This window comes from Erwinia wuhanensis (genome assembly GCF_030484085.1).
GTDB classification, from domain to species: Bacteria; Pseudomonadota; Gammaproteobacteria; order Enterobacterales; family Enterobacteriaceae; genus Erwinia; species Erwinia aeris.
Genome location: NZ_JAUJUH010000001.1, coordinates 865,074 through 922,744, shown reverse-complemented (window position 1 = coordinate 922,744; position 57,671 = coordinate 865,074). Strand labels below are relative to the sequence as shown.

At 52.6% G+C, this 57,671-nt stretch carries 47 protein-coding genes and 2 pseudogenes (1 of these 49 only partly in view); 26 read left to right on the top strand and 23 right to left on the bottom strand.

What is annotated here, in order from left to right; all coding sequences use genetic code 11:
* The first annotated feature begins 152 nt into the window (after positions 1-152).
* A complete protein-coding gene (locus QZH36_RS04175; RefSeq protein WP_301729697.1) occupies positions 153-830 on the top strand; it encodes an SOS response-associated peptidase family protein in 678 nt (225 codons plus the stop codon).
* A 62-nt stretch (positions 831-892) separates the two neighbouring features.
* The gene (locus tag QZH36_RS04170; protein WP_253454541.1) at positions 893-1,177 is read left to right on the top strand and encodes a hypothetical protein; all 285 of its coding nucleotides are present in this window, start codon (positions 893-895) and stop codon (positions 1,175-1,177) included.
* A gap of 25 nt (positions 1,178-1,202) precedes the next feature.
* Here QZH36_RS04170 and budC read toward each other — a convergent pair whose 3' ends face one another.
* The 4 genes from budC to QZH36_RS04150 form a co-directional block, all read right to left on the bottom strand.
* Positions 1,203-1,967: a meso-2,3-butanediol dehydrogenase gene (budC, locus tag QZH36_RS04165; protein ID WP_253454540.1), complete on the bottom strand. Its 765-nt coding sequence runs from the start codon at positions 1,965-1,967 to the stop codon at positions 1,203-1,205.
* 131 nt (positions 1,968-2,098) lie between these two features.
* Positions 2,099-2,584 carry a GNAT family N-acetyltransferase gene (locus QZH36_RS04160; RefSeq protein ID WP_253454539.1) on the bottom strand — a complete coding sequence of 162 codons (486 nt, stop codon included), beginning with the start codon at positions 2,582-2,584 and terminating at the stop codon, positions 2,099-2,101.
* Between the two features lie 10 nt (positions 2,585-2,594).
* Positions 2,595-3,104, bottom strand: a complete 510-nt coding sequence (locus QZH36_RS04155) for a P-loop nucleotide/nucleoside kinase family protein (protein WP_253454538.1) — start codon at positions 3,102-3,104, stop codon at positions 2,595-2,597.
* A 186-nt stretch (positions 3,105-3,290) separates the two neighbouring features.
* Positions 3,291-3,737, bottom strand: a complete 447-nt coding sequence (locus QZH36_RS04150; protein ID WP_301729696.1) for a PACE efflux transporter — start codon at positions 3,735-3,737, stop codon at positions 3,291-3,293.
* Positions 3,738-4,260: 523 nt separating this feature from the next.
* Here QZH36_RS04150 and QZH36_RS04145 point away from each other — a divergent pair.
* From QZH36_RS04145 to QZH36_RS04135, 3 genes are all read left to right on the top strand, one after another.
* Complete coding sequence (locus QZH36_RS04145) at positions 4,261-4,641, top strand: putative holin (protein ID WP_125289672.1); 381 nt, start codon at positions 4,261-4,263, stop codon at positions 4,639-4,641.
* Positions 4,628-4,915 (top strand): phage holin family protein, encoded by a 288-nt coding sequence (locus QZH36_RS04140; RefSeq protein WP_253454536.1) that lies wholly within the window; start codon positions 4,628-4,630, stop codon positions 4,913-4,915. The genes QZH36_RS04145 and QZH36_RS04140 overlap by 14 nt, the downstream gene beginning before the upstream one ends.
* Positions 4,916-5,459: 544 nt before the next feature.
* A complete protein-coding gene (locus QZH36_RS04135; RefSeq protein ID WP_301729695.1) occupies positions 5,460-5,669 on the top strand; it encodes a hypothetical protein in 210 nt (69 codons plus the stop codon).
* Here QZH36_RS04135 and QZH36_RS04130 read toward each other — a convergent pair whose 3' ends face one another.
* Both QZH36_RS04130 and QZH36_RS04125 read right to left on the bottom strand, forming a co-directional pair.
* Entirely contained in the window at positions 5,670-5,906 is a 237-nt protein-coding gene (locus QZH36_RS04130) for a hypothetical protein (protein ID WP_253454535.1), read from the bottom strand. It lies immediately after the preceding gene.
* Between the two features lie 288 nt (positions 5,907-6,194).
* Positions 6,195-6,440, bottom strand: a complete 246-nt coding sequence (locus QZH36_RS04125; protein ID WP_125289676.1) for a DinI-like family protein — start codon at positions 6,438-6,440, stop codon at positions 6,195-6,197.
* Between the two features lie 193 nt (positions 6,441-6,633).
* Between QZH36_RS04125 and QZH36_RS04120 the strand changes: the two genes are divergently transcribed.
* From QZH36_RS04120 to QZH36_RS04110, 3 genes are all read left to right on the top strand, one after another.
* Positions 6,634-6,849, top strand: coding sequence for a YgdI/YgdR family lipoprotein (locus QZH36_RS04120; RefSeq protein WP_253454533.1), 216 nt, complete (start codon positions 6,634-6,636; stop codon positions 6,847-6,849).
* Between the two features lie 90 nt (positions 6,850-6,939).
* On the top strand, positions 6,940-7,344 hold the full coding sequence (locus QZH36_RS04115; protein ID WP_253454532.1) for a hypothetical protein: 405 nt from the start codon (positions 6,940-6,942) through the stop codon (positions 7,342-7,344).
* Between the two features lie 70 nt (positions 7,345-7,414).
* Positions 7,415-7,828, top strand: a complete 414-nt coding sequence (locus QZH36_RS04110; protein ID WP_253454531.1) for a GNAT family N-acetyltransferase — start codon at positions 7,415-7,417, stop codon at positions 7,826-7,828.
* 14 nt (positions 7,829-7,842) lie between these two features.
* Here QZH36_RS04110 and QZH36_RS04105 read toward each other — a convergent pair whose 3' ends face one another.
* On the bottom strand, positions 7,843-8,505 hold the full coding sequence (locus QZH36_RS04105) for an MBL fold metallo-hydrolase (RefSeq protein WP_253454530.1): 663 nt from the start codon (positions 8,503-8,505) through the stop codon (positions 7,843-7,845).
* Complete coding sequence (ldcA, locus tag QZH36_RS04100; protein WP_301729694.1) at positions 8,502-9,422, bottom strand: muramoyltetrapeptide carboxypeptidase; 921 nt, start codon at positions 9,420-9,422, stop codon at positions 8,502-8,504. The genes QZH36_RS04105 and ldcA overlap by 4 nt, the downstream gene beginning before the upstream one ends.
* A gap of 314 nt (positions 9,423-9,736) precedes the next feature.
* Here ldcA and emtA point away from each other — a divergent pair, with 314 nt between their 5' ends.
* Positions 9,737-10,336, top strand: a complete 600-nt coding sequence (gene emtA, locus QZH36_RS04095; RefSeq protein WP_125289821.1) for a membrane-bound lytic murein transglycosylase EmtA — start codon at positions 9,737-9,739, stop codon at positions 10,334-10,336.
* A gap of 49 nt (positions 10,337-10,385) precedes the next feature.
* On the opposite strand, the gene QZH36_RS04090 is transcribed toward emtA, so the two are convergent.
* Complete coding sequence (locus QZH36_RS04090; RefSeq protein ID WP_253454528.1) at positions 10,386-11,123, bottom strand: flagellar brake protein; 738 nt, start codon at positions 11,121-11,123, stop codon at positions 10,386-10,388.
* Between the two features lie 184 nt (positions 11,124-11,307).
* On the opposite strand from QZH36_RS04090, the gene QZH36_RS04085 reads away from it, so the two are divergent.
* A complete protein-coding gene (locus QZH36_RS04085) occupies positions 11,308-11,556 on the top strand; it encodes a GlsB/YeaQ/YmgE family stress response membrane protein (RefSeq protein WP_253454527.1) in 249 nt (82 codons plus the stop codon).
* A gap of 63 nt (positions 11,557-11,619) precedes the next feature.
* Here the strand turns inward: QZH36_RS04085 and QZH36_RS04080 are convergent, their stop codons facing one another.
* Both QZH36_RS04080 and treA read right to left on the bottom strand, forming a co-directional pair.
* Complete coding sequence (locus tag QZH36_RS04080; protein WP_253454526.1) at positions 11,620-13,728, bottom strand: TonB-dependent siderophore receptor; 2,109 nt, start codon at positions 13,726-13,728, stop codon at positions 11,620-11,622.
* Between the two features lie 265 nt (positions 13,729-13,993).
* Positions 13,994-15,640: an alpha,alpha-trehalase TreA gene (gene treA / locus QZH36_RS04075; RefSeq protein ID WP_301251747.1), complete on the bottom strand. Its 1,647-nt coding sequence runs from the start codon at positions 15,638-15,640 to the stop codon at positions 13,994-13,996.
* Positions 15,641-16,270: 630 nt separating this feature from the next.
* Between treA and QZH36_RS04070 the strand changes: the two genes are divergently transcribed.
* Positions 16,271-17,437 (top strand): type VI secretion system ImpA family N-terminal domain-containing protein, encoded by a 1,167-nt coding sequence (locus QZH36_RS04070; RefSeq protein WP_253454524.1) that lies wholly within the window; start codon positions 16,271-16,273, stop codon positions 17,435-17,437.
* Between the two features lie 389 nt (positions 17,438-17,826).
* Here the strand turns inward: QZH36_RS04070 and fumA are convergent, their stop codons facing one another.
* The gene (gene fumA / locus QZH36_RS04065) at positions 17,827-19,473 is read right to left on the bottom strand and encodes a class I fumarate hydratase FumA (protein WP_253454523.1); all 1,647 of its coding nucleotides are present in this window, start codon (positions 19,471-19,473) and stop codon (positions 17,827-17,829) included.
* A gap of 88 nt (positions 19,474-19,561) precedes the next feature.
* Positions 19,562-21,061: a DASS family sodium-coupled anion symporter gene (locus QZH36_RS04060; RefSeq protein ID WP_125289686.1), complete on the bottom strand. Its 1,500-nt coding sequence runs from the start codon at positions 21,059-21,061 to the stop codon at positions 19,562-19,564.
* A 579-nt stretch (positions 21,062-21,640) separates the two neighbouring features.
* Between QZH36_RS04060 and QZH36_RS04055 the strand changes: the two genes are divergently transcribed.
* Together QZH36_RS04055 and QZH36_RS04050 are read left to right on the top strand one after the other, a co-directional pair.
* Positions 21,641-24,421 (top strand): NADH-dependent fumarate reductase, encoded by a 2,781-nt coding sequence (locus QZH36_RS04055; protein WP_253454522.1) that lies wholly within the window; start codon positions 21,641-21,643, stop codon positions 24,419-24,421.
* A gap of 17 nt (positions 24,422-24,438) precedes the next feature.
* The gene (locus tag QZH36_RS04050; protein ID WP_253454521.1) at positions 24,439-25,404 is read left to right on the top strand and encodes an FAD:protein FMN transferase; all 966 of its coding nucleotides are present in this window, start codon (positions 24,439-24,441) and stop codon (positions 25,402-25,404) included.
* Here QZH36_RS04050 and dcuR read toward each other — a convergent pair.
* The 4 genes from dcuR to QZH36_RS04030 all read right to left on the bottom strand — a co-directional run bounded on the left by dcuR (position 25,385) and on the right by QZH36_RS04030 (position 30,072).
* Positions 25,385-26,098 carry a two-component system response regulator DcuR gene (dcuR, locus tag QZH36_RS04045; RefSeq protein WP_253454520.1) on the bottom strand — a complete coding sequence of 238 codons (714 nt, stop codon included), beginning with the start codon at positions 26,096-26,098 and terminating at the stop codon, positions 25,385-25,387. The genes QZH36_RS04050 and dcuR overlap by 20 nt on opposite strands.
* Entirely contained in the window at positions 26,095-27,687 is a 1,593-nt protein-coding gene (locus QZH36_RS04040; protein ID WP_301729693.1) for a sensor histidine kinase, read from the bottom strand. Before QZH36_RS04040 ends, dcuR begins: the two co-directional genes overlap by 4 nt.
* 99 nt (positions 27,688-27,786) lie before the next feature.
* On the bottom strand, positions 27,787-28,752 hold the full coding sequence (locus tag QZH36_RS04035) for a LysR family transcriptional regulator (RefSeq protein WP_253454518.1): 966 nt from the start codon (positions 28,750-28,752) through the stop codon (positions 27,787-27,789).
* Positions 28,753-28,977: 225 nt separating this feature from the next.
* Positions 28,978-30,072, bottom strand: a complete 1,095-nt coding sequence (locus QZH36_RS04030; RefSeq protein WP_253454516.1) for a mechanosensitive ion channel family protein — start codon at positions 30,070-30,072, stop codon at positions 28,978-28,980.
* A gap of 478 nt (positions 30,073-30,550) precedes the next feature.
* Here QZH36_RS04030 and QZH36_RS04025 point away from each other — a divergent pair, with 478 nt between their 5' ends.
* A complete protein-coding gene (locus QZH36_RS04025; protein ID WP_301729692.1) occupies positions 30,551-31,573 on the top strand; it encodes an isopenicillin N synthase family dioxygenase in 1,023 nt (340 codons plus the stop codon).
* Positions 31,574-31,811: 238 nt separating this feature from the next.
* Here the strand turns inward: QZH36_RS04025 and QZH36_RS04020 are convergent, their stop codons facing one another.
* A complete protein-coding gene (locus tag QZH36_RS04020) occupies positions 31,812-32,177 on the bottom strand; it encodes a DUF6404 family protein (protein ID WP_253454514.1) in 366 nt (121 codons plus the stop codon).
* Between the two features lie 132 nt (positions 32,178-32,309).
* Positions 32,310-32,906: a hypothetical protein gene (locus tag QZH36_RS04015; protein ID WP_301729691.1), complete on the bottom strand. Its 597-nt coding sequence runs from the start codon at positions 32,904-32,906 to the stop codon at positions 32,310-32,312.
* A gap of 542 nt (positions 32,907-33,448) precedes the next feature.
* On the opposite strand from QZH36_RS04015, the gene QZH36_RS04010 reads away from it, so the two are divergent.
* Positions 33,449-33,850 (top strand): H-NS family histone-like protein, encoded by a 402-nt coding sequence (locus QZH36_RS04010; protein WP_253454512.1) that lies wholly within the window; start codon positions 33,449-33,451, stop codon positions 33,848-33,850.
* 213 nt (positions 33,851-34,063) lie between these two features.
* Here QZH36_RS04010 and QZH36_RS04005 read toward each other — a convergent pair whose 3' ends face one another.
* Positions 34,064-34,738, bottom strand: a complete 675-nt coding sequence (locus tag QZH36_RS04005) for a GntR family transcriptional regulator (RefSeq protein WP_253454511.1) — start codon at positions 34,736-34,738, stop codon at positions 34,064-34,066.
* A 112-nt stretch (positions 34,739-34,850) separates the two neighbouring features.
* On the opposite strand from QZH36_RS04005, the gene QZH36_RS04000 reads away from it, so the two are divergent.
* From QZH36_RS04000 to avs5, 9 genes and pseudogenes are all read left to right on the top strand, one after another.
* On the top strand, positions 34,851-35,531 hold the full coding sequence (locus QZH36_RS04000) for a DUF2848 domain-containing protein (protein WP_253454510.1): 681 nt from the start codon (positions 34,851-34,853) through the stop codon (positions 35,529-35,531).
* Between the two features lie 11 nt (positions 35,532-35,542).
* Positions 35,543-36,886 (top strand): amidase, encoded by a 1,344-nt coding sequence (locus QZH36_RS03995; protein ID WP_301729690.1) that lies wholly within the window; start codon positions 35,543-35,545, stop codon positions 36,884-36,886.
* A gap of 2 nt (positions 36,887-36,888) precedes the next feature.
* On the top strand, positions 36,889-37,524 hold the full coding sequence (locus QZH36_RS03990) for a DUF4286 family protein (protein WP_301729689.1): 636 nt from the start codon (positions 36,889-36,891) through the stop codon (positions 37,522-37,524).
* Positions 37,517-38,827 carry an MFS transporter gene (locus QZH36_RS03985; RefSeq protein WP_253454507.1) on the top strand — a complete coding sequence of 437 codons (1,311 nt, stop codon included), beginning with the start codon at positions 37,517-37,519 and terminating at the stop codon, positions 38,825-38,827. Before QZH36_RS03990 ends, QZH36_RS03985 begins: the two co-directional genes overlap by 8 nt.
* Before the next feature lie 744 nt (positions 38,828-39,571).
* Positions 39,572-39,827: pseudogene (locus QZH36_RS03980) on the top strand (Arm DNA-binding domain-containing protein); the annotation flags it as partial.
* A gap of 544 nt (positions 39,828-40,371) precedes the next feature.
* A complete protein-coding gene (locus QZH36_RS03975) occupies positions 40,372-42,681 on the top strand; it encodes a tellurite resistance TerB family protein (protein WP_301729688.1) in 2,310 nt (769 codons plus the stop codon).
* 3 nt (positions 42,682-42,684) lie between these two features.
* Positions 42,685-44,001 carry an ATP-binding protein gene (locus QZH36_RS03970; RefSeq protein ID WP_001515184.1) on the top strand — a complete coding sequence of 439 codons (1,317 nt, stop codon included), beginning with the start codon at positions 42,685-42,687 and terminating at the stop codon, positions 43,999-44,001.
* Positions 43,998-46,196, top strand: coding sequence for a DEAD/DEAH box helicase (locus QZH36_RS03965; RefSeq protein ID WP_139565350.1), 2,199 nt, complete (start codon positions 43,998-44,000; stop codon positions 46,194-46,196). The genes QZH36_RS03970 and QZH36_RS03965 overlap by 4 nt, the downstream gene beginning before the upstream one ends.
* Positions 46,197-46,615: 419 nt before the next feature.
* On the top strand, positions 46,616-48,925 hold the full coding sequence (avs5, locus tag QZH36_RS03960; RefSeq protein ID WP_301729687.1) for an AVAST type 5 anti-phage protein Avs5: 2,310 nt from the start codon (positions 46,616-46,618) through the stop codon (positions 48,923-48,925).
* 682 nt (positions 48,926-49,607) lie between these two features.
* On the opposite strand, the gene QZH36_RS03955 is transcribed toward avs5, so the two are convergent.
* Positions 49,608-53,237, bottom strand: coding sequence for a DEAD/DEAH box helicase (locus QZH36_RS03955; protein WP_301729686.1), 3,630 nt, complete (start codon positions 53,235-53,237; stop codon positions 49,608-49,610).
* 432 nt (positions 53,238-53,669) lie between these two features.
* On the opposite strand from QZH36_RS03955, the gene QZH36_RS03950 reads away from it, so the two are divergent.
* Complete coding sequence (locus QZH36_RS03950) at positions 53,670-54,299, top strand: hypothetical protein (RefSeq protein ID WP_301729685.1); 630 nt, start codon at positions 53,670-53,672, stop codon at positions 54,297-54,299.
* A 218-nt stretch (positions 54,300-54,517) separates the two neighbouring features.
* Here QZH36_RS03950 and QZH36_RS03945 read toward each other — a convergent pair.
* Positions 54,518-55,309: pseudogene (locus QZH36_RS03945) on the bottom strand (tyrosine-type recombinase/integrase); the annotation flags it as partial.
* Between the two features lie 215 nt (positions 55,310-55,524).
* A complete protein-coding gene (gene ychF, locus QZH36_RS03940) occupies positions 55,525-56,616 on the bottom strand; it encodes a redox-regulated ATPase YchF (protein WP_253454506.1) in 1,092 nt (363 codons plus the stop codon).
* A 335-nt stretch (positions 56,617-56,951) separates the two neighbouring features.
* Between ychF and QZH36_RS03935 the strand changes: the two genes are divergently transcribed.
* A protein-coding gene (locus QZH36_RS03935; RefSeq protein WP_301729684.1) for a SulP family inorganic anion transporter crosses the window boundary here: on the top strand, positions 56,952-57,671 show its 5' end (the start). Its footprint extends 762 nt past the window's final position; only the first 720 of its 1,482 coding nucleotides appear in the window; its start codon is at positions 56,952-56,954; the stop codon falls past the right edge of the window.

Here is a 57,671-nt window from a genome sequence, read left to right as displayed (position 1 = left end):
GCTCAGCCTGCGGCGGTAAGGTAAGCGACAGTAACTAATAAACTTTCGTTACAAAAGGGCGAGTTATGCCTGCTACGAGCGCGTGAAAAAAAGGGAACGGCATGGGCGGCCTGCCGTTTTTCGCTGCTACGCTTATCGAAAAGGAGGAGATTATGTGCGGACGTTTTACTCAATACCGATCCCGTGAGGCTTATCTGGAAGCCTTGAGCAACAGTATCGAGCGGGATATCGCTTACGATCCAGAGCCGCTTGGCCGCTATAACGTGGCGCCAGGTACGCGCGTACTGTTGCTCAATGAACGTGACGCGACGCTTTATCTCGATCCTGTCCATTGGGGATACAGCCCGGAATGGTGGCACAAGCAGCCGCTGATTAACGCTAAATCGGAAACGGCGGCGACGGGCAAAATGTTTAAGCCGCTCTGGCGCAGCGGGCGGGCGATAGTCATGGCCGACGGCTGGTACGAATGGAAACGCGACGGCAGTAACAAGCAGCCTTACTTTATTTATCATCAGAGCGGCGGGCCGCTTTTTTTTGCGGCCATCGGTAAAGCGCCTTTTAACAAAGAGGACGAACATGAGGGCTTCTTGATCGTAACGGCCGCCAGCGATAAAGGACTCCTTGATATTCACGATCGTCGGCCGCTGGTGCTGACGCCCGAGGCCGCGCTTGCCTGGATAAGTGAAAAAACCACCCCGGAGCAGGCGAGCGAAATAGTAAAAGAGGGGGCCGTCCCGATTGATGAATTTGCCTGGCATCCGGTTAGTAAGGCCGTGGGCAATGTCAAAAATCAGCGTCCCGAGCTGATTGATGAGGTTGAAACGGCCTGAGGTCGCACATAAAAACATCCCTTTCCGCTGCAAACAGCAAGAAGATCGTAAGGACAGGCGCTATGAGATTAAAATGGGTATTAAGCCTGGCGATAATATTTTTTTATGCAGACCCGGCGCTGGCTGCCCGGCTGTCGGACGAGGAAGTGCAGCAGCGGATTGTAGCCGAGTCCATCGCAGACTATTCGGGTAGCTGCGCCTGCCCGTTTAATTCAGCCAGAAACGGCAGTCGCTGCGGTGGACGAAGCGCATGGAGCAGGCAGGGCGGTGAAGCGCCGATTTGCTATGTAAAAGAAGTGACGGCGGAAATGATTGATCAATGGCGAGCGGCCAATAACGAGGATTAGGCGGCACGCCGTGCCGCCGGAAACATCAGGCCTGTTTAGGCTGACCGTTGGATGCCATGATACCGCCATCGACCGGCAGATTAACGCCGGTGATATAGCGGGCGTCATCGCTGGCAATAAAGGCAATCGCGCTGGCGATATCTTCCGGTTCACCTGCACGCGCCAGCGGAATACGCTCATAGAACTTATTCAGCAGCTGCTGGTTATCTTTCATCTCTTCCGTCAGATCGGTAAAGGTAAAGCCGGGACAGATGGCGTTTACGCGTACGCCGTCTTCGCCATAATCCAGCGCCAGCGAGCGGGTAAAATTGGTGACCGCGCCCTTGGCGGCGTTGTAAACGCTCATTCCCCAGTCGCCACCCAGCCCGGAAACGGAAGAAACGTTAACCACGTTGCCTTTGCTTTTCAGCAGCGCGGGCATAAAGTAGTGCACGCAGTAGAACACGCCGTCCAGGTCAACCTTCATCAGCTGTTTCCAGTCGTCCAGCGCGATCTCATGAATGCGGCCCTGCACGATCTGGCCGGCATTATTTACCAGCACGTCCACCCGACCATATTTATCCAGTACGTTTTTGGCAAGCCGTTCTACCTGTTCCGCCTCACCCACGTCGCAAGTTGCAACCAGATGCTCACCCTGAGCCAGTTTCGCCAGCGTCTTATCCAGCTTTTCTTTCGTGCGGCCTACCAGCACCACGGAAGCGCCTTCGCTGGCGAAGCGTTCTGCCGCAGCCTGACCAATACCGGAACCTGCACCGGTTACCACCACGACTTTTTGCTGAAAACGGGCCATATTAACCTCCTGTTGGAATAAATCTCTTGTTAAAACGCTCCGTTAACCCTGGCAGGCCTGTGACGGATCGCAAGCCCGGCAAAAAGGGGAGGCAATTAACTTATTGTTATTTAGCTGGTTTTTCAGGGGTTTCAGAATGTAACTTTTTCTGAATGTAACAGCCCGGCCTGCATCTCCATGCAGAGCAGATCGCCCGCCAGCGCAGAGTGGTAAACCGATTGTCTGAGCAGCGTAAAGCCGTGACGCTGGTAAAATGTCATGGCGTCCGGCGTGGAGGAAAGGGTAAGCGTAGTGATGCCCCTGGAGAGGGCCTCATTTTTTATGGCCGTCAAAATTTGCGTGGCGTACCCTTTGCCCATATGGTCCGGCAGGGTAAAAATGGCCTCCACGCTATGCTTTTCGCTGTCAAGAAAGCCTGTCGCTACGGGAAAACCCGGCGCGTCTGCCACAAAAAAAGGGTGCTGAACAATGGCCTGAAGATAGCCACCAGGCATTTTGTCCGGCGTCCAGGCCATGACCTTCTCTTCACCGTAGGACGCTCTACAACCGGCGCGGATAGCCAGATTGCGTAGTTGCCATAGCGCCCGCGCTTCTTCCGGGCGTGCCCGTCTGATCATCGGCTTGACCTTAGCCAGCGTGGCTGGAATAACGTTTGATGTTAAAACCTTCTTCTTTTACCGGCGCAACAAAATAGCGGCTGATAAGCTCATATTCGGCCTCTGTAGCAGCAAAATCATGGTTTTTGGCCTGGTTTCTTAACGCCAGCCGGGTTTTACACAAACTGTCTGGCTCATCCAGGAAATGCAGGATGTGCATACAGCGGGCCTGGTCCACAATTTGTTTCATCCACTGGCGTTGCGCAAGCGTATTTGCCGGAAAATCAAGCACTACGGAAGTGCCCGTTGTCAAGAGGGCAACAAGATGAGGCGTCAGCGTATCGCGCAGCCTTGCAGCGTATTTGACGTAATCCGTGACGTTTTTCATTTCCGGGCCATAAAGCCCGAACAGCCAGCTGTCTTCAGACAGGATAAGCGTGCGGGGAGCACTGGCAAGCTGCTGCGCCAGGGTGGATTTACCGGAAGCAATTTTACCGCACAGCAGATGCAGCAAGGGTGGAGAAGCAGCAGAATCGACCATAACATTCCTCGTTAACGACAATACCCTTTTTACAGCAAACCGTTCAGGGCGAGCGAAGGCGCATTAGAAACAGCGCCAGATGGTAAAGCAGATCCTCTACAGCGAACCTGATGGGCACCGAATAATTGATAATCAGCACGGCTAAAACCAGTAAAATCAGGCAGCTTGTTATAATACGCGGCATTATCACCTCTCTGCGCCCCTGGAGCGGCAAACCCAATGAAACCGGAAAAAGTCGTAAACATAGTTAAACACAACGGTATAAGGCAGAAAAAAGGCGACCAGCGCAATTTGCAACATAAAGGCTTTCAACAATGAGACGGTAAACCACCAGGCGGTTACCGGGATCAGGGCGGCAAGCAGTCCGGCTTCAAAAAGGACGGCGTGGAGGATCCTGACAGGCAGGCTCCGCCTGAAACCCATTCTTATCTGAACAGCATCAAACAGGCGATTAAAAATAACATTCCACAGCATCGCCGTGACGGCGGACAGCGCTGCCAGCACGGCAGATTGCGTTACGGGCACGGCTAATATCGCCGCCAGCATGAGCGCAATCAGGACATTAGCCACCACCTCAAAAAGTATTGAGTGAAAAACCCTTTCTTTCAACGTTTTGTTTAACACTGTTTCCATTAAAGTTTCCGATAATCTCAACGGTTGCGCCCGGCAGGCAGGCGGTTACGGGCCGGTAGGGTAGCAATCCTGCTTACCGGAAACTTTGTCTACCATCATTTCTTGTCTTTATCGCGGGATCCTGAACGCATAAAACAGGTTGACGCACCCTGTGGCGTCATTTCTGAGACTGAAAGCGAAAAAAACTTGATAAACTGCTGGTCACTGCAGAAGCGATGCCTTTCGCCGAATAAATGCCGCGCCGTCTACCTTTCCTTTACGACCTCATGACCCTTCAGGCAGCGTCATAGCGTCGAACCGCACGGTTCCCTTATCAGGACTGACAGCTCGTCTGGTTAGCTGCGTGGCTTTTCAGAATCAGCACCAAATAAATTTACAGCGCCCTCACGCGTACGCATTTCCCGCACTAATGTAAAAATATCAACTACTCCAGCTGTGCTAAATCGAATTTTCTTATTCCTGGCGCAGGCCGGGATTTTTTTCTCGTCCATTTGAGAAGACGCTGAAGCAGAAAGGGGGCTCTATGTTCATTCATGAAATGGTAGTGAGGATTGGTGTGGTATCTTCAGCCGGAGCGAGTGTGGCGAGTCAGTTAGGTGGCATGAACTACAGCGTGTTGTTTGGCTCTTTTGCCGGAGCGGTGTTTTATGTTGCCGGCGCAGCTGACATCGCTTTGCGCGTGCGGGCTGCTTATTTTGTTGTCTCATGGATCGTGGGCGTGTTCGGCGCCGATGTTGTAGGCGCCAAACTGGCTGGCCTGTTGGGATATAGCGACAGGCCGCTGGATGGGCTTGGAGCGGTACTGCTCTCGGCGCTGGCCATTAAAACCTTAACATTCTTTAATCAGCAGGATCCGGCCGCCTGGCTGGCCCGCATCAAAGGAGGCTTTCATGGTCACAAATGATCCTATGGTGATTACCAATGTGATCACCTGCTCGGCAATTGCCCTGCGGCTGATGTTTTTCCGTAAGCCCGGCGCGCACCATCAATGGTGGGCATCATGGCTGGCCTATCTGCTGGTGCTGGCCTATGGTTCGGTTCCGTTTCGTTATTTCTTTGATGATTACAGTCATAGCAGCTGGGCTTCTATCCTCATCAATCTGGTGTTCTGCGCGGCGGTATTTCGCTCAAAAGGCAACGTAGCGGAGATCCTTGCCGTGCTGCGCCCCGGTAGATGAAATTTTCGCCTGCCGGTCGGCTTGTCTCACTGGCAGGAGTTCTTTTTTTGAACGGTACTGTTAAGGTCATACGCCGTATTAATATATTATTCTTACCTAAGCTAAATTAGCGTAATAAATACATGTTCACTCTGCCGCTTATCCATCAATCTGTTGCGCGTTCTTTTCAGACATAACCTGCTGTATTAAAAGGCAGTCAATCCCCGCTCCCGCTATTAATAAATCGCTTTCTTTCACGATGCGAATAAAGCCAAATCCGCCAGAAATGTTCTGTTACGGGAAAGTTTCATTAATAATGGTAAAACGAACGATTTCCTTACATTATTTACCAGCGGTAGTTAATCTTCATTGGGTTTACAACTTTCTTCTGCCAGGATTAGTCTGTTTTTCTCTTTAATCCCCTGTAGATTTGCCGGATAAAGAAACATTTTCCGGTAAAAGATGGGTAAAAATGGCAAAAAAGTTAAATCTGTTTAAATCAAGGGTTGAGATGCTCAGCCATTGCTCAGTAAAATAGGGCCAAAACTCAAATCAGGAGAATTTCGTGTCAGAAGCTGCGTATGCCTATCATCCGGAACGACTGGAAGAAGCGAAGAACATCGCTTTGGGGTGGCGAATTGTAGGCCAGATGGAGCCGCAAACGCTTGAGGATGCTATTCAAATGTTGCGAGACAGCTCGGCCTACGCTGCACAGGTTTACGATCTGCTTTACGCCGAAATCGCTGAGCATCAAAAAGCGCAGGAAAACCGCTGATTACCTTCGGGCCAGCGCGTCGGCCCGATAGCGTTGCCAGGTTTCCCAGCATTTTTGCGGATCGACATTAGCGTATCCGCAAAAAGGATCCAGCGTGCGGGCTATATTATCCGGTACTAAAACCTGCGTGGTGATATCCCGAATCTTTTCCACTTCTTCCTTCGTTAACGGCGAGCCTTTACGCCATTCAGCCTTCGCCAGTAGTCCTCCCAGCGCAGGAACAGATATAACCGCCATAGTTGCGTCTCAATTAATTGCCTGCTCAGATCGTCGGCTCGTCCGGAGAAAACTTTAGGTTGTTACGAAATTTAAATTTATTTAAATAAATTTTAACAACTCATTAAAGTAATAAAGAGGGGGATGTATCAGTGCGGTTTCAGTTTTCAGATAAAAAAATGCCCGCAAAGAGGATAATCACGGGCCAACACCAGGGAAACTTGATAGAAGAATAGTGGCATGAAGACGGTAAAACGCAACCGTCCACGGGCAAAAATCGTTATAATAACGCCTGAAGTGCGAGGGTTATCAAAATTCTTCTGCAATCAGCCACTGGTCCGCTTCATCGAACATTTCTTCAATAATTCTCAACATTACCGATTTGTCGCTTTTGCTGGCGTCCGTTTTCACGCCGTTTGCCTGCATAGGTTTTACTTTGACGTCGGCATCGGGGAAAACTCGCTTAATGCGCTTTTCCAGTTCATCTAAAATCAGCTGCTGCGCGTTTGGTAAGCCCGCAACGTTGCGCTTATCGTAAATCAGTTCAACAAACATGAGAGGGATCCTGGTTATCAATGCTGGATAAAAATACAGTTAAATCTGCCTGGCTTCAACTGAAATTTGTTGATGGCGGCGATAACTTTCCTTATCTGGTCGACACTTGCGGCCCCTCCCGCTGCGCAGCAATCATCAAAAATTGCTGTGCACATAGACTACACTTCCTTCGGTTAACTTAAGGAGAGAAAAGATGAAAAAATTGTTACTTTTTCCACTGATTGCCGTGGCCACTTTGCTGAGCGGCTGCGCAAATGACCATATCATTCATATGCGCGACGGCAGCACAAAGGTTGTTGAAGGGAAGCCGGAAATCGATAAGGCGACCGGTATGGTTATCTACACCGATGAATCCGGCAGGCAGCAGGCGGTAAACCAGGCGGATATTAAAGAGATGAGCAGCCTGTAACGCAGACCAGGCCACTTCCGATTGCGGCCCAACCACGACGCGGGCAGGATACTGTGCCAGACCTGTCAGACACTTGCCCGGAGAATGCTCATGCTTCGTTTACTTGCCCTCGGCGGCCTTTGCGCCTGTTCTTTTTTCGCTCAATCCTCTGAAGGCACTGCGCCGTTACAAAACAGCGAGTATCAGATTACCTGTCCGGGCAGGCCAACCATGACCGTGACCAACGCACAGTATGGCCTGACCACGGTATTGTGGGCGGGCGATAACTTCCAGATTGCGTCCGGCAGCCAGCAGTCCCGTACCGATAACGGCGATAAAGTGGCTATCGTGCTGTTTCGCAACGGAGACCAGATGGTGATGAACAAAAGCACCAATGAGACCTTTTTCTCGTATGACGGTAAGAAAAACCTGGTTTCCTGTAGCCGCACCGGCGAACGCGAAAACAGCACGGTAACATTGCAACGAACCGATGCGTCGGGAAAGGTCGAATCCTGAGTAGTCAGTCGGGCAATCTTGCCGGGAGGCCGGCGCGGGCCGCAAACTTTTACGTATAAAAGAGGAGTCTATGACTATCAGAATAACGCACCAGCCTGGGGCGGACGAACTGGCGGAAATTGAAGCCGGCCTGCTGGCTTATAACTCGCAGTTTATGGCTATCGGCGAGTTAAAAAGTATCGGGGCATTTATTGAAGACGCCAGCGGCAAAAAACTTGCCGGCCTGACGGGTTCAACGGTGGGCAACTGGTTGCGCATTAATATGCTTTGGGTAAGCGAAGCATTGCGTGGGCAGGGGACAGGCACGGCGCTGATGCAGGCGGTGGAAGAAGAGGCCCGTCGACGCGGCTGCCTCTACGCTCAGGTCGATACCGCCAGCTTCCAGGCCCGGCCTTTCTATGAAAAACAGGGCTACGTTGTCCGGCTGGTACTGGATAACTATCCGCGCGTGCACCAGCGGTTTTACCTGACGAAAACGCTGTAGCAGGAAGACGACGATTATTCTCCTGGCCGCTGACGCAGATCCAGCGGCGAGTTCTCCGCCTCATCCAGCAGCGCCAGCCACTCCCGCATCGTCACTTCCTGCCAGGACAGATGGCCTTTTGTGGTTCCCATCAGCACCACGTCCGGGCGCAGCGCCCGATAAAACTCCAGCGTTTTTTTCAGATCGGCCTCGTTGCTTTCCGGCACCAGCACGGTTACCCAGCGCTGGTGGCTGAGGCTGATAGTATCGCCGACAAACAGATAGGTTTTGCCATAGGGCGAAGCATAAAGGTAGGTGGTGCTGCCCGGCGTATGGCCCGGCGTGGGCACCACGTGCAGGCTGCCGCAGTGCACTTCCGCCTGATTAAAGGTGTCGTCCGCTTCGGCGAACGAGCTGACGGGGCCGAGCGCGCGGTTGTGGCAATAGAGCGCCGAATTAAAGCGCTGCTGCAGCAGTCGCGCGCCCGGGCCAGCCTCGTGCCAGTGGGTCAGATAGTGGCGAAAAATCCCGCCGAGATCGCTGATAATATTATGGTCTTCATGATCCTCAACGCGTGAAATCAGCACGTTGCCGCGTGAAAGCTTCAGCAGAAAACCGTGCATCATCACTTCCGGATCGCGTTCGCCCGGCGGAAACTCCGGCGTTGAGATCCACAGATCTTCATACAGCTGCTTCATGAATGCTCCCGCAGTACCGCATGCCCTGACAGAGTCAGCCTGGCGACATCGCCTGCGACCCGCAGCTGGCCATGCGCACCAAGCGGCAGCGTGACGGTGTTCCAGTGATGGCCAAATTCCAGCCCGGTCACCACCGGCAGGCCGGTCAGCTCGCGTATTAGCGTCCACACGCTCTCAAAGTCATAGCCGTTGTCGTACTCGCTGAGTTTTACGCCGGTAAAACTGCCGGTGACAATGGCTTTCTGCCGTGCCAGCACGCCGTGCTGCGCCAGCTGCAGCAGCATTCTCTCCACGCGGAAAGGGTGCTCGTTAATATCCTCAATCACCAGGATGCCGCCGTCGATCTCCGGCAGCCACGGCGTACCGATCAGCGAAGTCAGCATCGCCAGATTTCCGCCCCAAACCGTGCCCGAAACGTCTACATCCTGCGGCGCGGTGGGCCATTCCAGCGTGAATTCGGGCGAGGTCAGCGCCCGCCAGAAATGATCGAGGGTGAAATCAGAAACGACCTCCGCGCCAAAATTGCCTGCCAGCATCGGGCCGCTGAAGGTTTGTCCGCCCGCCTTCAGCAGCGCCATCTGGATCACGGTAAAGTCGCTGTGGCCGCAAATTGCCAGCGGGCGCTCGCGCAGACGCGCCGCCAGCGCGGCGGCATCGAAACCGGGAAGCAGCCTGGTGGCGCCGTAGCCGCCGCGAACCGTCAGCACAATATCCGCTTCGACCTGTCGTAAATCCAAATCCTGTAGCCGCTGCTCGTCGCTACCGGCAAAACGTTGGCTGCGACGGGCGATCGTTTGCAGGTTAGTCACCTGATGACCCTGCTCCTGCAAACGCCGCACGGCGAGCTGCGCGGCCGCCTGATTCTGACAATAGCCGGAAGGCGCGATCAAATGAAAAGTGCGTGGAGTAACGGACATAATCTTCACTTTTATCCTTAATTGGCTAAATTTTGGCCCTTATTCAACGGTTTTTCGTCGCGGTAAAGCTGTTAGCCTTGTACTTTCAGGCGGGACATCTGTTTTCTGCGCAGGGTTAATGAATCATTTTACGCAATCCAGGGTCCAATACGGCTGATAATGACGAAAAGCGCAGCTGAAGTCATCCACCGCTGCGCTAAATTAAGAGTTTCGGTAATATTATCCCGGCAAATCGCCGCTATGATAAAACGCGAAGCTAAAGCTGAGAGGAATAAAATAGCGTGAAGAGCATAAAAACAGTGGCGATCGTGAGTATGCTCCTGCTGGCAGGGTGCGCCAGCCAGCCGCATAAACCGAATGAACATCAGCGGCAAACCCCGCTCACCAAGGCGCCGCCGGGGAAGGTTGCTCAGGCCTGGTCGCTGTTTACGGAAAACGCCGCGCATAACTACGGCGTCGATCAGAAGCTGGTTGAAGCGATCATTTCCGTGGAATCGGGCGGCAATCCAACGGTAGTCAGCAAGTCGAATGCCATTGGATTGATGCAGATAAAAGCCTCTACGGCGGGCCGGGAAGTCTATCGGGTACAGGGCCGTCGCGGGCAGCCAAGCACCTCGGAACTGCGCGATCCGGTGAAAAATATCGATATTGGTACGGCTTATCTGAAAATTTTGCAGGATAGTTCGCTGTCGGGGATCCGCGATCCGAAAACGCTGCGCTACGCCACTATTGTTTCCTACGCCAATGGCGCAGGCGCGCTGCTGAGAACGTTCTCACGCGACAGGGATCGGGCTATTGCCATGATCAATGCCATGACGCCGGAAGAGTTTTATCAGCATGTACAGAACAAGCATCCGGCAGCGCAGGCGCCGCGCTATTTGTGGAAGGTGACCACGGCCTACCGGACAATTTAGTGGACGCGCGACCTGATAAAGCTTGCTGCGTCAGCGGGATGGCTTACGGCTACTGAAAGCGGGTAGCTTTTTCGCGCGCCAGACGTTCCAGCGAGAAAATCACGTTCTGTAACAGGCGCTCCTGGCTGAAATCCAGCGAGGCGAAGCGAAAGCTCAGGCGCGGCGTGACCACGGTTTCATTTTTATTGCCTACCACGCTGCGCTCGCCGACGTTAATCAGCGTGGCGTCCGCCTCAAGGCGACCATATTCGCCCAGTTCAACACACACTTTCTTAAAGATTTCGCCACCCTCCAGGCTTTCCGGAATGGGAGAATCGCTTAACACGCCGATACCGCCCAGCGAGAGATCCTGGACTCGCATCCGGCCCTGGCCGCTGCCGTCCGGCCATTTGACATAGCAGTAAAAAATGGGGTCAAGCGGGACGGCCACGCGAAAGAACTCACGTCGTTGGATCATCAACAGCTCGTCGGGCAGCCCGGCGCCAAAGGCAGGCAGGCCTTCATGACTGTCGTTTTCAAGGGCGTTAAGCGTAAACTCGACTTTTGCGCCGTAGGTTTCTGCGGCCAGATGCAGTTCATTCATTTCCAGCGCCAGCTGGTTTTCATACTCATTGCTGCCGTAGTCGACGATCAGACGCTCTTTATCCGCATACAGCAGCCGCGTAATAAACTGGCCCCTTGCATGGGAAACCAGAACAGGCGTCTGATTTTTCAGCAGATTTTTTAATACGGCAAGCACGGCGAGCGGGCCACGCTTGAGATATTGTTCTTTTTCTTCTTCTTTCACGTCCTACTCCGATTGGGTGTCAGCAAACCCGCACCTGGCGGTGTTACGTCAAATTATCGGCATCGGCGCGTGACGCTTTAGCCGGTCCGAAAAAAAAACTGCAAAAAGTTTGGCTTTAAATCACAGAGTTAGAAATCTTGCCTATACTTATGCCGTCTAATCAGTACAAGCAAAGGAGCAGTAAATGGGAATTTTGTCATGGATCATTTTCGGTCTGATTGCCGGTATCATCGCTAAGTGGGTTATGCCGGGTAAAGATGGCGGCGGTATTATTATCACCGTGATCCTGGGCGTAGTCGGCGCCGTGGTCGGCGGCTGGATCAGTACGCTGTTCGGTTTCGGCAAGGTAGACGGCTTCAACTTCGGCAGCTTTATCGTGGCGGTCATTGGCGCCATCGTTGTGCTGTGGATCTACCGTAAAGTCAGAAGCTAATCGCGCAGCGGTAAAGCTTACTGAGAAACCCCACGCTCCGGCGTGGGGTTTTTCTTATCTGCCTCAGAAATCGTAGCCGACGGTGGCCATCACCGAACGTTCCGCTCCCCAGTAGCAGTAGCCCGTGCCGTAGCAGGCCGCGACGTAGTGACGGTCGGTGAGGTTAGTCGCGTTAAGCTGCACAAACGCGCCTTTCAGGCTGGGGTTCCAGACGCCAAGATCGGCCCGTACCGAAGCGTCAAACAGCGTGACGGAGGGCAGGCGCGTGGTGTTTTCATTGTCTGCCCACTGCTTGCCGATATAGCGTACGCCCGCGCCCGCGCTGACGCCCCACGCAAACTGATATTTACCCCAGAAAGAAGCCATCGAATTTGGCGTCACATAAGGCGTGTGGCCGTCGTTGCCGTCCACGGCATCCTTATAACGGACGTGATTAAGCGTGTAGCTGGCCAGCGTGCTCAGGCGCGGCGTCCACTGGTGATGGGCTTCCAGCTCCAGCCCCTGCGAATGCACTTTGCCTGCCGGGTCGTAATAGGATTCCTTAACCACGCGGTTGCCCACATCTTTCTGCGTTAAATCGTACACTGCCGCGCTATAGAGATCCGAGGTGCCCGGCGGCTGATATTTCACGCCGGTTTCATACTGCTCCGAGGTCGTCGGCTGTAGCAGATTGCCGTTAATGTCGGAAAGGGACTGCGGCGTAATCGCCTGGCTGTAGCTGACGTAAGGCGAAACGCCGTTGGCAAAGGCGTAAAGCAGCGCGGCGCGCCCGCTGAGATGATCGTCCTGGCGGCGATGCTTGTCTGCCGTCGCATCGTTCTCCGTTTGCGATACGATACGGTCATAGCGCCCGGACAGATCCAGATGCCACTGCTGCCAGCTCATCTCGTCCTGCAAATAAACGCCGGTCTGATAGTAGCGGCGCTGCGAGCGGGAAAAATCGTAATCCGGCTGCGGCCCCAGCGCTTCACCCGTGCGCGCGTTCAGCTGGCTGGCGTTGCCGCTGGCTTCGTAAAGATCGTTTTTATACTGATGGTACTCCGCGCCCAGCACGACTTTGTGTGCCAGCTCGCCCGTGGCGAAATCCGCCTCCAGCTGATTATCCAGCGCAAAGGCATCGAGTGACGAGCGGGAGCCGGAGTAATAGCGGTTCAGCCGATCCGCGTCAGCCGTATCCCAGCCAATTTGGTAAACCTGATCGAGATCGACATTGGAATGGGCGTAGCTGGCGTTGGAGCGGAAAGCCCAGGTATCGTTAAAGCGATGGGCAAATTCATAGCTGTAAATCTGCTCGCGCCGTTTAAATTGATCCAGAGAACTGTCGCCATCGTAAAAGCCGGTACTCAGCTTGCGTCCGTTATGTTCAGTAATACTGCCGTCGCCGGGCACCGCGCCGTGATAGCCACCGGAAGGATCCTTCTGTAGATAAGCGCGCAGCAGCAGAGAGGTATCTTCATCCGGCTGCCAGAGCAGGGAAGGGGAAAGGGCGTATTTCTCTTCGCGCGTATGATCGTATTGCGTATCGCTGTGGCGGCTAAGGCCGGTCAGCCGGAATGCCCACTGTTCGTTAATGGCGTCGGTATAATCAAAGGCGGTGCTGGTGCTGTTATGGTTGCCCGCCGAGGCGCGGAAATGGCCCTGCTGGCTGAACTGCGGACGCTTCGAACTTTCCATCACCAGCCCGCCGGGCACCGTTTGACCATAAAGCGCCGATGAGGGGCCTTTAATTACGTCGATACGTTCCAGAAACCAGGGATCGACCTGCAGTATATTGTAGCTGCCGGGATCGCTCATCAGCCGCAAGCCGTCCAGGAAGATATTATCCACGTCGCCGCCGTGGAAGCCGCGCAGCGAAACGGTATCGTAGCGGCTGGCTGCGCCGGCAAAATTCGTAAAAGCACCGGCGGTATAGCTCAGCGCCTGGTTGACGTCGGTTGCGCCCTGATCCTCCATCTGCTGTCGGGTGACAACGGAAACGGCCTGCGCGGTAAGCGCCAGCGGCCGGTCGGTTTTCATTGCGCCCTGGCTGGTGGTGGCGTTATAGCCGGAGGTCGGCGTAGTGGCCGTTTCGGCAGGAGCGGCGGTAACGACCAGCGTATCGGCGGCGCAAAGGGCAACGGGCGAGACAAACAGCGTAGTACAGAACAGCAGGCGTTTTTGAGCGAAAACCATGCTTCTTCCCTTTCAGAGTTCAAACAGAAAGCGCTGCCGGACTTGTTAACGGCTGGCAGCAAAAGTGTAAAGAGTATGACAATCTTAATGATAATTATTATCTTTACAACTACGGCGTACAATCCGTGATTTTTCTGATAAACGGCGTGAAGGGGAAAAATAAGCAGGAGGAATCAGGCAAGCGTGCGTGATTTTCTGGTAAGCAACGAAGGGAGAGAAACAAGCAGGGGGAAATCAGGCGATCCTGGACCGCCTGAAGAAAGGCTTACTGGCCTTTAGTGATATCGCCGACGTTATTACATACCACCCCTTTCGGGCAGTAGAGATCCATTAACTTCAGCGTGACGCCGTTAGTCCAGCCGAAGCCGTCCTGTAGCGGGTATTCACCGCCGCCGCCGCCGCCCAGGTTATTGCCTTCCACCACATATTTTTCGACCAGCTTGTGCTCTTTGTCATAGGTGGTCTGCACGTTTTTCAAAAAGCGCATGCCGATATCTTTCGCCAGCGTCTGCTTGCCGTAGTTGTTCAGCCCTTCCACGGCTGCCCACTGCAACGGCGCCCAGCCGTTTGGCGCATCCCACTGCTGGCCGTTGTTGACGTTGGTTGTTACCAGGCCGCCTTCCTTCACCAGCTGCGCCTGGACCGCCGTCGCCGTGCGGTTGGCCTGATCCGCCGTTGCCGCCTTGAGATAAAGCGGGAACAGCGTCGCGGCCGTCAGCTGCGGACGAACTTGCGCCATCTTCCAGTCATAGTCGGCGTACCAGCCCTGTTTTTCATCCCAGAAATAGCGGTTAATCGCCTGCTGGCGCTGTTCGGCCCGCTGCGCAAAGCGCTCGCTGGCGTCCGCCTGACCGGCCTCTTTATTGGCGCGCGCCAGCGTTTTTTCCAGATGAAACATCAGCGAGTTCAGATCGACCGGCAAAATAGCGGTGGTTTGAATCGAGGAGATATCGTCCGGCTTAGCGAACCAGCGTGAGCTGAAATCCCAGCCGGAGGCCGCGCCCGAGCGAAGATCGCGATAAAGCTCGCCCTTATCGCGTCCTTTAGCTTTTTCCACCGTCGCGATGTCGTCCATATAAGATTCGGTACGCGGCACGTCACGGGCGTCCCAATAGCGGTTCAGCAGCGCGCCGTCTTTCAGCTTCACCAGCCGCTTGCTGGCTTCGCCCGCTTTGAGGTGGTCAGCGCCGTTCATCCAGTAGTCATACTCTTTCTGCAGCTCCGGCAGGTACTGACGATAGACGCTGTCGCCTTTATGCGTCGCCAGCAGGTCGACCATCAGGCTGAAGAAAGGCGGCTGCGAGCGGCTGAGATAATAGCTGCGGTTGCCGTTAGGGATATGGCCATATTTATCCAGCAGCGAGGCGAAGTTATCCACCATATCCTGCACGCGATCCCAGTGGCCGCTTTCCGCCAGGCCAAGCATCGTGAAATAGCTGTCCCAATAGTAAATCTCCCGGAAGCGGCCGCCCGGCACGACATAAGGCTTGGGCAACGCCAGCAGAGAATCCCACTGGTTAACCGGCGTGGCGTTACGGGTCAGTACCGGCCACAGCCCGTCGATATGTTCACGCAGGCTCTGTCCGGCAGGTGGCACGTAGGCCGGGCCGTTGGTGGGCAGCGTGAAGTTGGTATTCACAAATCGGCGCAGGTCGAAATTGCGCTGTTTTCTCTGCATCTGCCAGTCTGCCAGGATCAGGCTGGGACTGGTTTTCGGCAGGGCGTCGGCGAAGGTCTTTTGATCGGGAAACAGTTTAGCGGCCTGCACCGCCTTAAACAGCGGCCCCAGCGTCATATCAGGCGGCTGCGGCTGCCCATCGGCGGCAGCGGCGAAGCCGGCCTGCGTCAGCGCGGCAATCAGCAACGGCAGCGACAGCACGGTTTTCCATTGACGTTTTTCAACTTTCTGCATTAGTCGTTCTCCCTATCCCAATCGAATAGCTGTAAGTTATTGACCCTGAAACAAACTTTAGACGAAATTCCGGAGTTCGCCCGGGCCGGTGCCGCGAAATGTGATGCACCAGGCTTTTTATCAACGGCGCATGAAAGAAAAGGGGTACAAACTGGAAATATTTAATCAAATCTATTAAGCAAACAAATTAAAAATGGCTTATTCAGGATGCGGCGGCTAATAGCTTCCTGAAAGCCATCTGATATCAGCGGCCGTCCGTAAAAAACAACCCGCTAACTGGAACGGTGGATTTATGAAGGATCTTTTTTCGGTAATTGTTTAGCGAGCTGTTTGCTACGCTTGCCAACAAGCCGCCGCTTTATGTTACTGAAAAAGATCGGATGGTGAAATAATGAAAATAAAAGCCGCCTGTTTTGTGAAGAAGCATCCTCATTGCAACGAGGAACGATAAATTACTTTTGCAAATCACTATTATGGTTAATATATTACAGGTGACTTTAGGGTGACATCACGGTTTTATCCTCTGTCCTGAGGAAAATTTTTTATCGTGACGTGGGAAAGTATATTGACGCAAACGCTTGAGGTCCATTCAGGGATTGACAGAATTATTGGAAAAAAGGAACAACCGGCATGACAACACACGGCGACAATATTTTGCAGACAGGCGGCGATCCTCGCGCGCTGGCGGAATTTTCCGCCCTGCGGCAGGAAATCGCCTTGCTCAATCAGCCTGGCGAGTCAGGCCCGGACTGGCAGCGCGTGGAGGCGCTCGCGATCGCGCTTTTTCGGGCGAACGGCATGGATTTGCAAAGCGTGGCCTGGTATACGCTGGCCAGGGCGCACAGCGCCGGGCTGCCGGGATTGTGCGAAGGGTTTGAAATCATTACGGCAATGATGAAACATCAGTGGCCGACGCTCTGGCCGCAGCCGCTTTCCGCCCGGCTGGCGATTGTGACCTGGCTGAGCGCCGGGATGCAACAACGGCTTAAGGAGCTTCAGCCGGAAGCGAGCGATCTCGATCTGCTTTACCGACTGCAGGCGCAGCTGGAACAAAATGTCAACACGCTTGAGGTGCTGGCCTACAAGCATCTGAGCCAGCTTGATCGCCTGAATATCCAAATCAGCGAGCTTATAGCGCAGCTTACCGTGCCGGAACGCCAGCTCAAAACTGACCGGACCATGCTGACGAGGGCGACCCTGGCGCGGGCCGGTCGTAGCGATGAGTTCACGCCGCTGGTTTACGTGCCGGGTGATATGACCAGCTCTGGCGCGCTCACGGTCAGTTTTAGTTTTTGGGAGCGTAGCCGGGGCTTTTTTGCCGGCATGGTTGTCGCCTGCCTGCTGTGCGCTTTAGGCTCGTGGGCTTTGCAGCTGATGCAGCCCGAGCCGGATAAAGCGCAGCGGATTGCTCTGCTGGCCCGCCAGGTTACGCCAGAGCTGGGCGGCCAGGATAAAAACTGGCAGGAGGCCGTTATGCTGGCCGCGCTGCCCAGGGAGCAGCTGGTGCTGTGGCATACGGCACGGTTGAGATTAAAAAAAATGCTGGCGCTGGTGAAGGTGCCGGAGGAGCAGCGCGCTGGCTGTCTTACCTATACGGAATTCGAGGCTCAGCTGGTCACTCTTCGGCAGCCTCTGGAAGCGATGCAGCCCGCAGAGGAGCTGTTGCGTCAGCTTGAGTCGAATCCGCTATCGCCGGTATTAAGAGGGAAAATAGAGAATCGCTTAAAACAGCTGCTGGCGCGCTACGCGCTTATTCTTCAGTCTGCCAGTAAAGACGCTTCGGAGAATAATAAATAATAGCCTGCGCGCTTCTTTTTAAACGAATGACGTTTTCCTGAAATAGTATAAAGAAGATGGGCGGAATATGTGTTCTGTTTCTTAACGGAGCTTTTCATCGTTATAGCCAGGCTCGTAACAAGACCCGCTTGTTTTACCAGTCGTTTTTCAAAAATAACCCTGTGGTATTTTATCAGGTTCATTTTTACTGCGCGCTTCTGTTTCCCCCAGAGATGGGGTGTAGGTTATTTTTTACAGGGGGTAAGCAGCGCCAGCAAATAAACAGGGTGGATAAGAAGCGAATTTACAGGGCATGTAACGGGCAGGGCACTGTCGTTGTATTAGCGCGCCAGCAGCCTTTATCTGGCGCGCTCATGGCTGGCTCCTTTATTCGATAAAGGGGCCGCTGATTATTTGGCGCATTTACCGCACTGATTTTGCGCAATCAGCGTGAAAAAGTCGTTGCCTTTATCATCGACCAGGATAAACGCCGGGAAGTTTTCCACCTCAATCTTCCATACCGCTTCCATACCCAGCTCCGGGTATTCCACGCACTCCAGGCTCTTGATACTCTGCTGCGCCAGCACCGCCGCCGGGCCGCCGATACTGCCCAGGTAAAAGCCACCGTGTTCGCGACAGGCGTCGGTCACCTGCTGGCTGCGGTTGCCTTTCGCCAGCATAATCAGGCTGCCGCCGTTGGCCTGTAAACGATCGACATAAGAATCCATTCGTCCGGCGGTTGTCGGGCCAAGCGAGCCGGAAGCATAGCCTTCGGGGGTTTTGGCCGGGCCGGCGTAGTAAACGGGGTGATCTTTCAGGTACTGCGGTAAACCTTCGCCTCTTTCCAGCCGTTCGGCGAACTTCGCATGGGCAATATCGCGCGCCACGATAATGGTACCGCTTAGCGAAAGCCGGGTAGAAACCGGGAAGCGCGACAGCTGCGCCAGAACCTCTTCTATCGGCCGGTTGAGGTTAATCTGATGCACCTCGCCTTCACCCTGCTGGCGCAGTTCGGCCGGAATATAGCGTCCCGGATTATCCTCCAGCTTTTCAATCCAGATGCCATCGCGGTTGATTTTCGCTTTGATATTGCGGTCGGCGGAGCAGGAAACGCCCATGCCGACCGGGCAGGAAGCGCCGTGGCGCGGCAGGCGGATCACCCGAATATCGTGGGCGAAGTATTTGCCGCCGAACTGGGCGCCCAGCCCCAGCTTCTGCGCGGCCGCCAGCAGCGCCTGCTCCAGCTCGCGATCGCGGAACGCCTGGCCATGCTCATTGCCTTCAAACGGCAGGCCGTCATAGTAGTGCGTTGAGGCCAGCTTGACCGTTTTCAGGGTGCTTTCGGCCGAGGTGCCGCCGATCACAAAGGCGATATGGTAAGGCGGGCAGGCCGCCGTGCCCAGCGTGCGCATTTTCTCGGTCAGCCAGGCCTCCAGCCTGCCGGGGTTGAGCAGAGCGCGCGTCTCCTGCCACAGGTAGGTTTTGTTGGCGGAGCCGCCGCCTTTAGCCATGCAGAGAAATTTATACTCATCGCCGTCCACGCTGTAGAGGTCGATCTGCGCAGGCAGGTTAGTACCGGTATTGATCTCGCGATACATATCCAGCGCGACGTTCTGCGAGTAGCGCAGATTATCCTGGCTGTAGGTGTTGTAAACGCCCTGCGACAGCGCCGCTTCATCGCCGCCGCCGGTCCAGACGCGCTGGCCTTTTTTGCCCATAATAATGGCTGTGCCGGTATCCTGGCAGGTTGGCAGCACGCCTTTCGCCGCGATCTCGGAGTTTCTTAAGAATTGCAGCGCCACATACTTGTCGTTCTCGCTGGCCTCCGGATCGCTCAGAATAGCGGCGACCTGGCGCTGGTGTGCGGGACGCAGCATAAAAGCGGCATCGTGAAACGCCTGCTGCGCCAGCAAAGTCAGCGCTTCCGGCTCGACTTTCAGCACTTCCTGACCGGCGAATTCGCTGACGGAAACGTGATCGCTGCTCAGCAGATAGTATTCGGTTTCGTCAGGGGCGAGAGGAAAAGGGTTCTGATAGACGAAAGGTTTGTTTGACATTTTGCTCACCTGGTAAGCCGTAGCGTGCGCCGCGGCAAGGAAAGAGGCCGGGGCCGGAAAAGGCCCGTCAGCCTGGGTTTTTTTACGGTCAGAACATCATGACCATCCATGGATAGGCAATCAGCATCATGCCGCCGAGGAAAATCGCGCCGAAAATAGTGCCAAGCCGCCAGTAGTCTTTGGTCGGCAGATAGCCGCTGCCGTAGTAGATTGGGCTGGGGCCGGTGCCGTATGGGGTAATAATCCCCATCACGCCGAGCGAGGTCACCATCATCAGGCAGTAGACCGGCATATTGATGCCCGGAATGGCGGCAGCGATGGTCAGCATGGCCGGCAGCAGCGCGGTGGTATGAGCGGTGGTGCTGGCAAAAAGGTAGTGCAGCAGGAAGAAGGCCACCAGCAGCATCACGGCCGCCACTTGCGGATCGATGCCGGTCAGCAGCTGGCCGCCTTCTTTGCCCAGCCAGGCAATAAAGCCGACGCGCGCCAGGCCATCCGCCAACGCCACCAGCGTGGCGAACCAGGCGAAGGTGTTCCAGGCCGGTTTATTGCTGGTGATATCGTTCCAGTTCAGCACGCCCGTCCACAGCATCAGCACCACGACCAGCAGCGCCGCCATGGCCGGTTCAATCCAGCTGGTGGCGAAAATCCACATCAGCAGCGCGCAGCAGACAAACAGCAGCAGCAGCATTTCGTTGCGCGACAGCTTGCCCAGTTTTTCCAGCTCGCTTTTTGCCCAGCGCGGCACCTCGTCGTTGATCTTCACTTCCGGCGGATAGAACCAGTAGGCCAGTAAAGGCATGGTTAAGATCAGCAGCAGGCCCAGTGGCAGGAAGGCGAGGAACCAGTTCCCCCATGAGATATCGAAGCCCACGATGCTTTTCACCAGCGCCAGCGCCAGCAGGTTAGGCGCGAGCGCCGACAGGAACATCGAGCTGGTAATACAGGCTGCGGTGATCGCCACCCACATTAAATAAGAACCAATTTTGCGCGCGCTGGGATCGTTGGGTTTGGAACCGTACAGCGGCGGCAGGTTAGCAATAATCGGGTAGATAGTCCCGCCGCTGCGCGCCGTGTTGGACGGGGTAAAAGGCGCCAGCAGCAGATCGGCGAAGGTAATGGCGTAGCCCAGCGTCAGGCTGCGTCGCCCCAGATACTTCACCAGGATCAGCGCCAGACGGCGGCCAAACTGCGTCTTGTCATAACCCGCAGCGAACATAAACGCGCCGAAAATCAGCCAGACCGTAGAGTTGCCGAACCCGCTGACCGCCCATTTAAAGGACTGCGTGGCGGCCTGGAATTTGGGGTCGGCCAGCTCGGCCGGACTGAACAGCAGCCAGTGGCTGAACAGGGCAATGACCACCACCCCGGTCAGGCCGATCACCGCACCGGGCAACGGTTCGAAGATCAGGCCAACGATGACGCCGACGAACACCGCGAAGAAGCGCCAGGCGTAAGGCTCCAGCCCGCCGGGGACCGGCGTCAGCAGCAGCAGCACCGTGACCAGCACGGGCAGAAAAAGCATAACAAGACGTTTTTTGGTTCCCGGTGAGGCGGGCGATCCACTCGACGTTGATTTTGTTTTCATAGTGTTGATCTGCAAGTTAACAGTAATAAAAGAGATATGTCCCGGTTAATGGCTACGCCCTTTTTAAACGGGCTTATTTACCGCGACCCTGGTGACAGGATGACCTTTTTAAACATGTTTTTAACATACTATTAAGGAACTGTGAAGATAATGCAGGTCGCCCTGAATAATAATATTGATCTGGATCAATAAATATTTCCAGCCATTTTGTTCTTTTTTTTGGAAAATGCATTTTCCCTGATTGTCTTCCCAAAATTGTTACGTGTAGAGCAGTTTACTGTTACGTTTTTATTTCCTGAAATAGCTGGTACTATTTTTAGTGTATTGATTTTATTGGTTTTATTTTTAGGTGGCAATTGGAATTTGCTTTTAGTTAACTAATGAGTAACAATCAGGGCGGTGACGGCGTGACATAATGCGGTAATTGTTTCTGGTAATTTAAAAAGTTTAATAACTAAATTAACCGATTTAATAAATCCAGAATTGATATATTTATTGCATAAAGCAGAACCCGTTAATTAAGCGAAGACGTTTCTTATGTAACACGGTTCAAAAATTTAAATTTTGGAGTCGATAATAATGAACACGCTCACCCCGATCCTTAATCCGCTGACGCTGCCGAATGGCGCCGTATTAAAAAACCGTCTGGTAATGGCGCCAATGACCACCTGTACGGGATTCTACGACGGCACCGTCACCAGTGAACTGGTAGAGTATTATCGCGAACGTGCCGGCAGCCTGGGCGCGGTGATCGTGGAGTGCTGTTTTATCGATCCCAAAGGGCCGGCATTCCCCGGCGCGATAGGCATTGACAGCGATAACAAAATTGCGGGCCTGGCGCGGATAGCAAGCGCGATCAAATCCAAAGGCTCGCAGGCTATTCTGCAAATTTATCACGGCGGCAGGATGGTGGAGCCGGAGCTGATCGGCGGCAGAACGCCGGTTGCGCCCAGCGCCATCGCCGCGCCGCGTGAAGGCGCCACCACGCCGCAGGCGCTGACCGGCGAAGAAGTTGAGGTGATGATCACCAAATTCGGTGACGCGGTGAACCGCGCCATCAAGGCCGGCTTCGACGGCGTGGAGCTGCACGGCGCGAACACCTACCTGATCCAGCAGTTCTATTCGCCCAATTCCAACCAGCGCGACGACCAGTGGGGCGGCAGCCGCGATAACCGCACGCGCTTCCCGCTGGCGGTGCTGGATATCACGCATAAAATGGCCGAACGCTTCGCGGACGATACCTTTATCATCGGCTATCGTTTCTCGCCGGAAGAGCTGGAAGTCCCCGGTATTCGCTTTGACGACACGATGTATCTGCTGGAAAAACTCGCCGAGCGCGGGCTGGACTACGTGCATTTTTCCGTAGGGCAGCTGCTGCGGCCTTCTATCGTCGACACCCAGGATCCCACGCCGCTGATTACCAAATTCCGCGCTATGCGCTCCGAAACGCTGGCAAAAATTCCGGTGATCGGCGTCGGCGGCGTGGTGAATAAAGCCGATGCCGAAAGCGGGCTGGAGCACGGTTTCGATCTGGTGGCAATCGGCAAAGCCTGCATCGCCTATCCTGACTGGGCCGATCGCATTATTCACAACGACCATCTGGAACTCTATATCGACAGCAACCGGCGCGAGGCGCTGAAAATCCCCGAGCCGCTGTGGCGCTTCTCGCTGGTGGATGCGATGATCCGCGATATGAGCGCGACCGGCCGCAAATATAAAGCGGGCGTTTATCAGGAAAAAGTCGAGGCGGAGGCGCTGAAGCTAAAAATCAACGTCGCGCTGGATACCGATCGCATTACCGATATCACGCTGGTGCCGGACGATACGCTCGACGTCGATTTCACCACCACTTTCGAAAGCCTGCGCAACCGCATTCTGGTTGCTAACAGCCCGCATGTGGATGCGATTACCGGCGCCACCACCCAAAGTGAAGCCCTGAAAAAAGCGGTTTCGCGGGCGCTCGCTACCTCCAGCAAAGAGCATGTAATAGAAGAGGGCGGCAATCCGCAGGCGCCGCAAAACTACGACGTGGTGGTTATCGGCAGCGGCGGCGCGGGCCTGGCGGCGGCTATCCAGGCGCATGACGAAGGCGCGCGCGTGGCCATTATCGAAAAAATGCCGACCATCGGCGGCAATACCATCAAGGCCTCGGTAGGCATGAACGCGGCGGAAACGCGCTTCCAGAAGCTGAAAGGCATCAAGGACAGCAAAACGCTGTTCTATGAAGAAACCCTGAAAGGCGGCCATTTCAAAAACAATCCCGTGCTGTTGAAAGAGTTTGTGGAGCTGGCGCCTGAGGCTATCGAATGGCTGGCGGCGAAAGGCATTGAGCTGAACGATATCACCATCACCGGCGGCATGAGCATCGACCGCACCCATCGTCCGGCAGACCGCTCGGCGGTAGGGGGCTTTCTGATCAGCGGCCTGGTGAAAAACATTAACCAGCGCAATATCGAGGTGCTGCTGGAAACCTCGGTGGAAGAGATCATTTATACCGACGGCAGGGTCAGCGGCGTGAAGGTGGTCGATGAATATTACGACAGCCGCATTCTTAACGCCCGCAGCGTAATCGTTGCCACCGGCGGCTTCAGCGCCAACCGCGAGATGGTCACCCATTACCGGCCGGAGCTGGACGGCTTTGTCACCACTAACCACAAGGGCGCGACCGGCAGCGGTATCGCGCTGCTGCAAAAACTTGGCGCGGGCACGGTGGATATGGGCGAAATCCAAATCCATCCAACCGTAGAGCAAACCACCTCCTATCTGATCTCCGAATCGATTCGCGGCGGCGGCGCCATTCTGGTCAGCCAGGCCGGACACCGTTTCTGCAACGAGATGGCGACCCGCGATAAAGTATCGGCGGATATTATCGCGCTGCCGGAGAAAAGCGCTTGGGTGATTTTTGACGAACAGGTCAGGCTGAACAACAAGGCGGCCGACGAATACCTTGCCAAAGGCTTTGTGGTCAGCGCGTCTTCGCCGCAGGAGCTGGCGATCAAGCTCAATATGGATCTGCACGCGCTGCTGGCGACGCTGGAGCGCTACAACCTGTTTGTCGAGCGCCAGCAGGATGAGGATTTCGGTCGTCAGACCGCGATGCGCCATCCGCTGAACCAGGGGCCGTTTTACGCCATCCGCATCGCGCCCGGCGTGCACCATACGATGGGCGGCGTCACCATCAACAGCGATACCGCCGTGCTGGATGAGCAGCAGCAGGTTATTGCCGGGGCATGGGCGGCGGGTGAAGTCGTCGGCGGCATTCACGGCGGTAACCGTATCGGCGGCAACGCTATTGCCGATATCATTATCTTCGGCACGCTGGCCGGACGTCACGCGGCTGATTTCGCCCTGCATCATTAACACACCGGAGAGCCACGATGCCAGCTGACGCGCGACTTTACGCTTACTCTGCGGTGCTGATGGGCTCGCCCATCCTGCTGAAGCTGGCGGAGCACGACGAAAAGCTGGCGGGCGACGTGTTCCGCCTGATCCGCCAGCAGGAAAATCTGTTTACCGTGAATCGTGCCGGTTCGCAGCTGATGGCGGTGAACGCGGCGGCGGGCAGCCATCCCGTTGCGGTCAGCGCGCCGGTGTTTGCGCTGATCAAACGCGCCAGGGAAGTGAGCCTGCTGGCCGGAAGCTGTTTCAACTTCGCTATCGGGCCGCTGGTCAAGCGCTGGAAAATCGGTTTTCAGGGCGACAGCGTGCCGCCCGCGCACGAGCTACAGGCGCTGCTGGCATTAACCGATCCCGCCCGCGTGCAGCTGGACGAGCAGCAGCAGACGGTGTTTCTGCCGCAGCCCGGCATGGAGATCGATCTGGGCGCGATAGCCAAAGGCTATATCGCCGACGTGGTCAGGGATTTTCTGCATCAGCGCGGCTGCTTCTGCGGGCTGATCAATCTTGGCGGCAACCTACAAACGCTTGATGCACCCGCAGGCGAAACGGCATGGGCGATAGGCGTGCAGCTGCCTTTTGGCGAGCCGGGCGCGCTGATCGGCAGCGTCGCCGTCAGCAATAAATCGGTGGTGACGTCGGGCGTGTATGAGCGCTACTTCGAGCTGAACGGCCGCCTCTATCACCATATCCTCAATCCGCAAACCGGTTATCCGCTGGACAACGAGCTGCTCGGCGTAACGGTCATTTCTGACCGTTCGCTCGACGGCGATATTTTTACCACGCTGCTGTATGGCTTGGGCGTAGAACAGAGCCTTGTTTTCCTGAAGGATTATCCGCAGATCGAGGCCATTTTCGTGACGCGAGAGCAGCAGGTAGTGCTGGCAACCCAACAGCCTTTCCGGCTGCTGGACGAGCGCTGGCGGGTTATTGACAGTACTGTTTAAGCAGCTCGCTGTATTCGGCCTGTAGCCGATAGCGGTAGACCGGCCTGCCGGTTGCGCCATAGTGGATGCTGGTAAAGAGTATATGGCACTGCGCCAGCCAGATCAGGTATTTGCGGCAGGAAACGCGGGAGATGTTGACCGCTGCGGCCAGCTCGTCGGTAGAGAACTCTTCCGCCGGATGCGCGTCAATCCACTGGCAGAGCGTGCGCAGCGTCTGCGGCGTCAGGCCTTTCGGCAGGCGTTTGCCTTCGGCTGGCGCATCCCTGTCGCCGTGGAGCAGCCGATCCACATCGGCCTGCTGATACCAGGGCTGGCTGTCCATCAGCGTCTTGCGGCGACGCCAGCCGGTCAGCGCCTCTTCAAAACGCGAGAACTGGAAAGGCTTGATCAGATAGTCCACCACGCCGTAGTGCAGCGATTGCCTGACGGTATCGGCATCGGCGGCGGAAGAGATCACAATTACATCCACCGCCTGCTTCGCCTGGCGCAGCGCGGGCAGCAGATCCAGCCCGCTCTCCTGCTGCAAATAGATATCCAGCAGGATCAAATCAATGCCGCCATGCAGCGCCATCTCCTTTGCCTGTTGCAGGGTCGAGGCTATGCCCACGCAGTGAAATCCTTCCAGCTGGCCGATATAGCAGCGGTTCAACTCGGCGACCATGGCGTCATCATCGACGACTAACACGTTAATCATGCGCTTTTGTTTCCTCTATCCCAGGGCAGTTGGACTAAAAATTGCGTATAAACGCCGGGTTCGGACTCTACAATAATTTTTCCGCCAAGGCTTTCGGTTTGTTGTTTGACGAGGAACAAGCCCATGCCCCGATCGTCTCCTTTGCTGGAAACGCCTTTCTCAAAGATAGCATCTGGTTCCGGGATGCCCGGCCCGTCATCGCTGACCTCGCAGGCCAGCCAGCCGTTCTGATAGTGCAGCAGCACGCTGATTTCGCCGCCGGGCTGGCCGTCTGCGGCCTCCAGCGCGTTTTCAATCAGGTTGCCCAGAATGGTGATCAGCGCGGCGGACTGCGTTTCGCTGCCGCAGTCCGGCAGCAGGCTGTCCTCGCTGACGATCAGCCGGTGGCCGCGATCGGTCGCGCGTTCGATCTTGCTTAACAGAAAGCCCGCAATCACCGGCGATTTAATTTTCATCAGCAGCGAGCCAATCTCTGTCTGATAGCCGTTGGCGGTTTTCAGGATATAGCTTTCCAGCTGCTGGTAGTTTTTCATATGCAGCAGGCCGAGGATCACATGCAGCTTGTTCATAAATTCATGCGAGCGCTCGCGTAGCGCGTCAACATAGTTGACCAGGCCGTCCAGCCGCTGCACCAGCTGGCTGACCTCGGTTTTATCCCTGAAGGTACAGACCGCGCCGATAATCATGCCCTTGCTGCGCACCGGCATGGTATTGCTGAGCAGCACGCGCCCCTTGAAATGCAGCTCTCTGTCGCGCTGCGGCACGCCGCTTTGCACCACTTCGCGCAGGTTGGCGATGAGCGGGCCGGGCGCTTCGTCCTGCGGATGGCGCGCTTCGGTAAAAAGCTGCTGCGCGGCGCGGTTGATCAGCGTGACCTGTACGCGATCGTCCACCGCAATAACGCCTTCCTTAATCGATTGCAGCATCGCCTGGCGCTGCTCATACAGCATCGAAATCTCGTAAGGCTCCAGACCGGAGAGCACGCGGCGGGAGGCCCGCACCAGGCACCAGGTGCCGATAGCGCCCGCCAGCACGCCGAACAGTGCCGTCCACAGTACCGACCAGCGGGTACGCGCGATCTGCTGCGCGACCTCGCTCAACGAGATACCTACCGCCACCACGCCAATCTGCCGCTGCCGGGCGTCGTAAATCGGCGTAAATACGCGTAGCGCCTGCGCCAGCTGGCCGCGATTGATCGACACGTTTTCCTTACCCGCCAGCGCCGGCTGCAAATCCTCGCCGATGAAAGGGCGGTTGATGGCGTTTTTATCAGGGTGAGAATAGCGGATACCGCGCATATCGGTGACCACGACAAACAGCAAATGGTTGCTTTCCTGTACCGCCTGAGTAAGCGGCTGAATAATGTTGCGATCGGCGGGCAGCAGCAGGCCGCGCTGTACTTCGGCAGAATCGGCCAGGGTACGCGCCACCGCCAGCGCTTTATCCTTAACGCCGGCGCGGGTGATATGGCTTATCTGGAAAAAATAGAACAGATGAACGATCAGCAAAACCACGGCGAGCACCGCGCCGACCATCAGGCTGACGGAGGTGCTGAGCTTCAGTGGACGTTTACGGGACGGGTTACTCATGATCGCTCCATGACTGGCGGGACGAAACGGGCTGGCGAAGGATTACTATAGCGGACGACGCCGACAGGAAAAAGCGGACGGCCCGTCGCCGGAGCGCCATCAGGCGACAGCGCCTGAGGTCATCTGGCGCGGCGCCCGCCGTGCCTCTGCCGCTATTTCTTCGCGCAGCAGGGCAATCAGTTCGCGCAGGCCCTGCGGCACGCGCCGATGGCCCGGATAGTAGAGGCATAGCGCAGGTTCGACGGGCGACCAGTCGGGCAATACCACGTGCAGAGCGCCGTTCAGCAACGGCTCTTTTACGCGGTCTTCCAGACAGTAAGCGATACCCGTTCCGGCAAGCGCCAGCTCCAGCGCCAGCGTGGTTTCGCTGACGCAAATTTGTCCCGGCACGTCGATCACGCGGTAGTCGTTGCCCTGACGAAACTCCCACTTATAGATCACGCCCTGGCCGGTGCGCATACGGATACAGGAATGCGCGCGAAGATCTTCAGGCTCCAGCAGCGGCGGGCGGTGATAAAGATAGCGCGGCGCAGCGACGGCAACCCATTTCAGATCCGCGCCCAGCTTTACGGCGACTAAGTCTTCCGGCACGGTGCCGCCAAAACGGATACCGGCGTCGAAGCCTTCCGCCACGATATCCACCATGCGATCGTCCACGCAGACTTCCACCTCAACCTCCGGATACTTGCTGAGGAACTTTGGCAGATAGCGGCCCACAATCAGTCGCGCGCCGTCGCTCAGCACATTCAGGCGCAGACGGCCTGCCGGACGATCGCGCAGGCGATTTACCTCATCCAGCGCGTCGCCGATCTCCTGAAAACCGACGTTCAGCCGCCGCGCCAGGCTGGCGCCCGCTTCGGTAGGGGCAACGGTGCGGCTGGTGCGGTTCAGCAGCCGCACGCCCAGCCGCGTTTCCAGATTGCGGATAGCGTGACTGAGCGCGGAGGTAGTAATGCCCAGCTCCACGGCGGCTTTGGTAAAGCTGCGCAGGCGTTCCACCATGCGAAAAGCGTTCAGGTCGGCGAGATCGCTGCGTGACAGCGCGGCTGTGGGTTTAACGGGCATGGGATCGTCCAGGGGATGAGCCAGATTCAATGCTGCAACGCTGGCGGTGCTAAAGGAAACCAAGTTTAATGATATTCGCTAATCAGACGCAACCGGCAACGCCGCTTCTTTAACTGAAAGCGGCGTTACCCATCGCCAGGCTGGTGTCAGGATGCCGCGCGGCCAGCGAGCACGGTTTTTGCCGCGCCTGCTGGCAAAAATAGCCGGCAGTACTGGCTATCTTCCTCAGGCAGGCTGTTCCTCCTGCGGCAGCGAATTTTCAAAGGTCACAAAACGGTGCGGCCCGGCCAGGCCAATACCTGTCTCTTCCAGATACTCTTTGATCCGCAGGTTAATCTCCTGCTGAATATCCATGTACTGGTTATAGTCGGAAAACTTCAGGATATGCACCACCTCAAACATAATGCGATCGGACTCGAAAGAGGCCAGGTGCGCGCGGTCAAAGCGGGTTTTATCAATGCGGCCGATCACCTCTTCAATCATGGGGCCAATCTTGCGCAGCTGCTCGGCCGATGTCGCCAGCGGCACGCCAAAGCTGAAGACGATACGGCGCGTCTGCATCCTTTTATAGTTGTGGATGGTTTGCTGCAGCAGGATGGCGTTGGCACAGACGATCTGCTCGCCGCTCAGGCTGCGGATGCGCGTGGTTTTCAGCCCGATATGTTCGATAGTGCCCGCCACGTCGTTAAAAACCACAAAGTCGCCGATCTCAAAAGGCTTATCAATACCGATTGAAAGAGAGGCGAAAAGGTCGCTCAGCACCGTCTGTACCGCGAGCGCGATGGCGATACCGCCGACGCCCAGGCTTGCCACCAGCGCGGTAATATTGACGCCCGCATTGGCGAGTATCGACAGGATCATCACCGACCAGACCAGCGCCCGGAACAGCAGCCCAAGAATGATGGTAGTGACAGGATTGCGGTGCGAGTCCGGGCCGAAGTTCGTCAGCGAATAGCGCAGCCAGGACTGCACGGCCTGATCCAGCCACAGCGCGATTTGCAGCGCCAACACCAGGAACCAGGCGTGCGGGATGGTGCCGCTGACCTGGCCGGGCAACACGATAAACTGCAGGCTGAACAGAAAAGAAGCGATAAAGATCAGCGTGACCCGGGTTCTTTTCAGCACGTCCAGAAAGACGCGGTGCGCCACGCGATTTTCATGATCTTCCGCCCACGAGCCTATCCGTTTTTCCAGCAGAGAGATAACTTTGCGGATCAGGAAGAAAGTCACAGCGGTGATCACCACTACCAGCAGAATGTTACCCCAGAAGGTCACTGACGTAATCAACTTCAAATAGTTTGTATGAAAGATTTCTTTCACACGGCCTCCTTTATTCTGAATGGGTAAGAGAGTAAGTGTAGTAGAAAATTCAAAGGGATAGCTGTTTTTTGATTTCTAATTTAGATTTACAGTTAAAATGAAGCTGTACTTAAATATTAGTGGGGGTTTTTTAATCTAACTTGTTGTTATAAAAGGCTGTATCGTGTTTTTGTGGTTATTATTTCAGCTTCAGGTGGCTGGGTAATAATAAGATTTTCCATTGAGTTGCTATAAAAATTAATAATTAATTTGGTGGGCCAGGCTGAGTATTTATTTTCTGGCTGATAGTTATATTCTTATCAGGAAGTTTTAGCCGTTTCTGCTGATGGAGTTGGTCGGGTTTTAACGCAAAGAGCAGGTAATAAACGAGGCAAAATGACTTCTGACATTTGCATATAGATAGCAGGAATAGTTCGTAGAGATAGTACAGGCGGAGTGGCAATGTGGAACTAAGCCTCTTTCAGCCAGGATAAAAGTCATGAGCCAACAAAGTCCGTTAACGCTTCCGGTTATCGATTTCGCTCAATTAACCGCATCGGCGCAGCAGCGTTCAGCCTTGCTCGACTCGCTTGCCCGGGCGGCACGTGAAGTCGGGTTTTTCTATCTGATCAATCATGGGATCAACCAGCCGTTGATCGACAGAGTGCAGCAGGTTGCTCGCGCGTTCTTTGCTTTACCGCCGGAAGAGAAACTCAGGGTCAAAATGGCGAATTCGCCGCATTTTCGCGGCTATAACCTTGCTGGCGTAGAGATAACCCGTAATCAGCCTGACTATCGCGAACAGTTCGATATCGGCGCGGAACGAGAGGCGTTACCCGTCTCGCCAGATATTCCGGCATGGCAAAGAATGCAGGGGCCTAACCAGTGGCCGCAGGCGCTGCCGGAACTGCAACTTGTGCTAACGCGCTGGCAGCAGGAAATGACTGAGGTCGCATTGAAACTGCTGCGTGCTTTCGCCGAGGCGCTGCAACTGCCGCAGGACGCTTTCGACGCCCTTTACGGCGCTTTCCCCAATGAACATATCAAACTGATCCGCTATCCGGGGCGCACCGACAGCGAATCGCGTCAGGGCGTGGGCGCGCATAAGGATTCCGGTTTTTTGACGCTGCTGCTGCAGGATGATAAGCCAGGTCTGGAGGTTGAGGTTCGTCCTGGCGAATGGACAGCGGCGACGCCTTTACCCGGTTCGTTTGTAGTCAATATTGGGGAGCTGCTTGAGCTGGCGACCAACGGCTATCTGCGTGCCACCGTGCACCGAGTAGTATCGCCGCAGACGGAACAGGAGCGTTTATCTGTCGCCTTTTTTCTTGGCGCCCAGCTTGACGCCGTGGTGCCGGTATATCAGCTGCCGGAAGCGCTGGCGAACCTGGCGCAGGGGCCGGACAGCGATCCGCAAAATCCGCTGCTGCGGGAGGTCGGCTGGAACTATTTAAAAGGGCGGCTGCGCTCGCATCCCGACGTGGCGCAGCGCTTCTATGCAGACTTCACTGAGCACTGTTGAGAAAGATGCGCTCCACAGGCGCATTGGCCAGTTGCCTTTGATAAGCGCTGCTGCTGCGGTTCGGCATGATGGAACAACATAACAGGGGGTAAGAAAGCTATAGGGAACCTCAGCGGAAGATGTCCGCATGCCGGAAACGGCATGCGTAAAGACGGCCGCCTGTTAATAGCCTGATGATGCAGCAGTATGAAAGGCCACGAGAAATCGGCTGCCGGATTCAGGCCCGGCAGCCGCGTTTTTATAGCTTTTCCCACGCTGGCAGGTGATTAGCTCGTTTTCGCCATTCCTGGAATGCCGCCATAATCACCCCGAAAACCAGACCGGCTATCAGCGTCGAGGTAGCGGCATAAAGCAGCGTGGCTCCCTGAGATTTCCAGAAAATAAACCACATTACTATCCCCCAGAACGGCGTATAGACGACGGCAAAGCTGAAAAAGTTCGTCCAGAATGTTGAGAAGGGCGGTGGAGGCACATGGATCCCCAACCGCCACAGAAATATATGGCACGGAGGGGCGTAGATGCTGGGCCACATCCCCCTGCCTTCCATAATCGCCATGGCACGATTTTTTCTTTTTTCGAAAACTGAGTCCCCGGTCATTTGCATACCCCCCTCTTGTTTTTCTTTTGTCTAATTATAACGGAAGGGTCAAAAAATATACTTTTTTTAAGATTTTTTAGAAAATTCTGGAAACATCATCGGAATGGGAAAAAAGTAGTTATAATCCAGCAGGTTAATTTATCTCCCCAAAGAGAGTGTCTGCGCTTTATGCGTCGGTAAAAATAAATTATTAGCCAGTAAGTTGACCTGGAAGTTGTTATTAATTAATTGGATGATCTTTATTAGGGCACTAAGTATTTGCCTGGCGCTTACCTCCAGCCAGCTTTGTCGATGCATGATCCCGGCGCAGATGACAGCGGGAAGGCAAGGCGCAAACTGTTGCCGATTCGCTTCAAAAGGGTAGAGCACGGTGTCCAGAGTGAAATCGGAAACGACAGTGCCGATAATCTCGCCATCTGCCCGCGCGTTAAGTTCCGTCAGCCGTGCGTTCTGCACAATTTGCAACTGAAGCCATTCTTTAGTGCGCACGTCGCAAAGCATCCTTTGGTTCTCAGGTTCCTTAAGCTGGTCGACTTTTTCCTCATTCATTCCGGCCTGACTGCTTATCAACTGTGAGTATGCTTGTTGCTCGTCAGTGCTGATAAACAGGTTAAGTAACCTCCGCCACAGGCTGCTGTGTAGCCGCTGCTCCGCTATTTGCGCTTTCAGCGTAGCAGTTAGCTGATGACGCGCCTGATACCGCTTGCCTTTCCGGCAAACGTTCTGAGGCTGCATTTTCCGAAACCTCCTTTTAAAGGTTGAAATTGTTAATATAGTTACCAGAGGTTATGCGACAGGACTGCTCAGTGAAATAATGGTCTGGCGGAGAATCTGTCGGACAGGTAATTCAGCTATCTTTTATAGTTTTTTATAAATTTCCAATATGGTTTTTAGACAGGTGGCTAATAACCACCTTGCTGCTGGTAGCATAAAACATATCAACTGTCTTTGATATTACCGGTAGGGATTTTTATACTACCAGACCCGATTTTGGTTTTTTTAAAAAGGTAACGATATTCGGGACGCCGGAAATTACTTCCACAATCAGTATAAATCAGGCAAGTAGTTTTGAAAGTGAATACATTTTTCGGATAAATGTCGATTCCGGCAGGATCCATAAGTTATATCCTTTTTTCAGGACATTAATTGCATATAATTCCCGCAGACTCGTCTGATTATCGCCCATCAACTTAAATCACAACGCAATAAATGGTACCCTTGCCGCTGACGGCGAACGATCGCCGTTTTATTAATCAGTAGATTTAAGGAAATGATGTATGAGTTTTACCCTGAGCAGCCTGAAAAATATCCGTTCGCTACGTGCACAGGCGCGCAATATGGCTACAGAGGATCTTGAAGAGATACTATCAAAGCTGAAAATTATCGTGAATGAACGTCGTGAAGCCGCCAGCGCGCAGGCAGCCGAAGCCCGCGAAAAAGCGGAAAAGCTGGCAATGTACCGTGAACTGATGCTTGAAGACGGCATTTTACCGACAGAACTGGTCAATAATTTGCCGCCCGTCGCCCGTGCAAAAAAGAAGCGCGCGCCTCGTCCCGCAAAATATAAGTACCTCGACGGCAATAATGAAGTCAGATACTGGACCGGGCAGGGCCGCACGCCGACACCTGTTAAGAATGCCATTGCAAACGGTCAGTCGCTGCACGATTTCCTGATCTAATCGATCGGATATCAGGCCAATAAGGCAGAACGTCAAGGCTGCCTTATTTTGCCTTACGGCTCTTTAAGAGCAATATATCAATTACGCCGTGCAGAGTGGTCTTCTGGCGCTGAAGCGTATCTTCCTTTGATTATAAATCCCGGCCCCGCAAACCGATCGCTGCGCTAAACCACTCAGGCCCGACAGCCCCGGTTGCAGGCTGCGGTCAGCTTTTCAGGTAGAGAGCAGCGCGCGTCTAAAAGAGTCAATATGCGCGCGGGTTGCTGCCGTCACGCGCTGAATATCCCCGGAGGCCAGCGCCGCAATAATTTCATTATGCTCAGCGATAACCTCATCCATATGGCTGACGCTCGACAGCGTTGTCGCCCAGAAGCGCTGCGCCTGCGCGTGAATAACGCTCAGGATATCCGCAAGCCGTCGGTTGCCCGCAATATCCGCCAGCACCTGGTGAAACTCGCGATCCAGTAACATCATTTTCTCTCTGTTGCGCGAGCCGCCGGCAAGCCCGATCTGCTGATTCAGCTCGCGCAGCTGGTTAAGGTGCGCCTTATTTACTTTCTGGCTGGCAAGCTGCGCGCACAGCGTTTCGTTAACCAGCCGCACCTCAATCAATTCCAGCGCATCATCGATCGACAACGGGGCGACCATAACGCCCTTGCGGGGAATGATTTGTAGCAGCCCTTCGGTAGCCAGGCGGTGGATCGCCTGATTGATCGGCGTGCGCCCCATTTCCAGATCGTCCATTACCTGGGCGGTATTAAGATAATCGCCGGGCTTGTAACGCAGCGTGATCAGCCTGTGCCTGAACGCCAGGTAGGCCTGTTCGTTCAGCGACAGATATTTTTTCCGCTCGATCGGGTTCACATTTTCACCAGCTGACTCATTCATGATGCCGTTCCTGTTTAAGCCTTTGCGACATATTACACAAAAAGCTGGCATGAAAATCGCTAGTTTGAAATGCGAGTGAAATTTCACTCTAATTTCAAATGAGGGTTTTGCCATGCACCTACAGTTCATTACCGGCGACGAAGCCGCAGCCAGACTCGATGTCGACGTAACCCGCTTTGTTATTGCGGGCTGGGCAGGGCGCGATCGGGATGCCGTCCTGCACCATATTCGGGAGCTTGAGGCGCTGGGCGTGCCTGCTCCTGGTGCAGTGCCGCTTTTTTACCGCGTCGCCACTAATCAGCTCAGCCAGAACGCCTTGCTGGAAGTCGTGGGCAACGAAACATCCGGTGAAGCCGAACCTTTCGTCTTTTTTCATCGCGGAGAGTGCTGGGTTTCTCTTACCTCCGATCACACCGATCGCTATCTGGAAACCTTTAGCGTGGCGCTTTCCAAGCAGGCCTGCATCAAACCGGTGGCAAGCGGCGCGTGGCGCATGCGCGAAGTGGCGGAGCACTGGGATGCGCTGGAGCTGACTTCCTGGATAAAAGAGCAGGGCGAATGGGTGGTTTATCAACAAGGTTCGCTGTCGTCGCTGCTGACTCCACAGGCGCTGCTTACGCGCTATCTGGAGGGCGAAACGGCCGCTGACGGCCTGGCCATGTCCTGCGGCACGCTGAGCACTATCGGCGGCATCCGTCCGGCCAGCGAGTTTCGGATGGCGCTGCACGATCCGGTGCTGGGCCGCACGCTGGAGCACACTTACCGCACCGGCGCACTGCCGGTCGTTGCATAAGGAGCGCGGCTATGACGACACTCTGGCAGGCAAGTCAGCAGCTACAGGCGGGGAACGTTCAGCCTGAAACTTTCACGCAGGCGGCATTGGCTGCCGCACGCGATCCTGAAAAAGAAGGCTCGCGCGTTTTCATCACTCGTTATGAGGCGCAGGCCACGCAGCAGGCTATTGAGGCGGGAGAACGCTGGCAAGCCCGGCAATCACGTAGCCCGATCGATGGGCTTCCCATCAGCATTAAGGATCTGTTCGATGTAAAAGGCGAGGCGACGACGGCGGGTTCACGCCTGTTAAGCGATGCGCCGGTCGCCACGGCGAACTCGAGCGTGGTAGAGAAGCTCAATCGGGCTGGCGCCGCGATAGTCGGTAAGACCAATATGACCGAATTCGCCTTCTCCGGGCTGGGCATCAATCCGCACTACGGCACGCCTGCCAACCCGTGGCGGCGCGAGGAGAAACGTATTCCCGGCGGCTCCTCTTCCGGCGCGGCGGTGGCCGTAGCGGATGGGCTGTGTCTGGGCGCTATTGGTACCGATACCGGCGGTTCCGTACGTATTCCCGCCGCGCTCTGCGGCCTGACCGGCTTTAAACCTGGCGCCAGCCGAATCGATCAGGCGGGCACGTTGCCGCTTGCGCCTTCGCTGGACAGCATTGGCGTTATTGCGCATGACGTTCGCAGCTGCTGGCTGCTTGACAGCATCATTGCCGAAAAGCCTCTTGAGATGCGGGAGTCGGATCTGCGCCACGCCCGCTTTGCCGTACCGCAAACTCGCGTTCTGGACGATCTTGATCGGGACGTAGCGCAGGCATGGCAGTACGCGCTTGATCTTCTCCGGGAAGCCGGGGCCACGCTGGTGGCCTTGCCGCTTACCGAGCTGGATGAGCTGAACAGCCTGAACGCGCGCGGCGGTATTACGGCTTATGAAGCCTGGCAGTGGCATCAGCGTACGGCTTTGGCCCGGCCCGAAGCTTACGATCCGCAGGTGCTGATGCGCCTGCAGCGCGGCAGCCAGCTGACTGAACAGGATGCCGCTGAACTTTATCAGCAGCGCGCAGCCTGGCAGCGGCGTATCAACACGGCGCTGGAAGGCTTCGACGCGCTGCTGATGCCCACCGTGCCGAAGATTGCGCCGACTATCGCTTCGCTGGACGAGCCGCAGCGTTATATGGAGATCAACGCCCTGATGCTGCGTAACACCAGCGTTATCAACATGCTGGATGGCTGCGCCATTTCCTTACCCTGTCACCCGGCCGGTCATGCGCCGGTTGGCCTCAGTCTTGCTGCCGTTCATGGCGACGATGCCCGCTTAATCAGCTGGGCTGTTGCCGTGGAAACTGCCCTTACCCGGAGATCCTGAAAATGAAGCAACCTCACGGCATGCTGTTTGTCGCCACCAAGATCGGCGCGGATGATGAAGCGGATTTTAACCAGTGGTATGACCATGAACACGTTGAGGAGCGCGTGGCCATCAGCGGCTTTTTAAGCGGCACGCGCTACCAGGCGATTAACGCCGAACGTAAATATCTGGGCCTGTATGAAACCGAATCGCTGGAGGCTTTTACCAGCGTGGACTATCACGCGGCGTTCACGCGCCAGACCGAGTGGTCGGTGAAAAATCTGCAAAAGATGGTCAACCCGATGCGCCGGGTCAGCGCCGTTACCCATACCCACGGTAAAGGCACCGGCAGCCAGCTGGCGGTGGTCACGCTTGCACAAGCGGTCGACAGCGCGGCGCTGAGCGCCTGGCAGCAGCAAATCGGCCAGACGCCGGGCTATATCTCTTCCAGCCTGCTGACGCCCGATGCGGATCTGAGCACGCCGCTGCCGATGGAAGGGAAAGAGAACCGCCAGATGCTGCCGATGCTACTTATCAGCTGTAGCGATGCGCCATGCTGCGATCGGCTGGCTTCCGTTGCGGCAGAACTGCTGACGGGCGAGGTGCAGCGCTATGCCCTTAGCTGGACACTAACCCGACAGGAGATGACTCATGGCTGATACGCACTCCACGCTGCATCAGGCGGTACGCCCGAAGCGAAGCAAATCAAAAACGGGTCGCCTGGCGGCGGCCAGCTCGATTGGCACGGCTCTGGAATGGTATGACTTTACTGTTTACAACATTATGGCCGCGCTGGTGTTTAACCACGTGTTCTTCCCCAGCTTCGATCCGCTGGTCGGAACGATCCTGGCGTTCTCTACCTATGCGGTCGGCTATATTTCCCGGCCGCTGGGCGGCTTTGTCTTCGGCCATCTTGGCGACGTCGCCGGTCGTAAGGCGGTGCTGATTATTACGCTGGTGATTATGGGCGTCACGACCGCCCTGATGGGCCTGCTGCCGGGCTATGCCGTTTGGGGGATCTGGAGCCCCATCCTGCTGGTGGCGCTGCGCTTTGTGCAGGGCATCGCACTTGGCGGCGAATGGGCCGGCGCGGTACTGCTGTCGATGGAACATGGCGATGCCGACAAGCGCGGCCGCAATGCTTCTTTCGCGCAGGTGGGGCCTTCCTGCGGAACGCTGATCGGCACCGGCTTTATCACTCTGGTGACGGTAGCCATGAGCGCCGGACAGTTTCAGGCGTGGGGCTGGCGCATTCCTTTCCTGCTGAGCCTGCTGCTGGTGATGTTTGGCCTGTGGCTGCGCCGTGGCGTAGAGGAGACGCCAACCTTTGTGGCGATGCAGGCGGCGGAGAAAACCACGCATACGCCGCTGAAAGAGGTTTTTCTTAACTACCCTAAACAGCTGCTGATTGCCGGTGGCGCACGTATCGGGTCGGATGTGCTGTACGCGCTGGTGGTGGTGTTCACGCTGACCTATGTGACTACCGTCCTGCATATGCCGCGCCCGCTGGCGCTGCTGGCGACGATGCTGGGCGCCATTGGCAATGCCGTTACCGTGCCGATGTTTGGCGCCTTGTCGGATAAGTGGGGAAGGCGCCCTGTTTACATTACCGGCGCGCTGCTGGCCGTTGTCTGGTCGTTCGTGTTTTTTGTACTGCTCGACAGCACCCAGCCGGTATTGATCGTGCTGGCGGTGATTGGCGGCTTGCTGATCCATGCCATGATGTACGGCCCGCAGGCGGCGTTTGTCACCGAGCAGTTTCCCGGTCATGTACGTTACGCTGGCTCTTCGCTCGCCTATACGCTTGCCGGAATTGTTGGCGGCGGTTTCGCACCTTTAATTATCACTACGCTGTATAAAGAGATGGGCAGCACGCTGTGGGTGTCGCTATATGTTTGTCTGGCGCTGGCGATAACGCTGTTTGCCGTGTGGAAAGCGAAAGAGACGGCGCACCATCGCTAACAACAGGTGGCGAAGGAATGCCACAACATATTATTTTCCCCATTTTGGTTGCGTCCTGCCTCTACTGCACCCGATATCTCTTCGACTGACGAACCGCGAACCGCGCTGGAAAAAAATCAGCCGGGCGGCGGCTTCTTTACTCCTGGCAGGCAGTTATAGCTTATACCGGCTGTTAAACCTGAACGGACGTAATTTATCGGTAGTGATTGTAAGAGCGGGGACAAGGGATACACCTATCTGCAATATATTATTAAAAATAATAATGCCTGTCAGGAAGCGATAAAAACCATGAAGAAAAGCTCGCTGTTATCTTTAGTTAAGGCTTGCGGGGGAAGATTCCTGCTTCATAAATAAAAAGCCATCTGCATAGCAGATGGCTTTTTTATAAAATTTACTTTTCTCTGCGGCTGACAGGTATCAGCGGTAGATTAGACGTTAAACCGTGATTTTAATTATATTTTATTGATATTTATGTTTTATTTAAAAATTAGTCTTTAGAATACTCATTCTTGTACTCATTTTGGAGTTGGCTTGCTTTCGTAAGGCGAAGCTCATAGGTTCTACTCCTATTATCGCACCAATCAAGTATCTCTCAAAGTCTACTCCAGTTCACTGAAAACCATTATAATCAGCATCTTCCAGCTCTCGCTTGCATTCTGACGTCTACTGACACCCCCCAAAATATACATGCATATGGGGGTACATTTGGGGTATGTGCTGTTCGGTCTTATGGATATACCCCCAATGAAACTTAACGCCCGTCAGGTTGATACCGCAAAGCCAAAAGATGAACCTTACAAACTCTCTGATGGTGGGGGACTTTACCTTTTGATTATTGGCGGCTTAAGTACCGTGTTGTAGACAAGGAGAAGTTGCTTGCTCTTGGGGTTTATCCCGACGTGACTTTGGCTGATGCTCGTAGTAAACGTGAAGAGGCTAAAAGGGGCATTGCTGTTGGGATTGCCCCAATGTAGCGAAGAGAGAAGAGAAACTAGCCCGATGCCCTCATTGCCGAATCAGCCTACCGAGGATTTTTGCAGAGAGATCCGACGCTGCTAACCAATCAGAAACAAAAGGAACAGGAGGAAATCCGTGCTCAAGAAGTTGAACGTCACCAGCGTAGGAATTTTATACAGAAACTTACTGTGTGGTTTGTTCGTGTCACTAGAGTATGAAATGCATTCTGCACGGTTCGCCGTCGGTGAACTCATTTCCCGTTAGCAGAGTCAGTTCTGAGAGCAAATAGATAAGGATAATTGCCGCCAGCTCTGCATCCATGTAACAGCTACTCGTATGTTTATGCAGAACCAATTCAACTTCATTCTGATGCGAATGACTCACAAGCATTCGCATACCTTCAAAATTTCTGCTTGAAAAGCATGCTTAATCAATAATTATTTTCCTTTAAATCAATAAATTAATTTTGATTGCATTTTGGTTTGAACCCTTGCGATTTAGACGTATTATTTTGAGATTAATCCACTTGCTCAACCTTCATTGCTGCTTATGAGTGTGCGTGAGGAATGATTTTAAGGTTATATATCATGGAGTTATTGAAGATTCTGGCGGCGATTTTAGTCATTTACTTGTTGTTTTTTAGAAAGAAAAAACGTAAATCTCCAAAGTCTTATGCTTCAAGCCCCGTGAAAGCACCGCCAAAAGAATGGCTCGCTGACATCAAGAAAAAAGAGGCGGTTGTGCGAAACGATGATAGTGAAGACGATAATCTTGCAACTTTTACATTGAGCGGTGGCCGGGGTGTTGAACTTCGGCTGACAACCAATCATTACCGGAACACCTCAAAGTCAGCAGGTGCACTAGCTCGATGGGTACTTCCGGGTGAGATGATAACTGTGGCTGGTGTAGCAATTAGCGGTGGCCACATTTACGTGGGGCAACGCATGAAGCCCTCCGGTCAGGAATCAGGCGGCTATTATGACGATGGAAGTGAGGCATCATTAATTGATGACACATGTAAGATAAAACCTACTGCTTATCTTTACGAGGACAGTTCATTAGGATACTGGCCCAGTTTTTCCTCTCTTTCCCCAGAAGCACGCGGTGCGTATGTCAGTTGGCTTGCCAGCGATAGGTCTGATCCATCGTGTCCTATCGGCTATGTTTTTATCTACCTCTACGGCCTGGAAAGAAAAGCGCTCGTAGATTCCACTGACCCAAAATTCCCTGATGCTGAGTTCCGTAATCTGTTCAATGAAGTCGCTCGGTTAAGATCGGTATTCATTGAGAACCGCTCCTTCCGTGGATATTCGACCCAATTACTCGAAGCCATGTCTATTCTGCGCCCGAACATGGGCTTAGCCACTGAGCTCGATAGCAATTCAGGTTTCAGCAACAGCATGCAATTTAAGCTGGCTCTGGCAAAAACTGTACATGAAGGAGTTCCTGTATCAGCTGAACTGGCGTTGAACTGGGTAATAAACCACACCGAGTATTCGCTGCGTACCCCGGCTCGCCGCTGTGCTAAAGAGTTTGCTGCGCTTTTCAAACGGCGTTACACCCTCAAATATGGTGAAGGGATGGTCGTTAAGGCGAATAAAACGCGCCTAAGGTTAGATTACACACCAGCAAGTCCTAGTTTGCGAGGTGTTCGACTTCCTGTTCCCGACCTGCCTGATCCAAGTGCGTTGAAGAGCCCTGTCCAGAAAATTATGGCTCTTGCCGACATATGTACGGATGAACTTGATGCTTATAGTCGCTACCTTGGTAGGAAAGGTACGTCAGTCAATGATACGGCTGCAATTATGTTGCTCCCTTCAGAGATCGTTAATGAAAGTGCAGAAAAAATATTAAGCTCATTCAAACGCTGGGCTGATGAGGCGATCCTCGTCAAGGAGGGGTTAGTCTCAGTTGCTGACTTTTGGGCACATATGAATGCCAGTTGCCCCAATAAGATCAATAAAAAAGAGGCCGATTTGATGCAGGCCTTTGCTCTGAAGATGGGTTACGGTGTGGCACCTGACCCGTATTATCACCATGTGAAGGCGGATGTTGATGGGACACTTGTTCTATTCCATGCCGCCGAAGATGGACGCTTCTCACCTTCTCCTGAATTTATCTCAGCCGTAATGACGCTCAGATTAGGGGCGATGGTCGCCTTGATTGACGATTCTCTTGATCAAGCTGAACAGAAAGTGCTTGAGAATGCCATCAACAACAATCCTGGCTTCACCGATGATGAAAAACGCTCTCTACATGCGTATTTAACGTGGCAACTTCATACCCCAGCCAATATGACAGGAATGAAAAGCAGGATTGAGTTGATGGGGGCCGCGGAAAAAGCTGCTGTGGGTAAAGTTATCGTTAGTGTTGCCTGTTCGGATGGGACAATAGCGCCTGCCGAAATCAAACAGCTTGAGAAGATTTATTCAAGTTTGGGATTGGATCCCTCATCTGTCTCGAGCAATATCCATCAGCATTCCGCAACTGAACATGATCTCGTCTCGTCTGTACCAACTGATCAGCCAGCAGCAGGGTTCACACTGGATGCTAATGTACTTGCTCGCCACGAATCTGCCACGGATGATGTTCGTAAATTGCTGAACACAATTTTCACCGAAGAAGAACCGGAAGAGCCAGAAAGCGCTCCCGCCTCATTAACGGAGGCAGGGGGGCTTGACTCCGCACATAGCCAGCTTTATCGCAGTTTGCTGGAGAAAGAACAGTGGTCCCGAAAAGAGGCGACAGAATTGTGCGGAAATTTGAATTTGATGCTCGGCGGTGCGCTTGAGGTGATCAATGACTGGTCCTATGCGGTGGTTGATGCTCCAGTACTGGACGATGCCGATGATGATATCTGGGTTGACCTGGAAATTGCCAAAGAATTAGAGGGATAGTGAATGTCTGTAACACGTATAAGAGTGAAAGAACGTGACGCTATTATTCAGTCACTTAAGTCAGGTGTAACGCCAAGGATAGGCATTCAGCATATCCAGGTTGGCCGCGTGAATGAGATCACCGCTCTCCACCAGGATATTGAGAGGATTGCTGACGGTGGTGCAAGCTTCAGACTTATCATCGGTGAATATGGTTCTGGTAAAACGTTCTTTCTGAGTGTTGTACGCTCTATTGCGCTAGAGAAGAAGCTGGTGTCAGTCAGTGCAGACCTTTCTCCTGACAGACGCATTCACTCATCGGGAGGTCAGGCTCGTAATCTCTATTCTGAGCTTATGAAAAACATGTCCACCAGAAACAAGCCGGATGGTAATGCGTTACTTAGCGTTGTTGAAAGATTCGTTACGGAGGCAAGAAAGGAAGCGGACACGGACGGCTCCGAGGTTTCATCAGTTATTCATAAACGCCTGGCAGCTCTGTCAGAGATGGTGGGTGGATATGACTTTGCGAAGGTCATTGATGCATTCTGGCGCGGGCATGAGCAGGATAACGAAACGCTAAAATCCAATGCTATTCGCTGGTTGCGGGGAGAGTACACCACCAAAACTGATGCCCGTAACGATCTCGACGTTCGGACTATTATCTCAGACGCTTCATTCTATGATTCTTTGAAGCTGATGAGCCTTTTTGTCCGCCAGGCAGGCTATGCCGGTCTTTTGGTCAGCCTCGACGAAATGGTGAACCTCTTTAAGCTGAATAATACGCAAGCAAGAACAGCGAACTACGAACAGATTTTGCGGATACTGAATGACTGCCTGCAAGGTTCAGCCGAGAACATTGGTTTTATCCTCGGGGGGACGCCAGAGTTTCTTTTCGATCCGCGTAAAGGTCTTTACAGCTATGAGGCGCTCCAGTCGCGTCTGGCGGAAAACCGGTTCGCGCAAAAAGCAGGAGTGATTGACTACTCATCCCCCACTTTGCATCTTGCCAGCCTCACCCCTGAGGAACTGTATATTTTGCTGAGAAATCTTCGTCATGTTTATGCAGGTGGAGATCCAGAGAATTATCTGGTACCAGATGAGGCACTGACTGGATTCCTGCATCACTGTAGTAAAACCATTGGAGACGCTTACTTCCGTACCCCCCGTAATACCATAAAAGGTTTCCTGGACATGCTGGCCGTGCTGGAACAAAACAGAACGATGAACTGGCAAACACTAATCGAGGGTGTGGCGATTGAAGAGGACAGGCCCAGCGATATGGATGACGCCACTACGGAGGAAAGCGATGACGACGACGGACTGGCGAACTTCAAACTATGAGCAGTGCCTACGATAGCCTCGATCCCCGCGTCCGTAAGTGGGTTTACAAGCAGGGGTGGTCTACATTAAGGCCCTTGCAGGAGAGTTCTATCCCGGCAATTTTAGCCCGTGATCGAGACGTGCTAATCAGTGCAGGTACAGCAGCGGGTAAAACAGAGGCTTTCTTTCTTCCTGCCTGTTCGGCAGTTGCAGATCTCACGAATGGATTTGGCATCGTCTATATCAGTCCGTTGAAGGCATTGATTAACGATCAGTACCGTCGTCTTGGGAGCCTTGGAGATGCATTGGAAATGCCAGTGACTCCCTGGCACGGGGATGTACCACAAAGCAAAAAGAAAAAGGCTCGGACGAACCCTGCTGGCATTTTACTGATTACACCTGAGTCACTTGAGTCTTTGCTCATAAATTCAATGGGCTGGCTCAAACAGGCTTTTTCTTCAGTCGCATACATCGTTATTGATGAGTTTCATGCTTTTATTGGCTCAGAGCGTGGTGTACAGCTGCTTTCTCTGCTCAATAGAATTGACCATGTGCTAGGACGCCAGGTAAATCCAATTCCCCGCGTTGCGTTGAGTGCCACGCTGGGGGAACTGGAGAAAGTGCCCGAAATGTTGCGCCCGGACAAACGACTCCCCTGCGTAACTGTTACAGATAGTAATAGCACGGCCACTCTTCAGGTACAGGTCAAAGGGTACCTGGAGCGAGTGATCCAAAAAGAGGAAGAACTTCAGAGTTCAGCTGAACATGACGTTTGCGCTGACATTTTTAGACTTTGCCGTGGCGATTCTCATTTGGTCTTTGCAAACAGCCGAAAGCGCACTGAAAGCATAGCGGCAACGCTGAGCGACATGTGTGAGGAACAAATTGTTCCGAATGAATTTTTCCCCCACCATGGTTCCCTTGCCAAGGAATTACGTGAGGCGCTTGAATCTCGTCTTCAGAAAGGAAATTTGCCCACAACAGCTGTTTGTACAATGACGCTTGAGTTGGGAATTGATATCGGTAAGGTTAAGTCGGTTATCCAAGTTACGCCTCCGCATTCTGTTTCCAGTTTGCGCCAGCGTATGGGGCGTTCTGGGCGACGCGATTCCCCATCAGTACTCAGAATGCTAATTACAGAAAATGAGCTTACTGTGAGTAGCAGTATCGTTGATCACCTACGACTCCAGTTGGTGCAATCGATGGCAATGATCAGGTTGATGATCTCTAAACAATGGTTTGAGCCTGCCGATTCCCGGCAGATGCATTACTCCACGCTGCTACACCAGATTCTTGCAATTACCGCACAATGGGGTGGAGTTCGCGCCGACCAGCTCTGGTCACAACTATGCCAGACAGGGCCGTTCAGAAATGTAGATTTAAACGATTTCAAAAGCCTGCTTAAACATATGGGAGCATGTGGCCTACTCACTCAACTTGCTAGCGGCGAAATGGTTGTTGGGGCAGAGGGGGAGAAACTGACTAACCATTACACTTTTTATGCCGTGTTCAATACACCAGAAGAGTTCCGCATTGTCACCGGAAACAGAACCCTTGGAACAGTGCCTGTGGACTCCCCACTGCTACCAGACCAACACATCATCTTCGGTGGGCGGCGCTGGAAAGTGACAGAGATCGAGACAGAGAAAAAAGTTATCTATGTAGAGGCAACCAAAGGCGGTCAGCCACCACAATTTAGTGGGGGAGGTATGTCTGTTCATGATGCCGTTCGTCAGGAAATGCTCGCTATCTATAGGGAAGGTGATTACCGCATAGCAATAGGTAGCAAGAAAGTAGATTATGCCGATACTGCCGCCAGAAACCTATTTGCGGAAGGCTGTAGTAACTTTCAGCGTTTTAAACTTCAAAATGAGTGTTTTATTACGAGTGGACAACATTGTTACGTAATACCCTGGATGGGGGATAAAGTTGTGAATACGATCACTGCTTTGCTCATACGTTGTGGTTTTAAAACAAATTCATTTGCTGGAGTTATAGAGATTGATGATGCAAGTGTAGCAACTGTTCAACAGGCGCTTAAAAAAATGCTGTTGTCAGGCTTACCATCTGCATTTGATCTTGCCGCAGATGTTCCAGAAAAATTCTTGGATAAATACGACGAGTATTTACCAGAATCCCTGCTTGCGAAAGGATTTGGGGAAAAAGCGTATGACATTGAGGGGACTTGTGTTTGGTTCAAGCAGCATCTTAAGTAAACTAGCTAAGCAATAAGGGCGATCGGCTCTCCCATAGATCGAGGCCGAATGATGTTAGCAATGTTCACTCTTGGCTCGAATCTGCCAGAAATCGAGGTCATATGGTCTGCTTTGAGTGAGGAGCGCAAATGGATAAAGCCCTCATGAGTTCTTTTTCAATGACCTAACTTTTGAGAGGCACTGGGTTAGATCATGTTTCATGTTTGCAATACAATATATATTTAAACTTAGGTTTATAACGTAAATGTTAGTTCCTGATCTAAACCAGATTATTAATCACTCCTAGAGTGAAATGAGTTAGGCCAAGAGTTGATAAAATTAACAGGTTTTTTTACAATATCTGGATGTTTGCTAGCGAACAGGCATCTAAAATAACTATGCTGAGCTAAACTTACAATTCAAATTGTACCGAGGATAAAATGCAAGTACAACATCATACTGAACCAAACTTGAAGAATGAGATTGTGGCTTTATTTAAGGCTTCTCAATTGATACCTTTTTTTGGCAGTGGATTTACTAGAGATATTAGAGCAAAAAATGGTAAAGTTCCTGATGCTATTAAACTTACGGAGTTGATTAGGAATATAGCGGCAGAAAAAGAAGGGTTAACACAAACAGAAATAGATGAAATTCTAAGAATCAGCCAGCTTAAAAAAGCGTTTGGACTTCTAAATATGGAGGAATATATACCCAAACGAAAATCGAAGGCATTATTAGGTAACATTTTTTCAGAGTGTAAACTCTCTGATCACGAAAAGACAAAAATAATAAATTTAGATTGGCCTCATATTTTCACGTTTAATATTGACGATGCTATAGAAAACGTTAATAGGAAATACAAAATTCTGCATCCAAATCGAGCAGTTCAGAGAGAATTTATATCTGCTAATAAGTGTCTATTCAAAATTCATGGCGATATTACTGAATTTATTAAATACGAAGACCAAAATCTGATATTTACTTGGCGTGAATATGCACACAGTATAGAAGAAAATAAATCCATGCTATCCTTTTTATCTGAGGAAGCCAAAAGCTCAGCTTTCCTTTTCATAGGTTGCAGTCTTGATGGAGAGCTTGATTTAATGCATTTATCAAGAAGCACACCATTTAAGAAATCAATTTATTTGAAGAAAGGATATTTAAATTTAGAAGAAAAAATAGCTCTTTCGGAGTACGGCATCGAAAAAGTAATTACCTTTGACACTTACGATCAGATATATCAATGGTTAAATAACACACTTCAGAATGTTGAGCGAAAATCCCCCACAAGAAGTTTCGAACTCGATGACTCCAAGTTAATGAAAGAAGAGGCTATAAATTTATTCGCTAATGGAGGCCCTGTAACTAAAATAGTGGATAATAAAAGAATCCTGCGAAATTCTATAACTTTTTCTCAACGAGATGTCTGTGATGATGCAATTAAAGCACTACGTAATCATGACTATATCCTAATTACAGGTCGACGTTTCAGCGGAAAATCTGTACTTTTATTTCAAATTATTGAGGCAAAAAAAGAATATAATGCCTCTTATTACTCTTCGACTGACACATTCGATCCTTCCATTAAAAACTCATTGATAAAATTCGAGAATCATATATTCGTTTTCGACTCTAATTTCTTTAATGCACAAAGCATTGATGAAATTTTAACCACAAGGGTGCATCCTAGTAACAAAGTTGTTTTATGCTCGAGTTTTGGTGACGCAGAGTTATATAGATTCAAGTTAAAGGATAAAAAGATATTACATACCGAAATTCAGATTAAAAATAACTTGATTAATGAAGAAGGTAACTATCTCAATGATAAGCTTTCTTTTGAGGGGCTACCACTTTATAAATCTTCAGAAACGTTGTTGAATTTTGCTTATCGATACTATAGCGAGTATAAAAATAGACTAAGTGGTTCTAATTTATTTAATAAGCAATTTGATGAAGATTCTATGTTTGTTTTGATTTTAATTGCAGCTTTTAATAAAGCCACATATGGTCATATCAACAGTCACAATAAATATTTTGATATTCAGAATTTTATTTCGCAAAATGATAGATTATTTGAATTGGAGTCAACTAACACAGATCCAAGTGGAGTTATAATCTGCAATTCACCATCTTGGCTTTTAAGAGTTATCAGTGATTATATTGATAAAAATCCTGCATCTTATAAAACAGTATCTGATTTAATAATATCTCTTGCGTCAAAAGGATTTCTTGCAGCATCAAGGAACCTTATAAGCTTTGATAAACTAAATGAACTTGGGAATGGAAAAAATCTCCATAAATTTATCAGGGACATATATAAGGAAATTGCACATACCTATCGTGAAGATATGCACTACTGGTTACAAAGGGCTAAGTCAGAATTAATATCGGCACACACAATTGATGACCTCGTCGAAGGAATGAGTTATGCAAGCAAAGTAAGACTCGATAGTGCCGAGTTTAAAAATCAAACTTATTACAGTGCCACATTAGTATTAGCGCAGTTGTCTGCAAGGGCTCTATCTATAAATAATGATAAAATATATGCGCTGAGCTTCTTTGAAAGTAGCCTAGAATCCATCCGGAATTATAATAATAACTCAAGGCACATAAACAAAATGATGGATAAAAATGATGGTGGCTTTAGATATGCAATACAATATCTTAAGAATAATCCATTAATAGAACTCCTTCCTCGTAAGGACGAAGTTAATGAATTAATTAACTTCTATGAGAGTCGTAAGAAATAATCATCCTTAAATTAATAAATGGCAAGTAACTCATTCTCTTGTCATTTATTAAAATCTTAAGAGCCTTATCCCGCAAAGTATTAATCTGAGCTAATAAGATTGTTTTTTAGCTATGTCATTATTTTATTGCCAATATATTTACACTTAAGCATTGACAGGCAGCGGATAGTTATTTTTGGCTTGTGAATAAGCCTTTTAATAATAGAACTGTAAGACAATCGCTCTGATTTTTTGAAATTTATCTCAATGTTAAATTCTTCCGCTTTTGGCACAAACGGGCTAGAGCAGACAGATTTAATGAGATAAGGGTATAGATGAATTCTCCATACCCTTGAACGATTACTTCCCAGTTGATTTGCTTGGTTTCAGTCCTGGGGTATTACCGGGTGTATCCTTATTATCACGTCTGCGTTGATCGGGTTTTCCTGTTGATTTTGCAATTGGTTTTGGACCAGGTTTAAGCCCCATAATCGTACTCCTTAGCCATGTCAGAGGTTATTCCTCAGTGTGGATATAAGGGGAGCGGTAAGAATTATCAAGCTTGGATGGGCGGTGAAAAGTGACTACTTGACTATTATGTGAGCAATATCAGCTTTTGACATTTAGAGGCCAGCCCATTACTGAAGTAAGCCAAAAATGAGTCGCGATGAGCCCTCAACAATGAGGGCCACCTCGGAGATTGTCAGGCTGATTGTGCCAATTGACGATGCAGGACCTGAAGACTAGTTCCCGCCCCTGCCCATGCAGCAGCCGAGCCGACCACATACAGGTTTTGCTTGGCGCGTGAGACGGCTACATTGATTATGTTTGGCGGGCTTGCCGCCCACTGACGCGCCCTTTGCTGACTCGCTTTCGGCGCACCCAGCAACAGGATTACCGTGTCTGCCTCTCGGCCCTGGAACGTGTGGATTGTGCCTACACGTTCACGGCACCACTCATCCAACTTTACGCCGAACGCCCGCAGCAGATCAGTTTCGCTGTCGAGACGCCGACGCATATTCTGCTCTACGATCTTGAATGGTGTAATGATAAATACGTCTGGATTTGTAATGCCCGATGCTGCCAGCTCTTTTAGCAATCGTACAACCGCTTCGCCCTCATCGGGACACCACTTCGTCTCAGCATCGCCATTGATATCCACCCAGCGAGATCTCCCCAATGCCGAGCCGATAGATCCAGGTCTTTTAGGCCCGACAGCATGGACCATTTGCTTGGCATACGCGATGGAGTTAGAAACGTCGAACATTGGGTTCTGGCAACGCCTATGAACGAGGAGTGGCAGCCCGACTTCTCGATCACCTACGTCCATGACGAAGGTGGATTTGAAGCGCGATGCCTGATCAGCAAGGGTCTGCGTGGATGCAGCGGGGGCAGACCATTCGATCTGGTCAATGTTGAAGAACTTACAGATTTCGGCGTTCAGCTTTTCAGGAAGTGAAACTACAGGTGGTATTTGCAACGGGTCACCTACCACGATGGAGCGCTTTGCCCGCATGATAGCTCCAACTGCTGCCTGAGGAACGGCCTGGCCCGCTTCATCTACCAGAAGCCAGCCAATGCTCTCTGGTGGCAGATCCCCGAACATCGTCCGAACAGAGGCGAATGTCGTGGACACGGTCGGCACAACCATGAAAAGGCTCGACCAAAGGTCGGGGAGAAGTTCACGGTGAGCGGAAAACTGGAAGGCACCAGCCACCATGCCCGACATCAATAGCCCGAGGTTGTGTTGCAAGCGGCTGGCCGAAGCATCGATGAACGTTTTATGCACAGTCAGGGCAGCGGCGAACAGATCCTCCCGCAGGCGATGAACCTCATCGGGAAGCCATGGCGCAGTCAGGTGGATAGCCTCGTGCTCGCGCTCGAAGAATCTCTCATCAACGACCCTGTCTCCCATGCGGTTTCGTGCCTCTGCCTCGGTTGCCTTCAATTTCGAGACAGCCTGACACTTGCTGGAAATTTCCTGGTCGAGTTGCTGTAACTGGGACTCAGTATTGCTCCACTCAGCCCTTGCAAGCTCCAGGGCACCGTCTGTCTCCTGCGCCCGTAAGACTGATTGCTGCAAGGTCGCCGAGAACTTCTGCAGTGTCGATCTCCACGACTTCCAGGTCGCAGTCGCGAACAAACGGGAGAAGAAACCTGGACGGCCAGCAAGATGGCTGTCGAGCATGATCTTATCCTGCTCGATCTGCGATTTTGCCTTCTCATGCTCCCGTTGGCAGGATTCAGCAATCTGGTGTGCCTCTTCTACGGCTTCATTCAGACTCGGTCGACGCTCTTCAGCCCTTTGAAGTTCGGTGATCGCTCCCTTGAGCGCCTGGATATCCCGTCGCATCTCTTCGATGCTGGCGATTTCGGCGTCTACCGTTGCCTTGAGTTTAAGAAATGCGGTTCGCGCTTTCAGCCAGGCCGCAGCAGCATCCGCTTCGTTGGTGCTGGGCCGCTCATTGACAACCACGCTGGGCATTACGCGATCGATGATTTCGCCTGTTCGTTCGTCCTTGATCTCACGCATGACATTTATGCCGCGAGCTGCTTTCAGGTAGGTAAGGAAACCACCGTCTTCATTCCACCAGAAACCTTGCTGGAACGCGCCTCGGTTGCTGCTCTTGCCGAGAGCAGCGGCGATCAGCCCCCAGGTTTCGACTGGGTCGGAGGGGATGTCCCCCTCGGCCTCGGCTTCGAAATAGCCGACGCGTTTGGGGTTCGCAATCAGGTCGCTGATGGACCGAAAATAGGCGATTTGTTCATGACGACCATTGGCTTCCTTGAGAGGAAGCTCTTTACTGACGTTCTCGACCGCTTTGTTATTGGAGGACGCTACAACGATCTCATGGCCCTTTAAGGATGCATGTAACTTGTAGAAGTGCAGGAATGCATTGGAGCCGAATGCCAGCTTCTCGCCTGTTGTGGAAAAGGCATCCTGCGGTTTATTGAAGCCGCACATCGCCGTGGCCCGATCAAGAATGCACCCAACGACAATATCTCGCAGAAGAGTGGTCTTTCCGGTTCCCGGAGGCCCATTGACGCCGATGATACCTGGAGCATCATTCAGCTCAGCACGCGCCGCATTCACGGCAGCCTGTTGAAGCAGCACCAGTGGATGGCCGCCTTTCGAAGGCCAACGAGCCTGCGGCATGAGCGAGGGTGCGACGAATGGCTCAACTGCGGAAATGGGCGATAGCACGTCGATTTTCTGTTCAGGCCTGCCAATTCCCATGTAGCGGCGCAAACCGGCTCCGGCTTTGCCCGTCTCGAGCAATTTGGTTGCTTCACCGAGATCTTCAAGATAGAAGGAATTCAGTAACGAAGGTTCAGGCGGCGCCTTGGCCTTGAAATGATGAAACACCTTAATCGCGAATGTGGGTGGCTCAACCAAATGTTCGGGTACACCGAACTGAGACACAAGCCATCTATAAGCGTTAAGAACGACATCCAAATCGATCGGTATGGGTTCTCCATCCTCGTTGTGGCGGCGAACCATTCGATCCAGATGCTCGATAATGCGCGGCTCAACATTCGGCCAATTCCCTAAGCTCCCAAGCTTCAGGTCGAGAGCCGGCTTGAGTGCCCAGGCAAAACTGGAAACGGCAACGCCTTTGTCCTCAAGCACATAGCCTTCTTTGTCGATCAGGATCGAGCCGATGGCCGCTTTCTTACCGTCCGGGCGTGAACGCTCCTCATCCTCGCCAAAAACCTTGACCAGCTCGTCCGTCGCCTTGTCGAGAGCGATGGAGCCGAGGATGACCTCGAAATAAAGCTTATAACTGGGCTTGCTGCGGGCATTTGGTCCCCATGGAACACCTCGCTCCAATAGAGCAACCCTGGAGCGGTCGCCGGTTGCCATATCCTCTGGGCGTTTATAACCTTGAGGCGACAGTGCTTCGAGGGCTGTCCATGCTGCCAGTATTGCTCGCGCATCATTCGCCTTATCCGACGGAGAAAAAGACGGGATCGGACCAAGGTCGATTTGGTCTTTGTCGAATTGCTCTCGTATGGCAGAGTCTGGGATGGCCTTCAGTTGCAGTTGCTCTTCCGCAGCAGGCGAATTGTGGGGCACAACTCGAGAAGATTGAATGGACACCGAATCGGGATGGCGTGTTGATGGGCTGGAAGCCGACATGGCGACCACGCTGTGGCCGCTAAGTGCTAAGAGAGATTGCTCGATTTTAGCCGTCAGTGTCCGCGCCCTGGCAGTGTTGCGAAAGGTCAGCTCGCTCAACAGCTGTTCAAGTTCACTAACATTGTTGCGGGACTGTTCGAAGATTGCTTCCAGATCGAAGATAGATTTTTGTGCATACTGCCGTGTATTCATTTATTTCTGCGGCTCCATATCCCTTTAGTTAAGAGATATTATGCTAATTAGCTTGATTTCTAAAACTATTAACTTGCGCTCATGACGTAGATCCAGATTTCGGTGGCATGCTCAACTGGCTGCTTACGTGAGAAGACGCACTCTGTGCAAACCAATATAATGCAGGTTCGTTGGTATGACTTGATGGTTGAGGGATAGCCAAAGGCTATTACCTGTGAACTTGAGGTACAGTAATAAGTTTTCGACATCTAAATAGATTTTTATTCTCGTGTCTATGAGCACATTGACTTCGTCCCTGCACATTAATGATATGCGACATATTGCCCTGGCCCTCTATACTCTTTGGCCTCTTGTTAGTAAGTAGATTTCCTTTTTCCCATTAGCTAAACTGTGCGGCTGGATTCCTCCCAGCGACCACGCGCAGAGCGAACCATGATCTACAGAAACAAACCATTTAATACTCTTTGCCGCCGTCGGCGTCGTTCCCGGACACAACACGTCAAGAATCTGATCCACTGCGAGCGTCACCGCTGCGGAGGACTGCATTATGATGATTGCGATTCTGAAAATGCAGAGGCCATTGCTGCGGGTTGGGTGTGGACCTGGAGCGATGTTTTATTCTTGGGTAATTCGCCAGATGTGTACTGGAACGCGGAGATCATTACCATTGACGTAGCGCGTGCGGATATTGTGGAAAATCTGGTGTTTGAAGAAGCTCATGCCATGTTGAGCCAAAACCAGCAGGAAGATGAAGCCCGCATGGATACAACACCAAACTACAATGCGAAAGGGAAGGTGGTTAGCCATACGGTGGTAGAACGTACCCGCGTTTCTTATCCTCAATTCGGTGGATTAACCTATTTCGACTACATTGATAAACGCTTGGCCGAAGTCATGCGCGACAATCCACCTGTAGTTACTCCTGGCTATCGCATTCAATCTGGCTATCGTAGCGGCATTGGTTTGCAAGTCATCGTGGAAGAGTCGGTGCTCACTCGCGAGATAATCGACAGTGCGATCCGCTCATTTTTGGCTGGGGATATGCCCCTGGTCCCTAAGTAAACAAGATGATGAAGCAAACTCTTTGTATAGCAACTCAGCAATAAACGCTGGAATGTACCCGATGAAATCTATGGCGGCCGCATGAACGTGTGAACGTGAATTCGACCCAGTAGTAGCCCCGGATGCCACAGGAATGATTCCAGATATCAAGGCTGATACCTGATACTTTTGAATGCAACTAAAAAAAGAACTGTGCGGCATACTGACATATGGGGGTACATCCGCGCTGCTGGAATAGTCCATAGTGCGTTATCAAGATCAAATTCGGCCCATTTTGCTTCAGTGACTTCGGCTGGGCGTGCCAATGTCCATCACATAAGCCACATGCAATAATTAACCTGATACGAGCCACGACTATTGTCAAAACAACTTAGTAGCTTCCCTATTTGCTGGGGATTTAATGCCTGTTTATGCTGTGTTTTATTTGCCGGAATCGCCTTACATACCGGCCAGACAGGATCGCTATTAGCTCTGAGCGTCGCCACCGCCAGCTCAAAAACCGATAAAATAGTGCGTCGTGCTTCAGCGGCAACTGTCGGTGCGCCGCGTTTAGAGGTTTGCTGAAAAATTTTGAGAATATGATGCGGTGTGATTTCCCTGATAGGGAGTTTGCCAATATTGGGGGAAACTACACGCTCAAGCATATCAAGTCGGCGCGTTTTGGTAATTTCGGCCCAGTCTTTCATCTGCAACCACTCTTTGGCGATCGGCTCAAAGGTGTTAGATGCGTCATTGACCTTGCGGATCTTATCTAACTGACGGGCCTGTGTCGGGCTAACTCCATCCGCGACTTGCTTACGAGCTTGCTCGCATTTCTCGCGGGCTTCGGCAAGTTTGACCGTCGGGTATTCACCCAGCGCAAACATGCTGGATTTACCGTTGAGTTTAAACCGATAGCACCATGCCTTTTTGCCATTGGGCTTCACTTCGAGGTAGAGACCATTGAAATCATTGAGCCGATAGAGTTTTTCTTTCGGCCTGGCAGTGCGGCATTGAATATTAGTGAATATAGCGAGTTCTTGTCTATTTCTTATACCGCTACTGTATTTACCTAAAATAGAGATGAAAACTGATTGTACTCTTGTCTGTACTCATTTTTAGCTGCGCTGTAGCGAGATTGTGTGAGACGTCATGAAATGAATAAATCCACGCAATTGCGTGGATTTTATAGCTTTTTACGACTCTTGTGAGGTTCAAAGAAACCTCATGAGACAGCAAATTTTATTTAGACGTTAAACAAGAAGTTCATCACGTCGCCATCTTTCACGATGTACTCTTTGCCTTCTGAACGCATTTTACCGGCTTCTTTCGCGCCCTGTTCACCTTTATAGGTAATGAAATCTTCATAGGCGATGGTCTGAGCACGGATAAAGCCTTTCTCAAAGTCGGTATGAATTTTACCGGCGGCCTGCGGAGCAGTGGCGCCAACCGGAATGGTCCAGGCGCGCACTTCTTTCACGCCAGCGGTGAAGTAAGTTTGCAGGTTCAGCAGAGAATACCCGGCGCGAATGACGCGGTTCAGGCCCGGCTCTTCGATACCCAGCTCGGCCATAAACTCTTCGCGATCGGCATCTTCCAGCTCGGCGATGTCGGATTCAACGGCAGCACAAACCGGCACTACGATGGAACCTTCTTTAGCCGCGATTTCACGCACCTGATCCAGGTACGGGTTGTTTTCAAAACCGTCTTCGTTAACGTTGGCGATATACATCGTTGGCTTCAGCGTCAGGAAGCTCAGATAGCGGATGGCCGCTTTGTCTTCTTCGCTCAGATCCAGCGAGCGCAGCATGCCGGCGTTAGACAGGTGCGGCAGGCATTTCTCCAGCGCGGCCTGTTCAGCTTTAGCGTCTTTATCGCCGCCTTTTGCACGCTTCTGTACGCGTTGCAGCGCGCGTTCGCAGGTATCCAGGTCAGAAAGCGCCAGTTCGGTGTTGATCACTTCAATATCGTCAGCCGGGTCAACTTTATTGTTAACGTGGATGATGTTGTCGTTCTCAAAGCAGCGGACAACGTGGCCGATAGCTTCGGTTTCGCGAATGTTGGTCAGGAACTGGTTGCCCAGGCCTTCGCCTTTCGACGCGCCTTTTACCAGGCCCGCGATATCCACAAATTCCATGGTGGTTGGCAAAATGCGCTGTGGCTTGACGATCTCCGCCAGTTTGTCGAGACGGGAATCGGGCATTGGCACCACGCCGGTATTCGGCTCAATGGTACAGAACGGGAAGTTTGCCGCTTCGATACCCGCTTTGGTTAACGCATTGAACAGTGTGGATTTCCCGACGTTAGGCAGGCCCACAATACCGCATTTGAATCCCATGTTTGAATCACCTTAATTAATTGCAGGAGAAGAAATCTTCCCCGGTAAGCTGGTTAGCACAAGTTTTTGCGCATTATACACGTAATTATCGCCTGGATGGCGGGGATTTCTACCCGCGCGTGGGAGAAGGGGGTTGAGATCTTGCTCACGTTTTCACATACTGACAATCTTTGACAACAGACGGAGAACGCCGCGGATGCACTGCTCCCTGCTTACGCCACCCTGAAATCTCCCTTCCACGCCTGTTGCGCTTCTCGTCTTTCTGGCGAGTTCAAACTGTGTCCCAAACTGGCGGCGCGGTAATTACCTGCATTTGATAAAAAACGGAAATCAGCATGTTCAAACTGAGCAACCTCAGGGCTGCCGACGTCAAAAATGACGTTCTGGCCGGCGCTGTCGTCTCTGTGGCCCTTATTCCGGAAGCCACGGCCTTTTCTCTGCTAGCCGGCCTGTCGCCGACTATCGGTCTGCACACCGCCTTTATCCTGGGCCTGATCACCGCGCTGTTCGGCGGCAAACCGGGGATGATCTCCGGCGCGGCCGGCTCGATTGTGGTGGTTCTGGTCAGTCTTATTCAGACTCACGGCTATGAATACGTGCTGCTGGCGACGATTTTCGCCGGGCTGATCCAGCTGGCTATTGGCCTGTTCCGCCTGGGGAAATTTATCCGCCTTGTGCCGCAGCCGGCTATCTACGGTTTTGTAAACGGACTGGCTATCGTTATCGCGCTGGCGCAGATCCCGATGATTAAAAACCAGGGGCCGGTCATGTATGGCCTGGTGGCGCTGGCGATGCTGATCGTCTGGCTGTTTCCTAAATTTACCAAAGTCATTCCCGGCTCGCTGGCGGCACTCATTGCTATCAGCGCCATTGCCATCGGCTTTGGACTGGATACCAAACGGGTAGGGGATTTGGCCGATATCTCCGGCACGCTGCCGTTCTTCCATCTGCCGGAAGCGCCGTTAAGCTGGGCCACAATGAAAATTGTGCTGCCTTATTCGGTGATTATCGCGCTGGTTGGGCTGATAGAATCGCTGTTAACGCTGGCAGTACTG

Excerpts from the sequence above, each read along its gene's own strand:
- avs5 (WP_301729687.1), top strand. The coding sequence starts at position 46,616 with ATGCAAGTACAACATCATACTGAACCAAACTTGAAGAATGAGATTGTG.
- QZH36_RS04005 (WP_253454511.1), bottom strand. The coding sequence starts at position 34,738 with ATGAATGAGTCAGCTGGTGAAAATGTGAACCCGATCGAGCGGAAAAAA.
- QZH36_RS03965 (WP_139565350.1), top strand. The coding sequence starts at position 43,998 with ATGAGCAGTGCCTACGATAGCCTCGATCCCCGCGTCCGTAAGTGGGTT.
- QZH36_RS04025 (WP_301729692.1), top strand. The coding sequence starts at position 30,551 with ATGAGCCAACAAAGTCCGTTAACGCTTCCGGTTATCGATTTCGCTCAA.
- emtA (WP_125289821.1), top strand. The coding sequence starts at position 9,737 with ATGCTCCTGCTGGCAGGGTGCGCCAGCCAGCCGCATAAACCGAATGAA.
- QZH36_RS03950 (WP_301729685.1), top strand. The coding sequence starts at position 53,670 with ATGATCTACAGAAACAAACCATTTAATACTCTTTGCCGCCGTCGGCGT.
- QZH36_RS04130 (WP_253454535.1), bottom strand. The coding sequence starts at position 5,906 with ATGGCGGTTATATCTGTTCCTGCGCTGGGAGGACTACTGGCGAAGGCT.
- QZH36_RS03955 (WP_301729686.1), bottom strand. The coding sequence starts at position 53,237 with ATGAATACACGGCAGTATGCACAAAAATCTATCTTCGATCTGGAAGCA.
- dcuR (WP_253454520.1), bottom strand. The coding sequence starts at position 26,098 with ATGATTAACGTGTTAGTCGTCGATGATGACGCCATGGTCGCCGAGTTG.
- QZH36_RS04080 (WP_253454526.1), bottom strand. The coding sequence starts at position 13,728 with ATGGTTTTCGCTCAAAAACGCCTGCTGTTCTGTACTACGCTGTTTGTC.
- fumA (WP_253454523.1), bottom strand. The coding sequence starts at position 19,473 with ATGTCAAACAAACCTTTCGTCTATCAGAACCCTTTTCCTCTCGCCCCT.
- QZH36_RS04115 (WP_253454532.1), top strand. The coding sequence starts at position 6,940 with ATGCTTCGTTTACTTGCCCTCGGCGGCCTTTGCGCCTGTTCTTTTTTC.
- QZH36_RS04170 (WP_253454541.1), top strand. The coding sequence starts at position 893 with ATGAGATTAAAATGGGTATTAAGCCTGGCGATAATATTTTTTTATGCA.
- QZH36_RS03995 (WP_301729690.1), top strand. The coding sequence starts at position 35,543 with ATGACGACACTCTGGCAGGCAAGTCAGCAGCTACAGGCGGGGAACGTT.
- QZH36_RS03975 (WP_301729688.1), top strand. The coding sequence starts at position 40,372 with ATGGAGTTATTGAAGATTCTGGCGGCGATTTTAGTCATTTACTTGTTG.
- QZH36_RS04060 (WP_125289686.1), bottom strand. The coding sequence starts at position 21,061 with ATGAAAACAAAATCAACGTCGAGTGGATCGCCCGCCTCACCGGGAACC.
- QZH36_RS04105 (WP_253454530.1), bottom strand. The coding sequence starts at position 8,505 with ATGAAGCAGCTGTATGAAGATCTGTGGATCTCAACGCCGGAGTTTCCG.
- QZH36_RS04175 (WP_301729697.1), top strand. The coding sequence starts at position 153 with ATGTGCGGACGTTTTACTCAATACCGATCCCGTGAGGCTTATCTGGAA.
- QZH36_RS04040 (WP_301729693.1), bottom strand. The coding sequence starts at position 27,687 with ATGAGTAACCCGTCCCGTAAACGTCCACTGAAGCTCAGCACCTCCGTC.
- QZH36_RS04015 (WP_301729691.1), bottom strand. The coding sequence starts at position 32,906 with ATGCAGCCTCAGAACGTTTGCCGGAAAGGCAAGCGGTATCAGGCGCGT.
- ychF (WP_253454506.1), bottom strand. The coding sequence starts at position 56,616 with ATGGGATTCAAATGCGGTATTGTGGGCCTGCCTAACGTCGGGAAATCC.
- QZH36_RS04155 (WP_253454538.1), bottom strand. The coding sequence starts at position 3,104 with ATGGTCGATTCTGCTGCTTCTCCACCCTTGCTGCATCTGCTGTGCGGT.
- QZH36_RS04020 (WP_253454514.1), bottom strand. The coding sequence starts at position 32,177 with ATGCAAATGACCGGGGACTCAGTTTTCGAAAAAAGAAAAAATCGTGCC.
- QZH36_RS04140 (WP_253454536.1), top strand. The coding sequence starts at position 4,628 with ATGGTCACAAATGATCCTATGGTGATTACCAATGTGATCACCTGCTCG.
- QZH36_RS04120 (WP_253454533.1), top strand. The coding sequence starts at position 6,634 with ATGAAAAAATTGTTACTTTTTCCACTGATTGCCGTGGCCACTTTGCTG.
- QZH36_RS04035 (WP_253454518.1), bottom strand. The coding sequence starts at position 28,752 with ATGCCCGTTAAACCCACAGCCGCGCTGTCACGCAGCGATCTCGCCGAC.
- QZH36_RS04000 (WP_253454510.1), top strand. The coding sequence starts at position 34,851 with ATGCACCTACAGTTCATTACCGGCGACGAAGCCGCAGCCAGACTCGAT.
- QZH36_RS03990 (WP_301729689.1), top strand. The coding sequence starts at position 36,889 with ATGAAGCAACCTCACGGCATGCTGTTTGTCGCCACCAAGATCGGCGCG.
- QZH36_RS04050 (WP_253454521.1), top strand. The coding sequence starts at position 24,439 with ATGCCAGCTGACGCGCGACTTTACGCTTACTCTGCGGTGCTGATGGGC.
- treA (WP_301251747.1), bottom strand. The coding sequence starts at position 15,640 with ATGCAGAAAGTTGAAAAACGTCAATGGAAAACCGTGCTGTCGCTGCCG.
- QZH36_RS03970 (WP_001515184.1), top strand. The coding sequence starts at position 42,685 with ATGTCTGTAACACGTATAAGAGTGAAAGAACGTGACGCTATTATTCAG.
- QZH36_RS04125 (WP_125289676.1), bottom strand. The coding sequence starts at position 6,440 with ATGTTTGTTGAACTGATTTACGATAAGCGCAACGTTGCGGGCTTACCA.
- QZH36_RS04085 (WP_253454527.1), top strand. The coding sequence starts at position 11,308 with ATGGGAATTTTGTCATGGATCATTTTCGGTCTGATTGCCGGTATCATC.
- budC (WP_253454540.1), bottom strand. The coding sequence starts at position 1,967 with ATGGCCCGTTTTCAGCAAAAAGTCGTGGTGGTAACCGGTGCAGGTTCC.
- QZH36_RS03985 (WP_253454507.1), top strand. The coding sequence starts at position 37,517 with ATGGCTGATACGCACTCCACGCTGCATCAGGCGGTACGCCCGAAGCGA.
- QZH36_RS04160 (WP_253454539.1), bottom strand. The coding sequence starts at position 2,584 with ATGATCAGACGGGCACGCCCGGAAGAAGCGCGGGCGCTATGGCAACTA.
- QZH36_RS04150 (WP_301729696.1), bottom strand. The coding sequence starts at position 3,737 with ATGGAAACAGTGTTAAACAAAACGTTGAAAGAAAGGGTTTTTCACTCA.
- QZH36_RS04145 (WP_125289672.1), top strand. The coding sequence starts at position 4,261 with ATGTTCATTCATGAAATGGTAGTGAGGATTGGTGTGGTATCTTCAGCC.
- QZH36_RS04055 (WP_253454522.1), top strand. The coding sequence starts at position 21,641 with ATGAACACGCTCACCCCGATCCTTAATCCGCTGACGCTGCCGAATGGC.
- QZH36_RS04010 (WP_253454512.1), top strand. The coding sequence starts at position 33,449 with ATGAGTTTTACCCTGAGCAGCCTGAAAAATATCCGTTCGCTACGTGCA.
- QZH36_RS04070 (WP_253454524.1), top strand. The coding sequence starts at position 16,271 with ATGACAACACACGGCGACAATATTTTGCAGACAGGCGGCGATCCTCGC.
- ldcA (WP_301729694.1), bottom strand. The coding sequence starts at position 9,422 with ATGTCCGTTACTCCACGCACTTTTCATTTGATCGCGCCTTCCGGCTAT.
- QZH36_RS04110 (WP_253454531.1), top strand. The coding sequence starts at position 7,415 with ATGACTATCAGAATAACGCACCAGCCTGGGGCGGACGAACTGGCGGAA.